We start from the raw sequence: 55,230 nt of genomic DNA, 5'->3' as shown, positions 1-55,230 counted from the left end.
AGCCTCGCCGACCCGTACAACATCCCCGGCATCGTGGTTTTCATCGCCGGAGTTGTGGGCCTGGCATCCACCCTCACCGCGGCCGGCTATGGATTCGCGGGCTGGACCGCCCTCGGGGCCATTGTCACCGCGCTGTGCTTCGTCACCAGCGTCACATCGTCCTCGAGCACGAACGCCTGCGCCGACTCGCTCGCCGCGGCTGATCTCCGCTCAGTGCGCGCGGACCACGATCATCGGGACCTCTACCGCGCCCGAGTTATCCGGCGATCATCATCCCCGCGATTCCGGCCAGATATCCCACCAGAACTGGTTTGGCCCGGCTCGGCCAGTGCGCCGAGCCGGGCCACCGCACCGATCAGGCACAGCGCGGCGAGCATCGCGTAGCGGTCCGGATCGCCGAGCGCGAGCGGGCCCCGCGCGACCGTCAGCAATGCGGTTATCGACTCGCATTGTGCGCCATGGACCCCGACGCGACGGCCGAAGGTCATCGGGAACTCCCTCGGATGTCCGAAGGTCCCCAGGTAAGCGTCGGTTCGGCCCTGTTCGGCGGCGCCGTCCGCCCGTAGCGTTGATCCCACCTTCACCCGGCTTCCGCACTGCGAGGAGACCGACATGCTGGCGCGGGTCATCTACGAATCGATGTTCGGCAACACTGCCGCCATCGCCGCCGCCATCGCTCAGGGGCTCAGTGAGTACGCCACCGTGGAGCTGCTCAACGTGGCGGCCGCCGCGGAGCTGCCCCAGCCGACTGCGGATCTGTTGGTGGTGGGCGGGCCGACACACATGCTCGGGCTCAGCCGACGCCGGACCCGCCGTGAGGCTGCGCAACGGACCGACGCGTTGGTCCCGGTCGAGATCGGGATCCGAGAATGGCTCGCCCGGGCGCTGCCGGTAGTAGCGGGCACCCAGGCCGCGGCCTTCGGCACCAAGCCCGTGAAACCGTCGTGGATGCCGGGATCGGCCGCCCGCAGTGCCGGTAAGCGATTGCGGCACTTGGGTTATGAACTCGTCGACGAGCCGGTGGACTTCTTCGTCGACGGCGTGACCGGACCATTGGCCGCAGATGCGCTGGAATGCGCGCGCGCTTGGGGCGAACGCCTCGCACATACCGGGGCCGACCGGATCGCGCATCGATTCTGAGGCCGATCTCGGCCGGACCGCCGACAACCGGGTTCGAAAGCGCCGCCGTCGTTCGAGCGCGGACCCCATCGAACGCCCGGCGTGAACTCCTGCACCGCCTGGCGCAACTCGCGCGTGAACGCGGCATAGAACGATCTGTCGCCGAACTGATTCCGGCGAATACCCGGCTGATGCGGTTGGTCGCCGCCGCAAACCTTCCGGTGTCGGCCTGCCGCCGGAACGGTATCGCGCGAGTCGGCATCCAACTCTGACGGCCGCCACCGATCCGCAGATACGACCCGGATCGGCGCACGGCTATGCCGGACAGCCGACGACGGCGCGCGTGCGATGGGCCAGTGACCTCGGATGCAGGGTCACAGGACTCGACAACGCGGTGACCTTTGTCTCTGCTCCGCGACGGCGCTGAGCGAGATGCTCGAACCAGGCAGCCGGCCACGAAATTCACCACAGTGGCAGTGCCGTCGAGAAGAGGTGATCCGGGTGGCGCAGTACCCGTCGCTGTCGGTCCGAATCTGGCGGACGCGACCATGGAATACCAATCCGCTGATGCGGGCGTCGGATCGATTCGAGGCGCTGGTCCGGATGCTGGCCGTTGCGGCGATGCTGGTCGCCATTCCGATCGCGGGTGCCGTGGGGACCGCGGGCTATACCGCGGCGGCGGCGCGGATCATCGCTGACAACTCGGCGAAAGTCGCTGTGACGGGCACGATTTCGGGCGAAGTGAAGCACACCGCGATCGTGTCGGCGCGGTCGGAGATGACCGAGAGCCACGCCGAAGCGCCGGTGCGCTGGAATCAGGACGGCCGATCCGGCACGGCGACGATCGAGGCCCCGGATACGGCGACCCGCGGCGACAAGGTCACGGTGTGGCTCGCCCCGGACGGCACTCCGACCCGTCCGCCGCAGCGGTCCAGTGTCGCCGTCGGCAACGGGATCGAGGTCGGCCTGGCCGTTCTGGTCGAAATCTGGGGCGCCGTCCTGGCCCTGGTCGCGCTCATCATGTGGGCATTGGGCGCTCGACGTCGGGCCGGCTGGGAACGGGAATGGCGGCAGACCGGATGGCAGACCGGCAGCGACCGGCGGTAAGTGTGCGAGTGCGACGAAACTCGCGACCCCACCGGTCGGCCGCCGATGAAGGCACCGACGGCGCAGTGCGTCGAAACGTTCTCGGCTATGGCTGCAGCGATCTTGCCGAGGTCTTCGGGTGCGGCCCCGATGAAGCGGGGGTAGGTGTCCTGCTCGTCCAGCCCGGCGTGTAGTTTCCGCAGCCTGTCACGAGCGGTCGGTCACGCGCACGGTCTGGAATTCGGTGCGTTGGCGCTCGGCAACGATCGTTGCGGTGATGGCATCGGTCCATGCGGCGATCGCAGGCCAGTCGCGCACATCCCCGGACCCGCAGCCGAGCAGCCACATGATCACCCGTGTTGCGAGGTTATCGGGGTGCGGGATTTCTCCCGCGAACCGCCCAAATCCCCACGGGCACAGCTGGTTTCGAACTCTAACAATCGCACCCGGAGTGTAGTGCCGCAGCACGAAACCAAGGGGACCGGGCATCGCCGGGCCCGCGCCCACACTGAACAGCCACGCCGGGCGCACTCGCAGTGCCAGACAGTGCCGATCGATGTAGTCGGAGAATCCGGGCAGAAATGCGCGATAGTGAATCGCGCTGCCGAGCACCGCCGCGTCGAAATGCGTCGGGTCGGGATCCTCGTCCACCGACACGACGCACGCGGACAAGCCCTTGTCCCGCACGCGGGTCGCGATGAACTCGGCGATCTCGGCGGTACAGCCATGGACGGTCGCGTAGACGATGAGCACCGTCTCGACAGTGCGGTCGGAGTCATCAGTGGTCATAGCATCACGGTCCGCAGAATCGGCTCGGTCTGACAGGGTCTTCCGGCGCCTACCAGATCGACCTTCGTCATACGATCGGCAAAGGATCGTGCAGGCGTGACTTTTTCGGCCACAGCGAGCGCGCCCTCGGACGAGTGGCGTCCCTGGGGTTCGCAGGTCGTGGTGCTGGATGTTCGACTCCCGTCGGCAATGGCATCGACCTGTGCCGTGAACTGCTGAATCAGCATCCTGAGCCGCGGTGTCCGATACTTACACCGTTCACCGACGAGCAGGCCATGCTCGACGCCATCCTGGCCGGAGCCAGCGGCTACGTGGTCAAGGACATCGACACGATCGAACTGATCGAGGCCATTCGCGAGGTCGGCGCGGGCAAATCACTGTTGCGTGCGGCCGCGGCACCGATGGCGAAGCTGCGCGAGGAGGCCGAGGCCGAAACCGGGGTCGAGCGTCGAACCCAGGCCGCGGTGCTGGCCGCCGAACTCAACGCGCCCACCAAGAAGAAGTGGGAATGAGGTTTACACGGCACGACATGGGGGTAGATGATCATGCCAAAATGGGGGTATGGATGGCAAGTCCACCGGACCCGGCCAACCCCCGGTGACCGAAACCCTGGCCCAGCTGCGACTGCGTGAATTGCTCGGGGAAGCCCAGGACCGGATCGCCCAGATCGTCGGCGTCCGCGACCAAATGGACCGCCTGATCGAGGCCTTACTGGTCGTCACCACCGGACTGGACCTGGACAACACCCTGCGCTCGATCGTGCACACCGCCATCGAGCTGGTCGACGCCGAATACGGGGCGCTGGGCGTGCGCGAAACCGATAAGAACAGCCATCAGCTCGCCGAATTCGTCTACGAGGGCATCGACGACCGGACCCGGGTCATGATCGGCGATCTGCCGCGCGGTCACGGTGTCCTCGGCCTGCTGATCGAGGAGCCCAAACCCCTTCGGTTGACCAACCTTTCGAAGCATCCGTCCTCGGTCGGCTTCCCGGCCCACCACCCGCCGATGCGCACCTTCCTCGGCGTTCCGGTGAAGGTTCGCAACGAGGTGTTCGGCAACCTGTATTTGACCGAGAAGGCCGGTGGTCAGGAATTCACCGAGGACGATGAGGTCGTGGTGCAGGCGCTGGCCGCCGCCGCGGGTATCGCCATCGCCAACGCGCGCCTCTACGAGCAGTCCCGGATCCGTCAGCAATGGCTGGAGGCCAATCGCGATGTGGCCACCGAACTGCTCGCGGGCGGCGAACCCGACACCGCACTCGAACTGGTCGCCAACCGGGCCCTGACGCTCAGCCAGTCGGCGTGCACCTTCCTCGCCCTGCCCGAGGACCCCGACATCCCCACCGAGGACATCACCGAACTGGTGGTCGCCGCGGCCGCAGGCGTCGGCGCCGACGAACTGCTCGGCGAGCGCATACCGATGGACGAATCGAATTCCGGCGAAGCGTTCCGATCCGGCGAGTTCGTCGCCGTCGACGAACTGCGCTTCCGGCCGGTCTTCTACGAGCCGTCGAAATTCGGGCCAGCGCTGATCCTTCCGCTGCGGGCCAAAGATTCGGTCATCGGCGTGCTCGCCACCGTACAACCGCCCGGTGCACAGCCATTGGACGAGGCCGGGCAGTCGATGATGGCCGCCTTCTCCGATCAGGCCGCACTGGCCCTGCAGCAGGCGACCACCCAGCGACGGATGCGCGAACTCGACGTGCTCGCCGACCGCGACCGCATCGCCCGCGACCTGCACGACCACGTCATCCAACGGCTGTTCGCAGTCGGCCTCTCACTGCAGAGCACGGCGCAGCGAGCCCGGGCACCCGAGGTCAAATCCCGACTCACCGACACCATCGCCGACATCCAGTCGATCGTCCAAGACATCCGGCACTCGATCTTCGACCTGCACAGCGGCACCACCGCGGACGCCCCGACGCTGCGCAAACGCCTGCACACCGTCATCACCGACATGATCGGAGAAAGCGGTCTGCGCACCACAATTCGACTCGCCGGCCCGGTCTCCGTGCTGGCGCCGCCACTATCCGAAGACGTCGAGGCGGTACTGCGCGAAGCAGTCAGCAACGCGGTGCGGCATGCGCACGCGACAACGGTGACGGTCCATCTGCGCGTAGGCGATGACGTCACCATCGAAGTGACCGACGACGGCATCGGCATCCCCGACGACATCACCCGCATGAGCGGATTGGCGAATCTGGCCACGCGCGCCGAACAGGCGGATGGCAGCTTCAGCGTGACCAAAGGCGTGGACGGGGGCACGGTGTTGCGCTGGTCGGCGCCGCTGCCCTGACTGCTGCCGCGACGGCACGGACAGTCACCCCGGAGGGGGCGCCTTGACACCCGGGGGGCACCCGTGTGTGTTCGACCTCAGTCATAGAGGGCGTCGATGCGGTCCGCGAGATTGTCGACGACTATTCTGCGGCGCAGCTTCATACTCGGTGTGAGATCACCTGCCTCGACGGACAGTTCACGGTCGATGATGCCGAATCTCTTGATCTGTTCCCAGCGATTGAGTTGGGCGTTCAGGTCATTGATGTAGCTGGCGATCACGTCGTGGGTCTGCTCGGCGCGCGCGATTTCGGCGAGCGGCAAGTCGGCTAGGCCGTGCTTGTCGGCCCACTCGGTGATGGCTTGGGCGTCGAGACCGACCAAGGCGACGCAATAGGGTCGTGTCTCGCCGCAGACGATGAGTTCTCCGGCATATGGACAGAGTCCCTTGAACGTCGCGGCGATCGCGGAGGGTGCGACGTACTTGCCTTGCGAAGTCTTGAACAAGTCTTTCTTGCGATCGGTGATGTGCAGAAAGCCGTCGGCGTCGATCTCGCCGATGTCGCCGGTGCGGAACCAGCCTTCCGCGTCGAAAGCCTCGGCGGTGGCGTCTGGGCGGTTGTGATAGCCGGTCATCACACCCGGGCTTTTCAGCAGGATCTCACCGTCCTCGGCGATCTTGACCTCGGTGCCGGGGAACGGTTTACCGACAGTGCCGAACCGGTATGCACCTGGGCGGTTGATGAACGAGGCGGCGGCGGTCTCGGTCAGGCCGTAGCCCTCGAGCACGATGATGCCTATCGCGTCGAACCACAGCGCGACATCGCGGTCCAAGGGTGCCGCTGCCGAAACGAAGTACCGCAGCCGCCCACCGAAGCGTTCACGGATGGTGGACAGCACCAGCCTGTCCGCAATTTTGTGCTCCAATGAAACCAGCAGCGACGGCTTCTCGCCGGCCTGTGTGGCACGCGAGACTTTGCTGCCCACCCCGATCGCCCAGTCGAAGATCTTCTTCTTGATCCCGCCTTCTTCGGCCATTATGCCTTCGATGCGCGCGTGCGCCTTCTCGAAAATGCGGGGGGCGGCCCCCACGATGGTGGGGTGGAGTATCGCAAGGTTCTCCACGATCCTGTCCACCCGGCCGTCGATTGCCGTGGGAAAGCCGATCAGCGGTGACAGCGCCAACATCACCTTGCCGAACGCGTGGGACAGCGGCAACCACAAGAAGTTGAGGTCGTCCGGGCCGAGAACGTTCAGGGCATCGATCGCGGCGGCGCTGTAGGTCCATGCGGAATGCGGTAGTAGAACCCCTTTCGGGGTGCCGGTCGTGCCGGAGGTGTACATGATGCTGCCCAAGTGCTCGGGACGGATCCCGCGGATGCGGTCGACGACCGCCTCGGGCGATCCGGCAAGCAATTTCCGTCCGCGCTCTTCGAGGTCATCGAGAGTGATCACCCAGTTTCCGTCGCCCTCGCCGTCGACGATCACTACCTGTTGTACGTCGGGTAGTTCGCCGCGGTGCTCGATCAGTTTGTCGACCTGGGTCTGATTCTCGGCAACAACGACACGGCTGCCCGAGTTGGCAACGATGAACGTGACGCCGGTGGCGTTGGTGGTGGGGTACACCGTGGTGGTGGCCGCGCCAGCGCACATCACGGCGAAGTCGACGAGCACCCATTCATACCGTGTGGACGACACGAGCGCGATCCGGTCCTGAGCCTCGACTCCCAGCGCAATCAACCCGGCGGCGAGGATGTTGACCCGGTCGCCGACCTGCTGCCAGGACACGCTGGTCCAGCCCTCGCCGTCAGGAAATCGGAACGCCTCCGCGTCTGGAGTCGCGGCTACCCGGTCGACCAGCATCTGGGCGACCGACGATGCCCGTCTCTCGATCTTGCTGAGGTCGGGAGGTTCCTCAGATTCTCGGAGGAACTTCATCATTTGATCCTACGAGTCCCCGGCCGATCACTCGGGCGTTCGGACGAGAAACCTGCACTCACGGAGGCTGCGTTGCACCACGGCCGCCGCGAACTCATCGACCGCGAGAATGCGCAGTTACCAAGGCTGCTCCAGCCGATCACACATGTTGTGGGTGCACCAGCTCACCGCAGCCTCGATCACACCGCCGGGCACCAGCTGATCGAAGAAGCCGCGCGGATCGGGCTGAATATACGCGCCGTCGTAGGTGTCGCCCACTATCCCAGACCGCGTCGTAGCGCTTGCCGGTCATCAAATACTCAGTGCCGCAACAGGAATCGTCGTCTGCTTCGCAGCGCTACGCGACTCCCGTCTCTGATCGAGGCGCGGTTGCACTCCCTCGATGGCCCTGTATGGACTCATTCAACCGTCGCCGGATGGGTTGAAAGGTTCCCTCGGCCGTGATCGAATTGGAGCACGACGGGATGGTTGGTCGTGGCAGACGCTGGACTGCTTCGCGGTGTCGATCTGCAGGCTGCCATGGGGTATACGGCGCTCACGGCTCTCGAGAAACACCCGTCCTGTTCGTATGCGTTTCGGTCTCGACACGAGCACTCCACTAGTGCTCGCCGCCTGCACACGACCAGGTTGTCCGCGGTGTCGTGTATGACACCGACCGACGACTTGGCTGACCAACCGCCTTCGGCGAGGTGAAGCCGGGTTCGGCCACCGATCATGCGGCCCACGACCGCCGACGACGCACACGCTCCGATGGGGCCGCGGCTCTATGTCTGTGGAAGAGGAGAAAAATGTCCGAGCCGAACTACACAACCGATGCCGCCGGAATTCCGGCACCGAGCGATGACCATTCCCTGACAGTTGGCCCGGATGGCCCGATTCTGCTGAACGACGCGTATCTGATCGAAAAGATGGCGGCGTTCAATCGTGAGCGCCTGCCGGAACGGCAACCGCATGCCAAAGGCGGCGGCGCGTTCGGCACGTTCGAAGTGACCCACGACGTCAGTGCCTACACCAAGGCCGCGGTATTCCAGCCCGGCAAGCAGACGGAAGTGCTGGCACGGTTTTCCGCTGTCGCCGGCGAACAGGGATATCCCGATACCGTGCGGGATCTGCGTGGGTTCGCTGTGAGGTTCTACACCGAGCAGGGCAATTTCGACCTGGTCGGCAATAACACACCCGTCTTTTTCGTGCGGGATCCGATGAAGTTCCAGGACTTCATCCGGTCCCAGAAGCGCCGGGCCGACAACAATCTGCGCGATAACGACATGCAATGGGATTTCTGGACTCTATCGCCGGAATCGGCGCACCAGGTGATGTGGCTGATGGGAGATCGCGGCATCCCGGCCACCTTCCGGCACATGAACGGGTACTCCAGCCACACTTACCTGTGGATCAACGCTGCCGGCGAACGGTTCTGGGTCAAGTACCACTTCAAGACCGATCAGGGCATCAAGTTCCTCACCCAGGACGAAGCCGCTCATATGACCTCGATCGACATGGACTACCACCAGCGTGATCTGTGGAAGACGATCGAAGGCGGTGAGTATCCGAGCTGGACCCTGAAGATGCAGATCATGCCGTTCGACGACGCGAAGACCTACCGCTACAACCCCTTCGATCTCACCAAGGTATGGCCGCACGGCGACTATCCGCTGATCGAGGTCGGCAAGATGACCTTGAACCGTAACCCGGCCAACTACTTCACCGACATCGAAGAAGCGGCGTTCGAGCCCAGCAACGCGGTACCCGGCACGGGCCCCAGCCCCGACAAGATGCTGCTCGGGCGCTGGTTCTCCTATGCCGATGCGCACCGACACCGGATAGGAATCAACTACAAAGAACTACCGGTCAATTCGGCACACGGCACGGAGGTCCGATCGTGGGCGAAAGACGGCGCCATGCGCCACCACAACCCAGGCGATCCGGTGTATGTGCCCAACTCGAAGGGCGGACCGCACGCCGATCCCGCGGTGACGGGAACGCCCGCCGGTTGGTATGCCGACGGCGAAATGGTGCGAACCGCCTACACGCTGCGCGCGGACGACGACGACTGGGGACAGGCTCGCACCATGGTCCGCACGGTTCTCGACGACGCCGCCAGGACACGACTGGTCGACAACATCATCGCGCACCTGCTCGACGGAGTGAGCCCACCCGTGCTCACCAGGGCGTTCGCATACCTGCACAACATCGACAAGGATCTCGGTGACCGAGTCGAACACGGGGTACGGGCCAAGCAGGCGCAACACGAACCGACCGCCGCAGCGCGACCGAAAGTCGGCCACACGGGGTAGATGAAAAACCTCCGCCGGTAACCGGATGTGAGATCGGCGCAGCGCGGGCCTGGATGGAATCGACGGTCGACGAGGAGTGTGGCTGGCACCTGGCAACGGACCGATCCAGGATCAACGGCGTGCCGATGCCCGTTCACTGGAAACCGCTGTCTCCGTTGGGGTTTCTGCTGGGTTCTGCTGCGGTCGGCTCGATGCGCCTTCCGGGTCCGGCCGCCGTAAACCGTTGAGATTGCCCGTGATTCGAGATCGTTGCACGACCGGACGCCATTGTCGATCGAGAGCCTTCGAACTCTGGCATAGACCGGTGCCGTGCGGGTGCGCTCAGTAGGGCCCGGTCTGGCTACGCACGAAGGCCGGAAACGAGCTGCGGTCGCTGCTGCGCGAGCACGACCCGGCATTCCTGGGCACCTTCGCGGTCAAGTCCGCCACTGTGCGGCCTGCTGCACGATCTCGGGAAAGATTGCGGCGATGAGCTGGGGTGCGCTCGCGGGGTTCATGCGAACCGCCGGACCGCAATACCGTGGAAGTATGCGAACTTTTGTCCATCTTTTGCTGCTCGTCTGCGCTGTCGCCGTGGCCGTCGGCGCGTTCGGTCCGCTCATCGGCACGATCGGGGCCGGTGACGTTCGGTTCGAAGATCTGCGTGCAGGTTTCGGCTCCGGGCTTACCCTCGACCAGATCGGTGCTCAGTCGGTTTCGTTTCAAACCTCACTGGCCGTCGTCATTGTCGGCGTCGCGGTCGCGATCTTGATTGCCGCGCTGTTCGGCTCCCGCATAATCGGCTGGCTGGGCGTGGTCGTCGGTCTGGTCGCACTCGGGGTGCTGACCTGGCGGTTGGACCAGCAGTTCGACCACCAGTTACGCAGTGACTACCGCGATCTGCTCAGCGGCAGTTGGGGCCTGTATCTCGTCGGCGGCGGACTGGTCATCGCCCTGCTGTCGCTGCTCGTCCCCAGCGAGCGCCGAAGCTGAGCAACACTGTGAACTGAGATGGTTTCAGATCCTGTGTGAACTCGAAGCATCGACGCGGCTGCCCACCGTCAGCCGAGCTCAGCGAGCTTGCGCCGCAGCACCGCCCGCTCGCGCGCATTGCCGCACAGCTGTGCCGCGCGCTCCAGTTCGGCGCGCGCCTCATCGGTGCGTCCCAGGCGGGTGAGCAGCTCACCGCGAACGCTCGGCAGCAGATGCGAATTCGACAGCGCCTCGGCCGCCACCAAGCTGTCCACGATCGGCAGCGCCGCCGACGGTCCCCGGGCCATGGCAACCGCCACTGCCCGGTTGAGGTCTACCACCGGCGACGGGGCCAGTCTGCCGAGCGCCTCGTAGATGAGCACGATGCGCTCCCAGTCCGTCGCCTGGACGCTGGCTGCGACGGCGTGACATTCGGCGATCGCCGCCTGCAAACCGTAGGCCGCGAGGCCACGGCCGACCTGCTCCGCGCGGGCCAGGGCGGCCCGGCCCCGTCGGATCGCGGCCCGGTCCCAGCGGCGGCGGTCCTGCTGCTCCAACAGCACCGGCTCGCCATCCGGTCCGGTACGGGCCGGGAAGCGGGCCGCGGTCAGTTCGAGCAGCGCGAGCAGACCGTAGACCTCGGGCTCGTTCGGCACCAGCCGGGTCAGCACCCGCGCCAGGCGCTGTGCCTCGCCAGCGAGCTCGAATCGGATCAGCTCGTCACCGGAGCTGGCCGAAGAACCTTCGGTGAAGATCAGATAGATCACATTGAGCACCGAGCCGAGGCGCTCGGTCCGCTCTTGCGCCGACGGCACCTCGAAGGGCACCCGGGCCGCCGCCAGGGTCTTCTTCGCGCGGGTGATCCTGGCCTGCACGGTGGCGGTCGGCACCAGGAACGCCTTGGCGATCTCATCGCTGGTCAGACCGCCGACCACCCGCAGGGTCAGCGCCAGCCTCGCCTCCCGGGAGAGCACCGGGTGGCAGGAGATGAACATCAACGCGAGCACGTCGTCATCGATCCGGTCCGGATCCCAGAGCATGTCCTCGGCCGCGCGGGTGGGTTGGCTTCCGGAGATCACACCGCCCTCGTTCAAATCACGGGCCAGGGCGGCGTATCTCTCGTCGAGGGCGCAGCGCCGACGGAATGCGTCGACGGCGCGACGCCGACCGACGGTGAGCAGCCACCCCGCCGGGTTGCGGGGCGCGCCGTCACGCGGCCAGGTCACCAGGGCCTCGGCCAGCGCCTCCTGGGCGAGGTCCTCGGCCAGCGCGAAATCGCCGGTGTACCGCGCGAGTGCACCGACGATCCGCGCCGACTCGATCCGCCAGATGGCGGCGACGGCCGCACGGCCGGTGTGATCAGCCATCGCCGTTCGATCCGCTCAGAGCTGACCGGTCGCTTCCCGCCACGCCCGCTCCTTTTGGACCCACTCGTTGTCCTGCGGGAACTCATCGATCGTGGTGACCCGGCGGATCTCGGTCTTGAAGCCGGCACCGGTGATCGGCGACCGTTTGGCCCACTCCACGGCTTCTTCCTTCGATGCCACATTGAGAATGTAGAACCCGCCGAACAGCTCCTTGGTCTCGCCGTAGGGGCCGTCGGTGACCACGGGCGTCTCGGCGGAATAGTCGACGACCACCCCGTCGGCAGCATCGTCGAGGCCTTCGGCGGCGACCAGCACGCCCGCCCGGATCATCTCCTCGTTGTACCGACCGACGGTCTCGAGCATCTTGTCGAAGTCGATACTCGCCATCCCCGCGTAGGCCTCGTCGGTGGCGCGCCAGATCAGCATGTACTTCATGGTTCTGTCTCCTCGAGTTTCCGGGTCCCTCTCGGACCCTCTCACCCCTGAGTCGAACGGGGAACTCCTAGATCGACATGCCGCCGACAAATTCTTTACCAGCGCCCGACCTTGTCATCCCAGGACCGGAATTCGCCGGTAGGTCCATACTCGGACAACAGCGGCAAATCGGACAGCGGCGCGCCGCTCGCTCATGGCGGCACGCGAGTGCAGGTCCAGGGCCAGCGTGATCCGGGTTCGATCTCGGATGCGCGACGATACCGGAACCTTCGCGCTGGTCGTATCATGTTTGCGCGCACCGTTTCACGTCAAAGACCACCCCTAGGCCGACACCGGGCTACTCCGTCCTCGCGCTGATCGGCGCTCCGGGGCCGGCATCGATGAATTGCCGCTGCCGCGCTCGGCGATGGCCCCCATTGCCGCGGTCGAACCATCCTCGGCCAGCCGAGATCGAAGTTCGGCAGAGCTGGGACTGGACGGCTGTCGATATCGAGCGATATCTACTGCACGAGAGCACTTCTGGTCCCGGCTGTCATGTGGCAGTCATGTCACGATAACATTGATAGGGTTGCTCTACGTTGATGCGGCGCATCCGCCCGAACAAAGGTTGGTGAGTCCACCGATGTCGGTTTCGATATTCGATGAGGCGCTTCCGCGCGGCGAACGTGACGGCTTCGGGCTACGAGTCGGTGCGATCATCGACCGGGGTGGGGAAGTACTGCTATTGGAAGCCCTCAGCACGGGGCCGATCCCGCTCACCCGCAAGCTGCCGGGCGCCACCGTGGAACCGGGAGAGTCGGTCACCGCGGCCTTGATTCGCGGGGTCCGCGAGGAGACCGGTTTGACCGTTACCGACATCACCCACCACGTCGGCGACTTCGACTACCTGTCTCCGGCCGGAAAACCGGTCCGGCGCCTGCATTTCGCCGTGGACGTGGCATTCACCGAACCTATTCTGCTCAGCGCACACGGTGGGTACGAGTGGACGCCATTGGATGGAGAATTGCTCGTGACGCCGTCGATCCGCGGAATTCTGCAAACCTATAAGGACCTCGTCTACCGCTGAGCGGTCCGGACATGAGAATGCCCACCAAGCCGATAGTGCGGGGTCGACTCGGTGGGCATACCGCCGCGCGCCGTCACGGACCGGGCGGAGACGGGGTAGGAGTCCGCTGCACCGGTACGGGTCGCATGGCGGTCGGCGCACCCGCCGAACAGGCTCGGGGAGTCGGGCTTCGTCCTGTTCGGCGCGGTGCACGGTCAGCGGGTTATCACAGTGAGCCACCACCGCCGAGCAGCCACGGATTGAAGGCGCACTCCAGATTCGGATGCCCGACCGGGTCCAGCGCGTGCAGGGCGATCGACAGCGCGCGTGGTGAGTACATGATGGTCAGGTGGTCGGAGAGATCCTGTTCGCAACCGTCCTGCAGGGTGATGTTGTGGACGGTCACACCGGGTCCGGCCTTCAGGAAGGTCAGATCGTACGGATTGGTGACCTCGTCATAGCGGGTGCCGACGACCGTGTAGTCGACCCCGGGGACGGTATCGCCGTTCGCATCGAGCCGGTTCACGAAATCCGAGCCGATGGTCTGCTGGATGCCGGCGTGACCGACGAAGATCTCGATGAAGCCGAGGATGTCGATGCCGAAGTTATTGATGGCCCGGCCCAGTGCGCCGATGCCGTCGAGGCTGGTGCCGTGGTGCGTGGCGCCGAAGGTGACCAGGTTCTTCACCTTGGCCGCGCCGCCCTCGAACTTGGTGTACCAGTTGGCCATCGAGCCGCCCTGCGAGTGCGCGACGATATCCACCTCGGACACGCCGGTCGCGGCGAGCACCCGATCGACGAAGGCGGCCAGCTCCTTGGCCGAATCCTGGATATAGCCGGTGCCCATCACACCGGGCAGCACCGACCCGAGGCCGCCGCCCTCCAACAGATTCGAGCGACCGTAGTTGAAGGTGAAGACGCAGAAGCCCGCATCCTTCAACGGCTGGCCCATATAGGCGAACCCGTTGTAGGCGTTCATCCAGGTGCCGTGCAGCGCGACCACCGGCCGCGGATGTTCGGCGGTCGGCTTGCAGTTCCAGTCGTTGGTGCCCGGCGGCGCGACATCCGGATTCAGCAGACCGTAGCCGAACGCGGCCAGCCACGATGTCATCGACGGACCGTAACCCTTTGTGTCACTGGCGTATCCGCCCGAGGATCCGGAACTGCTACCGGAGCCGCCGTAACAGTTGCCGGAGCCGTTACCCGATCCGGCGCCGGATCCGGAGGTGCACGCCGATCCGGAACTGCCCGCGCTGCCCGAACCGGCGACCGGCGCGGCCTTGCGGCCCGCGGCGATGTAGTCGGCCAGCGCCTGCTCGGTCGGCGCCGGATCCGGATTCGCATTGGCCGCGATGCCGGTCATGCTCATGACGAGCACCGAGACGCCCATCAATACCGCGGCGCTGACCGACCGGCCGCATCTACTTCGTTTCATGATCTGCCTTCCTGCAGAACGTCAGCGTTCGAGTGACAGCACCGAGGACGGTGCGCCCAGAAGTGGCGGGCCGACAGGGGCTGAAACTGGGCCGAACGCTAAAACGGTGCAGCGGCGAAACCGATGGGTCTGCGAGGTAACTGGACACCTCACCAAACGGCTTTGTCCCCGTTAGGGATACGACACAGCCGCAGATTTTCGACCGCGCGCCAACGGCACAATTCGAACGATCAAATTCAGTGAATTTTCCAGATCACCAACTGCTCACGAGGGATTCGGGGCGAACAGGACGACCATGGCTTCACGTTCCCGCCGTCGGCGGCCACCCGATGACCGACAATTGGAGCTGCCATGTTCGACCGGATCGAATCGACCGTCCGCCTCGGGCGCGGCATCGCACGGATCACGGCAGGTGCGCTGGTCGGCGCGGCCGCGCAGAACGCCGAATGCTCGGCCCGGATCATGCACGATATCGGCATGCGCGACGCCGTCGTGGTGACCTCGGCCGACCACATCGACCGGGCCGCCGCGCTTTTCGGCGATGCGGGCAGCGCCGTGGTCGCCAGGGTTACTCCCGAACAAGTGCCGCCGCTTGCCTGGAACTTCGGCCCGACACCGTAGCCCGCACCAGCGCAAAACAGGAGCGAAGATGAACGACAACGTCGTCGATGCCGTTGCCGACCCGGCGGCCCAGGCTCGCGCACTACTGGACCACCGATATCGGTCCGCCATCTGTTATGAGGTCGGGCGGGAAAAGATTCGCGAATTCGCCCGTGCGATACAGGATTTTCACCCCGCCCATTGGAATGAGGATGCGGCCGCACAGCTCGGATTCGGTGGACTCATCGCACCGGCGACATTCGCCTCGATAATCCTGCTGCGGGTCCATCGCGAAATACTGGACACACTCATCACCGGCTATGACGCGACCCGGATTCTGCACGCCGACCAAGTGCTCGACATCGGCAGGCCGCTGGTCGCGGGCGATCGATTGACCTGCGATGTCTATTTCGAATCATTCCGGCAATTCGCCGATTACGACGTGCTCGCGGTCAAGAGCGTATTGCTCGATCAGCACGGCGAGGTGGTGCAGACCGGGTCGACGGCCCTGCTCGCGCGCACCGGCCCCGCTGGCTCCGGATTCGCGGAACGGGTCGGCAAGATCGCCATGCACTCCCTCAGCGGGCCGCCGCGCTCACCGGGCGTCGTCGTCGCGGGCGAGGGCGACGGCATATCGGCACCGATACTGCCCCGAATACCGCGCACCACAGTAGATTTCGAATCCTTGTCGGTCGGTACCGAGCTGCCGGCTCGCGTGGTCCACCTGTCCCGAGGCGATCTGGTCAACTACGCCGGGGTGACCGGCGACAGTAATCCGGTACTGTTCAGCGAGCAAGTCGCCGCCGCGACCGGACTGCCGACAGTAGTCGCGCCCGGCATGCTCGAACTCGGCTTGGCCGCTGGCTTCCTCAGCGGCTGGCTCGGCGATCCCGCCGCCGTCACCCGGTTCCGGGTCCAGTTCGCTCATTACACGCACTACTTGCACATCCCGCCGCTGCAGGCCAGCGCCATCGAATTCCGTGGCCGGGTGAGCTCACTCGACCCGTTCCGGCGCAAGGCGACCATCGCATTGGACGCAAGATCGCACGGCCGTAAGCTTTTCGGCTATGCCGCCGCGGAAGTCCGCTTCCCCGTGGCGTATTGAGCGGTGTCGAGCAGGCCGGTGAGCCGCGCGAGTCGGCGATGGGAGTCCAGCCGCGCGGCCCGGTCGTAGGTGCTGGTGTGCACCAGGATCTCGTCCGCGCCCGTGCGTGATACCAACGCCTCCAACGCGTCGGCGACCTCGTCCTCGGTGCCGTGGATGTGATCGCGCAGCACATCGTCGAAGATCCGGCGCTCCCGCTCGGTCATCGCCGTGGACTCGATCTCCGCGGGCGGGATGAGAACCGGGAATTCGCCACGCGTGCGCGCATACGCGGCCGACCACGCCTCGGGCAGCAATAGCCGATGGGCTTGCTCGGTCGTATCGGCGATCACCACCGCCCCGGAGACGACGACATACGGTTGCGCGCCCCAAAGCGTCGGGCGGAATTCCGCTCGATACCGCTCGATCGCCGCCACCATGCGGTCCACCCCGGCGATCGAGGCGATCACCAGCGGCAGCCCGAACCGTGCCGCACGCTCCGCACCCGATCCGGTGGCCAGCAGAAATGCGGGCACACGCAGCCCCTCCGCGGGCCACGCATGCACACCCGACCGACCGCGCGCGAAGTATTCGAGCACATCGGTGAGCAGCCGGTCGAAATCATCGGCATCGGTCTTGTCGTGCCCGAGCGCACGCCGTACCCCATCGGTGAAGCCGACCGAGCGTCCGAGTCCCATATCGATCCGCCCCGGATACAGCGATTCCAAGACCCCGAATTGTTCGGCGACCACCAGCGGCTGATGGTTCGGCAGCATCACCCCGCCGGTCCCGATCCTGATCCGGGATGTCGCCGCCGCGGCCGCCGCCGCGAGTACCGTCGGGGCCGAACCCGCGACCCCGGGCACACTGTGATGTTCGGACACCCAGAATCGGTGATAGCCCCACTCCTCGGCCAGCCGCGCGAATTCGACGGTCTCCCGCAGCGCCTCCGGATGGCTTTGTCCGCGTCGAACGCGCGAGCGATCCAGAATCGAAAACCGCACCGCACCGAATCCCGAAGTCATATCTGTGTCAACACGCCCCGCCCCGGCGCATTCCGCCGTGCGGTGAGCCGGACAACACACCCTGGATGCGAGAATGGGTCCCGCAACTGCGTAATCCGGTGGTCGGTCCCGCGGTAGTCGGCGCGTATCGCGGCTCGACACGAATGGCGGCGCACGCCGTGGAGGCGCGAATGTCGGGGATCGTCCAGTTTGTCCAACGAGCAGGCCGTCGCACCACGGCGTCGGCGGGCATTGCGCTCGTCGCCATTCTCGCCGTGGCGGCAACGGCGGTGATCGTCGCGGTATGCCATTCCGAACAGGCGTCCAGCGATGTGTGCCCAGGTGATCCCGTCGCATCGTCCCCGCCATGGGCGCTGTCGAATACGCAGGTGGACGCACCGATCGACGCACACCCCTTCGTCGGAAACGGCTATCTCGGCTTGCGCGTTCCGCCGCGCGGTATGGGCTATGCCGCGACCGATGAAACGACCGGCTGGCCGCTGTACACGCCCGCATACGACGGCGCTTTCGTCGCCGGCCTCTACGCACACACACCCGGTGTTGCCGACAACCGCGAGGTCGCCGCGGCCATCCCGAACTGGTCCGGACTGCTGGTCGGTGTCGGCGATCAGACCTATTCACCAGCCACTCCCGCGACCGAGATCACCAACTTCGAACAGACACTGCTGCTGCGCTGTGGACTGGTCCGCACCCGCCTGACCTGGACCGCGCCGGACGGTAAGGCCACCGATCTGGTCTACGACGTGCTCACCGATCGGACCGATCAGCACGTCGGAGCGGTCCATCTCACGATGGTTCCGCGCTGGTCGGGTGAGTTGGTGGTCTCCGATCTGATCGACGGCGCGGGAGCTCGGCGGATCGGTCGGACCGATGTCGGTGCCCGCGATGACGACGCCATCCGGGTCGGCTTCCGGACCGACGGGACCGATATCAACGGCGATATTTTCTCGGTGCTGCGGCCCGGACAGGGCATCCAGTCCTCGGCGATCGAGCAGACACCCTCACCGCGCGACCTGAGTGCGCGCCAAGACGTTCGATTTCCGGTGCGCGACGGCGACATGTACCAGGTGACGAAGTTCATCGGCGTCGACACCAGCCGCACCGCGGACGACCCGGCCGCTTCGGCCTACGAGGCGGCACAGCGAGCCGTTCGGTCCGGGTGGGCGGAACTGCTCTCGAATACGTCCGCGGCGTGGCGGGAGCGGTGGCGCGGTGATGTCGAGGTGCCCGGTCAGCCGGAGGTGCAGACCTGGGCGCGCGGCGCGCTCTACTCGCTGTACTCGAGCACGAATTCCCGCCAGGACAACAGCATTTCACCCGTCGGGCTCAGCAGCGACAACTATGCGGGCGCGGTGTTCTGGGACGCCGACATCTGGATGTTCCCCGCACTACTGCAATTTTCGCCGGACTTGGCGAAATCCATTGTGGAGTACCGCTATCGGACCCTGCCCGCCGCGCGGACGAACGCTCAGCGGCTCGGCTATCGCGGCGCGTTCTACCCGTGGACCAGCGCGAGTCGCGGGGATCTCGATGAATGCCACAGCTGGGATCCGCCACACTGCCTGACCCAGATCCATTTGCAGGGCGATATATCCCTCGCGGCGTGGCAGTACTACACCGCCACCGGCGATACCAACTATCTGCGCACCCGCGGCTGGCCGATCATGCGCGAGGTCGCCGAATTCTGGGCTTCGCGGGTCACCCGCAATGACGACGGCAGCTACTCCATCCGCAATGTCGCGGGCCCCGATGAATACAGCAACGGCGTCAACGACGCGGTCTACACCAATGCGGTCGCCGCACTCGCCCTGCGCAATGCCGCACGGGCCGCCGAGATGCTGGGCGAGCGGCGTCCGCCCGAATGGACCACGATCGCCGACCGCCTACGCATGCCGTTCGACAGCACGCAACGGATCTTCGTCCAATTCGACGGGTACACCGGTACTCCCATCAAACAGGCCGACACCGCCCTGTTGATCTATCCCCTGGACTGGCCGATGCCGCCGGATGTCGCGGCCCATGTGCTCAACTACTATTCGCAGCGAACAGATCCCGACGGCCCGGCCATGACCGATTCCGTGCACGCGATCGACGCCGCGAAGATCGGCCTACCCGGTTGCGCGGCCGACACCTACCTCGAACGCGCCGCACGCCCCTTCGTGCGCACACCCTTCGGACAGTTCGCCGAGGCGCGCGGCGAGAAGGTCGGGGCCAGGGACCCGCTCGCGGGCGCACCGGCCTTCACCTTCGTCACCGCCGCGGGCGGTTTCCTGCAGACCTTCACCAATGGACTGCTCGGGCTGCGCTTGGATTCCGATGACATCCGTATCGCCCCCACGCTCCCGCCCGAGTTGAGCGAGGGCCTCACGATTCGTGGAATCCACTGGCAGGGGCGGACTTTCGATGCCACGATCGGACCCGACGAGACCACATTGACGCTGACCCACGGTCAACCGATGCAGGTCCGGACGGAGTCCGAAACCCGCCTGCTCACCGATGACGCCACCTTCACAACCCGACGCCCCGATCTGACCCCGACCGACAATCTCGCCCGCTGCAAGCCGGTCATGACCACCTCCGACGAGCCGGGCAAATACCCGGCCGCCGCAGTCGACGGCAGCACCGCCACCGGCTGGGCGCCCGACGGACCACAGGGTGCGCTCATCGTCGACCTCGGGAAAGATACCCGCATCGATCGAATCGTTCCACACTGGACCGAACCAACCACCACCACAACCACTTTCACGGTCTCCCCGGACGAGCACGCTTGGACTCCGGTCACCGTGGATCCGGCAACGGGAACCCTGCCCAACCCGATCTCGGCCCGTTATGTGCGTCTCGAACTCACTGCCACTAACCCGGCCACTCACCCCGGTATCCGCGAACTCGAAATCTCGGGCCCCCGAACATAATCCGAACTACTGCCCAGCACGTTGCTTCCATCTCACGTAGACACTGAAATCGAGTACCAGGGCCGGAATTCCGAAATGCGCTGGTGCAGGTCCGCTCTCGACGTTTACCCGCACCAGCACATGGTGATCACCGGTCCACCACTGGGGCACGGGGGCGGGGCGGAGGCTTGGGTGGTGCGGTTGGCTTTGGCTGGTCGCGCGTTCGGGCCGTCGGAGCTGCACGATGGCGGCACCATCCACACTCGAGACCAGCAAGTCCCGCAGGCCATCGGACCATGCGGCGACACGCCGTTGGGTGACGCCACTTTTCGCTGTCACAATCACCGGGACCGGGCGAGCATTAGTCTGAGACGGTGCGCTGGTTCCTCCCGCTTTTGCTTCTTCTCGCGGCCTGCGCCTCGGACCCGGCACCGGCCTCGACCCCGCCGCCGGTCACCCCCACCGAATACGTCCGCACGCCAACGGATTGCGCCAAGCTGACCGTCGAAGCGCTTATCGTCGACCCCGGTCACGGCTACCTCTTCGGCACTCACGCCGAATGGCTGCCGAAGGGGCAATTCGTCCGCATCCGAGTGGCGATCACCAACACCGACAACACATTTCACACCACCCGAACAACCGACTACCAGCTATCCGACGCGGCCGACGCCGCTCACCCGGTCAGCAATGACGCCATGGCGATCAAACGCCAACCGACCGATGTCACCATCGGCGCGGGAAACCGCCTGGAACTCGATCTCTGGTACGACATTCCGCTCGATACCGCGCCGAAGCTCCTGCGCGACACCGTGTGCACGATAACGACTCCGCTCCCGAGTTAGCGGCAGTCCCTCGGCCGTCCCGAATCGACGAAGTTGCACGCTGGGCTGCGAAATCACCGTTGGATGCAAATCTTCCTGGAGTTATGCGCCGATTGCATGGGAAATCCGCCGCGTTGGTCCATATCGGATTCGCACCATGATGTGCTGTGCGCAATCAAACCTGAAGGGAGGCAGGCATGTCGGAGAACAGGTCGACGCTGGCGCGACGACAGCTGGGAAAGTACCTGCGCAACGGTCGCGAGGAGTGCGGACTGACGCTCCAACGTGCGGCCGACCTGATTCAGCGCAGCGCGAGCACCCTGCAACGCATCGAGACAGGTACGGTGGTGCACCTGCGGGAGGTGGATCTCGAGGCACTGTGCAAGATATACGGGTTCAGTGCCGACCATACCGCAGCGATGAAAGGTCTTGCGGCACAAGGCAGCGAACAAAGTTGGTGGTTCGAATACAGTGATCTGATTCCGCCGAACTTCGACTTCTTCGTGGGGCTGGAAGCATCGGCGCAGTGTCTTACGACCTATCAGCCGGAACTCGTGCCAGGGTTGTTGCAGACACCAGCGTATACAAGTGTGCTGATGCGGTCCGGCTTCTCTGACGACGGCTCGGAAGAGCACGCGCGGAGAGTTCAGCTGCGAATGCGCAGGCAAACCAGAATCACGCGCAAGCACCAGCCAGCGACCCTCAATGTCATCCTGAGAGAGTCGGTCCTGCGGTGCGTGGTCGGCGGGCCGAAAGTGATGGCCACCCAGATGAAACACCTAGCAGATATCGAGGCGCGGCCCAACGTGAACGTACAGATCCTCCCGTTCAGCGCGGGACATCCGCTGGGCGTCGCAGTTGGTCCGTTCGTCATCCTCGAGTTCAGCGAGAACAGACAGGGGCAAGAGATCGAACCGCCGGTGGTCTACACCGAATCTTTCACCGGGGACTTGTATCTTGCAAAATCAAGCACTGTTCAGCGATACCATCAGGCATACGAGAGTCTGCGGCGAAGTGCGATGGATGTCTTCGCCAGCCGGGCACTGTTCAGACAGATGGCGAAGGAGTACGCGTCCTGATGGTCGATCTTTCGAACGCACAGTGGTTCAAGAGCACTCGCAGTGGCGCCGACAAGGAGTGCGTCGAGGTCGCATTCCTCCCGAACAACCTTGTCGGCGTCCGCGATTCCAAGAACCCAACGGGCCCCGCGCTGATTTTCACCACCGCCGAGTGGTCGACCTTCACCCGCGCGGCAACTCGCGGCGACTTCCATCGCTGACAGCTCGCGAACCCCAACAGTCGGATAAGATTCTGTCGAGCCAGGGATGACCCGGGTGGACCCGCGACAACCACTCGCACAGTCGCGACCTCTGCGATTGATCCAAAGCCGGTAGTACATGCCGGAAGTCGGCTTCGTCCTTGTCGCGTGGCGCTTTCGCCTTGAACAGGAGCACGACTTCCGGAATCGCATAGGGAATCCCCTCGCGGGTGTGGCGAATCAGTTCTGCACAGGGCAGCGTGATCGACCGGTCACGGCGGCACACCCATCGGTCACCGTCCTGCGGTTCCCGAAACACGTCGAGGTGATATCGCCCGGTCGCAGGGTCGCGTAGCCAGGTCTGATGCTGGTTCTCCGCCTCCGCCGGAAACGGCAGGATTCGGCCGTCCGCGATCACATCCCACTCGAAGCCCGGGAATGCGGCGACGATTTCACCGAATCTGCCCTCTGGGACCCCGATTTCGAGATCATGGTGGGCACGGGCGGCATTCTCGGTGAACAGCTCGAGCGCCCACCCACCCGCCACGTACCACGGAACCGTGACACCCGACATTCGCTCCGCGACCTCACCGGGCATCCACGCAGCCCACAACCGGTCGCATTCCTCGGGCGAAACCGCACGCCCGGCCATCTCGGACATCCCCACCCCCAAGTCAGTTCGTGGCACCCATGATGACATGGATGCCATTCCGATTCCCGACAGCAAGCAGCCGGTGTGCATTCGCCGCGATCATGATGATGCCTCGGCCCAGCATCATCCGATGCTCGAAGCCGCGACTTCCGACTCACAGGCCGCCGCGATCAACCGCGATCCGGTTCATCGAGGTGTCCACGATCCCGCGTTCCCCGAACAGCGCGCCCCGGCATCCAAGCCCTGTTCCCTGGTCACCTTCGCGCGTTCCTGCCTCGAACGACGCCTGACCGGAGGATTTCGGCGGCATAGGACTCCTGCCCAGAGTCGCGAGAAGATCCGCGGGCCATCAGCCTAGCGCTTTATCAGGCAGCGCTCCCGTATCCCATTGCGGCGCTGCGCACTTGGTTGACGTAGGCAGTGGAGTGGTTGTAAGCCAGGATGGCTTGCCGCCACCCGCGGGCGGTGGCCAGATCACCGCCCGCCGCGCACAGGTAGCGGCCCGCGGCCAGCGCCGCATCGTCGATATTGTCGGCGCTGCCCGAAAGATTGCTGGTGGCAGCTGGTTTGCCGCTCTCCAGGGTCTTGGCGAGGGTGTTGTAGTCGGTGCTTGCGCGCACACCCCAGCGTTTCCAGGTGTCGGGGATGAACTGGAACGGCCCCATCGCGCGGGCGTACACCGTGTGCCCGGCTCGAGCCGTGGCGACGGGGTCGACGATCAGGGCGTTGCCGCCGGTGCCGTTCAGAGCGATTCCGCGGATCGGTGGCCGCACCAGACCGTCGGCCGCGATGGTGGCTCCGCCGAATCGGGCGTGATCGCTTTCCACACGGGCGATCCCGGCCAGGGTGACCCACCCGAGATGGCACCCCGGTTGTGCCTTCGCCATGGCCACCGTCGCGTATCCGTAGGCCTGTAGCGCGCGCACCGGGATTCCGTATTTTTCGGCCCGGGGTCGAGCCCAGTCGCGCAGCTGGTCCAGCGGGTGATCGACCGCGTCGAGCCGAATCGCGGGCACCGACCCACCGGTACTGGCCGGCACAGGATCGGGAGTTCGATCCGATGCGCCGCCGCAGCCCGCGAGGACTACCGCTACCACCGGCACCAGCAGCGCCGAGCGCGCTGTCATCACACTCCGACCGTGCGAGTACCAACTTGTCATATCGTCACTACTTGCCCGGGACGGGTAGAGGCGTAGTGGCGGACGGTTTGGGCGGGTTCGTCGGTTTCGGCGCGCTGGGCGGCTTGGGCGGGGTCGGCGCCGTTGAGTGCTGCGAAGTCGTGGTCGGTGGGTGCGCGATGGTCGGCTTGGACGGTGACGGCGCAGGCTTCCGCTCGGTCGTCGTGGTGGTTGCGGTCGGCACCGGAGTGCGTCGGGCCGAGGTGGTTGTCGTCTTGCTGGCCGACGTCGTTGGCGTGGCGCTGGGCGGCGCTGTCGTCGTACTGATGGTCGTCGTGGTCGTCGTGCCGGTCGACGATGTCGTCGTCGTGCCAGCCGTTGTTGTCGTACCGACCGGCGTCGTTGTCTCGGTCGGCGAGAGGCTCGTCGGGAGGGTTGTAGTGCTGGACGGGGCAACGACGGTCGTGGTGGTGACCGGATCCTGGCTCGGGCTCACGCCGGGCTGAGCAGTCGCACTCACGAGCGGTTGCGGGGCGGCCTCGATCGAGAAACTCGCACTCGCGCTGACGGACAGACTGGGCGCTGTGGTCGGGGTATCGGTGGTCACCGTGGTCGGCTCGCTGGTGGTCGTGTCGGTTGCGGCTGTCGACTCGCTGGTCGTCGCGTCCGTCGTTGTATCCGCCCCGCTGCCGACGGTGTCCGCTGCTGTGGCGTCACTCGGAACAGGCACATCATCGGGGGTCTCCAAGGTGCTGACAACGTCGCTGGCCTGAATCGCTCCGCCGGTCACATCTTCCGCGCTCGACGTCTCTGGAACCTCCGACGCCGCAAAGACATTGCCCACCCGGTCGGCTCGCCGCGCATCCGCTGTGATCACGCCCCCGATAGCGAGTGTGATCAGCGCGGCAATAGCCGCGGCGGCGAGCATGTGCTGGCGATCGTCGCGGGGCACGAGATTCGACAGGCGCGAGCGGAGATGCCCGGCGTACCGATGCCATCGCCCCGAGTCCGCCGATGCGAGCCGTTCACCGTCGCCGAAATTGTCCGCTCTGCATGAGTCGCCAGGAGCGGCGACGGCATGATCAGGCGTCCGGATGAGTATTGTTTTGTCGTCATCAATTATCGCGCCGCCGGGAATGCGGACCAACTGGGTCGCATCGGGGTCGGCGATATCGGTATCAGGCGTACCGATGAGTTCGGTCGCATCGGGATTGCCGCGGTCGGGTTCGTTACTGTCGAATGATTGCATCACGAATTTTTTTCTTCTCTGCAGCGAGTCGAACCTGTCAGGGTTTCCGAAAAAGAATTTCCGCAAGATAATTTGGAGTCGAGTGGCACGCCATTACTCCCGTCCACCCACTACTCCGGTCAACGCAGTGCCGCCGGGGATTCGGCGTGCGGGATGAGCAGCCGCGGACTGCCCGAGCCGTCCGCCGGGACCGCCCAGATGTCCGAATCGTCGGCGCCCCGCGCAATGGCGTAACCGATGGTGTTCGGGTCCAGCCAGGCCGACTGGTCGTCCACGCTGCGGGTTTCGGCCAGCGAGGTCCGCGCGCCCGACGCCAGATCCAGTACCGACAGCCGCCAGCCCTTCGCGGGGTCCGCGTCGATCGCCGACTTGAAGGCGATACGTCTGCCGTCCGGGGACAGCGATGGGCATTCCACGTTCTGCGCGATGGTGCGGATGCTTTTCGCCGCGATATCACCTGCCACGAGGTACCGGCGTCCGTCGGTGGACATCGTGGCGTAGAAGGTGTTGTCGTCGGCGGCGAAGGTGATACCCCAGAAGTTGAGGTCGGCCGCGGTGTAGGGATGACCGTCCAGGGTCACCGGGAGGAATTCCAGTGAGTCGATCATGTCCTCGGTCTCGAGGTCGATCAGCCCGGCGCGGGTGGAGAACCGCCCGTTGTTGTACGAGTCGCCCGCCACGAACACCGTCCAGGCCACCAGCCGCCCGTCCCCGGATACCCGGGTGCGGTTCGGCACGCCGACCAGCGGGATCTCCTTCTTCACATCGAGTTTGCTGTCCAGGATGGTGGCCTGGAAGGTGGGGAGCGCGCCGTCCTGCCGTAGGCAGATGCCGGTGCCGCCCGCCGCGTCGACCCGTAGGCAGTTGAGTGCGGATACCGAGCGTGGCCCGCCCGGATCTTCGGTGGCCACCATCGCCAGGTGGCCCTTGCTCTCCGGTGCGGTGCTGCGGAACAGGATCCCTGGCCCGGCCGTGAGACTCAGCCGGTCGGTCACGGACACCGCGGGTTGCACGCGGGTCGTCGTGAACACGCCGTAGCCGACCGCGACCGCGGTCAGCAGCACCGCCCCGAGCAGTGCGAGCACCACCCGCCGAGTCATGCCTGCTCCTCGATGGTCTCGGCGTGATCGCTCGGATCGGAGCCGCCGGTGTCGGCGGCCGGGATGCCGCGCAGCAGCAGGCCGAGCACGAGCACCGCCACCGCGACCAGAATCGCGGCGATCCGGCTCGCGCTCGCCGGTCCCCACACCGTCCAGGCCAGCCCGAACAACACCGAGGACACCAGGTAGGACAATGCCTGTCCGGTCTGGATCAGCGCGATTCCCGTGGTACGCAGGGATTCCGGCAGGACCGGCCCGGCCAGGGCCATCAGCACGCCGTCGGTGGCCGCGTAGAACAGGCCGTAGAGAGCGAGCACCGCCAGCACCAACGCAGTGCCACCGAACGGCCCGAACAGCAGTAGATACACCAGCACCAGCGCGGTGTAGCCGCCGAGCACGACCTTCAGCCGACCGATCTTGTCGGCGAGCAGGCCCAGCGGCGTGGCCAGCAGCAGATAGGACAGGTTCGTGCCGACGGCCAGCAGCGGGAACCAGCTGACGCTGAGATGCTCCCGGTGTTGCAACAGGAGATAGACGAAGCCGTCGCCGATTGTCACCATCCCGGCCAGACACGCGGCCAGCACCAGCCGCCGAACCGGCGCCGTCCGGATCAGGCCGCCCAGCGCCGATGGTGACACCGTGCCCTTCGGTGACTGCGCGTCGCGGTGGTCCCGAACGAACAACACCAGCACCAGTACGCCGAACGCGGCGATGCAGAAGCTGACCACAAAGACCGCGTCGTAGGCCTGCGCGGTGGCGGCGAGGATGCCGAGCGCGACCAGCGGCCCGGCGAACGCTCCGATGGTGTCCATCGTCCGGTGCACGCCGAACGCGCGACCATACAGCTGCGGTGGGGTGGACAGGGTGATCAAAGCGTCACGTGGCGCCGTGCGCAGGCCCTTGCCGGTGCGGTCGATCGCGATCACCGCGCCGATCGCGCCGACGGCGCTGCCCACGGCGAGCATCCCGAGTTTCGCCACCGCCGACAACCCGTAGCCGAGCCCGGCGATGAACTTGCGGCGGCGCGTCAAGTCGGCGATGTATCCGCCCACCAGCCGCAGCAGCGCTGTCGCCCCGGTGTACGTGCCGTCGACGACGCCGTAGACGGCGGGGCTCAGGTGCAGCCCGACAACCAGGTACACCGGAAGAACCGCGGTCATCATTTCCGACGAGATGTCGGTGACCAGGCTGACCGCGCCGAGCGCGAAGACATTGCCGCTGAGCAGGAACAACGCGTTTCGGCGGGACGGTTTCGCGGCGTCGTCCCCGGTGTGCGGATGGTCGATTGTGGACAGATACACAGGTGTGCCACCTTCGTGAGTTGCGCGAGCCGCTCGCGGACAGACCATCGGCCTGTCCGCGAGCGGGGTGATTACCAGCTACCGATCACTCGCGGATATCTGCGAATGGTCAGTTCCACACGTTGGTGATCTCGGCGGCCGAGTTCAGGTGGGACAACCCGTAGGCGCTCTCGATGGTGCTCAGAACGTTGTAGTGGTTGATCTGGTTGGAGAAGCTGCCGACCTGGGTGTGCGCGCCGACGAACGTGGTGAAAATGTGGTTGGACGAACCGCCGTTGTCCTCGTCGAAGGTGACGATGAGCAGGCTGTTGTGGGTCTTGGCCCACTGCGCGTAGCCGTCCATCTTGTTCTTCAGCCAGGTGTCACCCGTGCTGATCGAACAGTCGTGCATGTCGTTGCACATGTCGGGCGCCACGTACGAGACCGTCGGCAGGGTCGAGTAGTCCGTAGGGAACGTGCTGAACCGCACGTTGCTGGTCGCCGGAACGTTGCTGAAGAACGGTGCGGCGTTGTGCTTGCGTCGGTACGTGCCGCTCGAGCAGCCGGTGTAGCCGTCGGAGGGCATGGCCTCGGAGTAGCTCTTGTACGACTTGCCCGCGGTGAGAAGCTGGTTGGCGATGTTGTTTCCGCTGAAGGTGTGCGGGCAGCTGTCGTCGGTGATGCCCTGGGTCGACCCGGAGAACATCGCCAGGTAGTTGGGCTCACTCGGGTGAGTGACCGCGAAGGACTGGGTGAACTTCGCGCCCTGGCCCGCCAGGCTGTTGAAGTAGGGGGCGCTGGAACTGCCGTTGATCTGCGAGTAGGAATGGTTCTCGAACATCACGAGCACGATGTGGTCGAACACCGGTACGGTCGTCGCCGCCTGCGCCGGGGACGAGCTGACGACGGCGGACGTCGCCATACCGATCAAAGCTGCCGCTGCAACGAATGCAGCCGCAATGCGCTTCCGAAACACGAATCCTCCTGAAGGATTTGAACCGACCCTGGCAGCACCGCCAGGGTCGGGCAATACTAAGGACCGCCGGTAGCCGCAATTCCAAATGTTCCGGGGACGCTGGATGTGCGTGAAGTGAACAAACAAAGCGGAAAACCCATTCTTCTGGGAAAACAAACAAAACTGGTCAAGCGCCTTATCAGAACTGGTCGAGCGCATTAAACGAACTGGTCAAATGAATAGAATTGCGGACCGTAGATAAGACGATGTTCCGGCCCGATTCGCTGAAAGAAGTTCAGCGGGAAGATGCCGTGATGACGACATTTGATAACCGAGTGCGGTTGCGCCGATAGCGGAGGCCGGGCGCGCGGCGGTGTCGGCGGCACCGGCACGAGGCCGCTGTAGCGAACCCGCTACCGCCGCAGCGCATTCGGGTAGTTCCCAGCCGCGTCCCAGCTAGCTCTGAGGTTCAGCGGAGACGCTCGCTACGGCTCAGTCCTGGGCCGCGCCGAGTCCTGCCCGGGAACGCAGCCATCGCCGTCCGCGCGCCCGGATACGGCCACCGAAAGCATGGAGAACGATGTACCGGAAGTGTGTTCTGATCGCCGCCCTGACGATGGTGGGCTGCGCGGTCACCACCGCCCCGTTCGCGCACGCCGCGGCAGCCCATGAGAAGACCTACTCCGTTTCCGGCACAATGCAATTCACCGTCGGCCAGCGCGATATCGACGCCCACCCACTCGCCGCGCTGAACGGCATGCCGACCAACCGGGAAGTGTTGCTGGACACCGACTTCTACGGCCGGATCTCGGGTTCCGATTCCGGCACGCTGACCTCCGGATACTACGTCGCGTGCGCGGTGGACCTCGACCCCAAGGCCGAACTCCAAACCAAGCTCCAGGCAGATGCCGATCTGGACCTCGGACTCGACATCTCCCCCGGTTCGCTGACGCCGAGCATCGATATCAATGTCATCCCCGACCTCAGCGGCGGGCTCGGCGCCGACCTGACCATGTCCCCGGGCAAAATCGCCGATATCGCGGTCGGCACCAAGAAGCTCCAACCGGACACCCTCGGCACCATGGTCAGCCGAGACTTCCACATCCAGGTATCCGGCTGCGGTGGCGCGCTGACCATTCGCGCGTACGCCAGGGTCACTGCCGAGTCGGCGGCGGTGGACGCCAGCGGTGCGAGCTACGGCGACCCCATCGTGCTGTGAATCCTCAGTCCTGCACCCGCAGCGCCTGCCGAATCGTCAGGCGCCCTTGGGTTTGCATCAGCGAACGGCGGTAGATCTTCTCCGCGATAACGACGATGCCGTAGGTGGCGGCCGCCATCCGCGCCAAGGCGATCAGCGGCTCCCACCACGAGGCCGTGCCCTCGGCAGTCGGCCGGGCACGGCGACTATGGAGACCACAGGCACGTAACAGTTCGGCCGCATGCCGTTTGGCGGCCGCGGTCGAAAGCCCGCGCAGCCGGGCGAGGTACACGCGGATCAGTGCGGTTCGGGCAGCCCGAGGGCCGGGGCGAGCACACGCCAGGCACGCGGCAGTTGCGCCTCGAAATCGGGCCAGGTGTGCATGCCCGCCGGGGCGTAGTCGACGGTGGCCGGAATCCTCAGCTCGGCGAGTCGGGCGGCGAAGCGTTCGGTGCACAGGCGCGCACCGGCCTCGAGCGCCAGTCCCCCGCCCGCCATCTGCAGGGCTTCGACGAGGTTCGGCGCATGCGATACGGCGACGAGATCGGCGTCGGTCGGCAGGCCCGTCGCCGCGGACAGGTAGATCGACGTACCCCGCAGGTCGGCCGCCCCGAGCACACTGTCGTGCGCACCCCACTCCGGCGAACCGGGTGGGCCCCAGAGGTTTTCGACATTGCCGCCGCGCGAGGCGACCGTGATGGTGGTGACGGCGCGGCCGAGTTCGTCCGCGGTGGAATAACATCCACTCATCCCCGCGACCGCACGGTATCGGCCCGGATACCGCTGGGCCAGCATCATGGCCGCCTGCGCGCCCATCGATACGCCCGCGATCGCCCGCCGCCCATCGGTTCTCAGATACGACTCGACGATCGGCGGCAGCTCCGAGGTCAGAAACGTCTCCCACCGATTGAGTCCGAGGGTGGCGTCGCGACGCATCCAGTCGCTGTACATGCTCCCGGTACCGCCGCTGGTCAAGACCACATCGACGGGCTTATCGGCGAAGTACTCCGCTGCCCGCCCCTTGCTCAGCCACCCCGAGATCTGCTCGCCGTCGACACCGTCCAGCAGATACAACAGCGGATGCGGCCCGGAACCGCTGCCGCGCAATACATCCACGGTAATGACCCGGCGCATGGCGGCCGAGGCGATCGAAAAGCGTTCGTGGCGCGGTCCGACGGTTTCGATATTGATGGTGCCGGTCCGTGTCATGGCCGGATCCACGGGCGGCGGTCCGGCGGGTGGATCCGCGAGCGCGGGCACAGCCCCCACCACGGCGATGAGGGCCATCGCCGCCGCGGTGATCGGTGCTCGAAGACTCATGGCGCGACGGCGGCCCGCTCAGCCCGTCTGGCCGCGGCGCGATCACGCTGCTCCTCGAAACGCGTTGCCCTGAGTGCCAACTCGTCGAGGTAGGCGGCGATCTCGTCGCGGGCGCGTTCGCCGTCGCCGGATAGGTCGTTGCGCTCGAAGACATTCCAGGCCCGCAGCACCGGGCGCAGCACGCCGTCGAGATGCTGGCGCAGATCGTAGATGCCATGTTTGGCCAGTACCACGGCATTACGCCGGAAGTTCGGCTGGGTGAGTCCGGGCATCTGGAACCGGGTGACGATATCGGTGATCGCGCGCAAGGTCTGGTCCGGTGTGAGGTCGAGGGCGGCGGCACTGAGGTTTCGGTAGAAGATCATGTGCAGGTTCTCGTCGGCGGCAATCCGTTGCAGCATACGCTCGGCGATGGGCTCATTACAGGCCGCACCGGTATTTCTGTGACTGATCCTCGTCGCCAGTTCCTGGAGCGTCACATATGCGACAGATCGCAGGAACTGCGGTCCCCGACCAGGTTTCGCGACACCCGTCGTCATATGCGCCATTCTGGCCTGCTCCAGGGTCACCGGGTCGACCGCGCGAGTGACCACCAGATAATCGCGCATGACAATCGCATGACGATTCTCCTCCGCGGTCCAGCGCCCCACCCAGGTGCCCCAGACCCCGTCCAGTGAGAACGACTCCGAGATCTCCCGGTGATAGGAGGGCAGATTGTCCTCGGTGAGCAAGTTGGTGACCATCGCGGTGCGGGCGACCTCGGACAGCTCGGATTGTCCTGGCTCCCAGTCGATACCGCCCATGGCCGCGAAATTCCGGCCATCGTCCCAAGGCACATAATCGTGCGGGTGCCATGGCTTGGCCTTGCGCAGGTGCTCTTCGAGATGGCGTTCGGCGACAGGCTCGAGTTCGCGCAGAATGTCGAGATCGGTCAGCGTGGTCGGCACACGTACTCCTTCGTTCACACCCCGGAACCGCAGATTAAGGGCGTCCGGTCAGGCCGAACGGGTGATTCGGTGATCATTGGGCGAGGTGACGACCGGGCGGCGAGCCTGCTGGAGCCCGTCACAATCGGGCAGATCGGCCAGCCGGTAGAGCCCCGGCGGTCGGCCATCGGCCTGCAGGCGGGCCAGCAACTCCTGGGCCAGCCCGGCCAGTTCGGGAATCCGGCCGGTATCGCCGAACGTCACCACCGCGGTCAGCGGAACCTCGGCGGCCTCGCCGATCAGCTCGAGCACCTCGGGGGTGAGTGCGAGCGAGGTCACGGCCGAGATCTCATCGATCGGAACCAGGACCGTACCGCCCTCATCGGACAGCAGCGACAGCGCCCGGGAACCGAGCGGAGTCGCCAGCGCCGCCTGGACGCGGCGCAGCTTCCGGCGCGCCGCGGACGGCGCGCCCATGCCGGGTCTTCGCTCATCCGGATGCGCGGGAATCGCGAGGGCCACGACCTGGTACGACGCGGCCACACTGATTCCGGCCCGGCGCGCCAAGTGCGCGACGCCGTGCCCGCTGAGCAGCGCCGATACCAGCGTCTGCGCCGCGGTCTGCTGCTCCCGCGCCACCTGGCGATGTTCATCGAGATAGGCCGTCAGCGTCGCCGTCGTCACCGTTTCCAACACCCGGACGATCAGCCCGGCCGCGGCCGCCACCGCATCGGCGTCTTCGCCCGCGGCCTGCTCGGTGAGGAATTCCAAACCGATGCGGACACCATCGTGATACGCGTCGAGCACGGTTTCCAGCGCTATCCCCTCGCGTGCCCAGCGCGCGGCCGAACCGGTAATCGCCGCAGGCTGTGTCGTCACCGGAACCAACCGCGCCTCCAGCATCCGCGCGGCCTCCACCAAACAGGTGCGCGTGATAGTACCGAGATCTTCGCGTCGTGCGCGCCGAGCCTGAAAAGTCAAATGCTCGACCAGTTTTGCTTCCAAGGTCTTGGTACCCGAACCGGCCCGTTTGCCCACCATGACTATGAAAGGCTAGCCAGGTTCGAGCCGAAATCGAATATCCGGCCCGATAATTAGGAAAGTCATCACTTCGCACCGACAGCCTTGGGCGAAATCACAAGCAGCGGACGGATTCTCGGTTGCAAATATTCCGGTCATTCGGATGATCAGATTACGACAGCGGGATCGGTCCACCGCCGGTCCGCTGGCGCACGGGTGGCGCCCGCGCGAGCGCCGCTGTAACGCCCGGCGGCCCTGCAGCGACGGCATCGGCATGGCAGCCCGCTGTACCCAGACACTGGTGCTTCAAACCAGAGCACGCCGACCGAACCTGTGAGCTGTCCCATGACTAAAGTGGATCCCTGTGCTCCGGGTCATGTGCCCGATAGCATCGACCGCCTTGCCTCAGTTCGGTGAACCCGGGCGGTGCAACTGGCGACGAGTTCGAAGGATGGCTGACCCCATATGACCGGTACGCGAGAAAAGCTGGAGGAACTCCGCGACGTCCTCGAGCTCGCCGAGGAGCCCGCAGGCGAGACCGGCATCGCGAAGCGCAAGAAGAAGGGCATACCCAGCGCGCGTGAGCGCGTGCGGATGCTGCTCGACAAAGGCTCCTTCGTGGAGATGGGCGCGCTGATGCGCCAGCCCGGCAGCGCCGACGGCATGTACGGCGACGGCGTGGTCACCGGCCGCGGCTATATCGACGGCAGGCCGGTCGTCGTCATCGCCCACGATCAGACCGTGCACGGCGGTTCGGTCGGCGAGATGTTCGGCCGAAAGGTCGCCGCCGCAATGGAGTTCGCGCAGGAGAACGCCTGCCCGGTGGTCTCGATCAACGACTCCGGCGGCGCCCGCATCCAAGAGGCGGTGACCTCGCTGGCCTGGTACGCGCTGATGTGCCGCCGCCAGGAGGACCTGTCCGGTTTCGTGCCGATGGTCGCGGTCATGCTCGGCAAATGCGCGGCCGGTTCGGTGTACGGCCCGGTCAATATGGATGTGCTGGTCGCGACCGAGAAGTCCTATATGTTCGTCACCGGTCCGGAGGTGATCAAGGGTGTCACCGGCGAGGTGGTCAGCGCCGATGATCTCGGCGGCGCCGCCGCCCTGCAGGCCAATGGCACGGTGCATCACGTCGCCGCCGATGAGCAGGCCGCCTTCGACTGGGTCCGCACCTATCTGAGCTACCTGCCGTCGAGCTGCCTCGAGCAGGCTCCGGTGGTGAATCCGGGCCTGGAGCCGGAGCTGACCAGCCACGATCTGGAACTGAACTCGATCATTCCGGATTCGGCCCGCTCCGGCTACGACATGCACGAGGTGCTGCTGCGCATCTTCGACGACGGGGATTTCCACGAGATCAGCGCGGGTACCGCACCGAATCTGATCACCGGGTTCGCCAGGGTCGACGGCCGCAGCGTCGGTGTGGTCGCCAATCAGCCGCAGGTGCTCGGGGGCGCGCTGGACGGGCTGTGCTCGGACAAGGCGGCGTATTTCATCCGCCTGTGCGATGCCTTCGGCCTGCCGATCATCTTCGTCGTCGACACCCCCGGCGTGCTGCCCGGCCTCGAGGAGGAACGCAACGGCGTGATCAAGCGCGGCGGCCGGTTCTTCCGCTCGGTGATCGAGGCCACCGTGCCGATCGTGTCGATCGTGACGCGCAAGGCCTACGGCGGCGGCTACGCGGTGATGGGCTGCAAGCCGCTCGGCGCCGACCTCGCCCTGGCCTGGCCGACCGCACAGATCGCGGTAATGGGTGCGGAGAGCATGGTGGGCATCATCGGCCGCCGACAACTGGAGGCGACCCCGGCCGACCAGCGCGCCACCGTGCGTCAGCAGATGATCGACTTCTACAACGCCACCGTGGCCACCCCGTGGACCGCGGCCGAGCGCGGCTATATCGACGCCGTCATCGAGCCGTCCCAGACCCGCTTGGAGATCCGCAAGGCGCTGCGCCTGCTGCGCGAGAAGGGTTCGGTCAAGAAGCACAACCCGCGCAAGCACAGCCTCTTCCCGGTCTAGGTTGTCGCCCGTTTGTGTTGCGTCACAACACAAACGGGCACCGTTCGTGCGATCTCCGATGTTGGTCCGCTCGCCGAGCGGCCCGATGTCGTTGTGCCCTAACGTCATCCATGCCCGGCCCGTGTTCGCCGCACGGCGGCCCGGCACGCGGCGTGCCCACCGAGTGTGTCCCTACCCACTCTGGGTGGGCACGCCGCACTCGCGCGAGGCGACTAGAGCGTGTCTGCCGAAACGAGGTCTCCTACCCCACCCTCATTGGGCCGATCGGCCCTCAGCCCTTCTTCAGCTCCTCGGCGAGCATCACGATGATGCCGCTGGGACCGCGGACGTAGGTGAGCTTGTAGACGTCCGCATAGGTCGCCACGCCGCGAAGCGGATGGCAGCCGTGCCTCGCGGCTATCTCGAGGGCTTTGTCGATGTTGTCGACTGAGAAGGCGACGCGGTGCATGCCGATCTCGTTGGGACGAGTGGGCTTCGACTCGATCGCTTCGGGATTGATGTACTCGAAGAGCTCGAGGCGACCGTGACCGTCTGGCGTCTGGAGCATTGCAATCTTGGCGTGGTTGCCATCGAGGCCGACGGCAGTGTCGGTCCACTCACCACTGACGGTGTCACGGCCGACGACCGTGAGACCGAGGTCGGTGAAAAAGGCGATCGTTGCTTCGAGGTCGCGAACGGCGATGCCGACGTTCTCGAGTTTGATGGACATGCGTTGCATGTTACCGAGCCGGGCCGAGCAGCCCTGGTGACGAGCGGGGGCTCGATCAACGACCACTGAGCATCCGAAAGCACCTGGAACCGCGACACGAGAAGGAGCGTCTCAGCCAGCACGCCCCCTTTGTCAGACCCGCCCTACGCCTGATCTGGACGCGTGCCGTGATTGCCCCAGGTCCGTTCCACCGTGGCCCATTCGGCCTCCCAGAGCCGGGCCCGGCGACGATCGAGGCCACGGCGCAGCAGAGCGTAGCCGCCGCCGAAGCAGGTTCCGATCGCGAAGACCAGCCCCGTGGTGATCAGCAGCGCCTTGCTCAATGCCCGGGTACTCGACGGCGGCTCGGTGACCTTACCCGAGCTATCGAGCCAGATCTTCACCGTGGCACCGGCTTTCACCAGTCCGGTGGCCTGGTAGTCGCTGGTGTGCGCGACCCCGAGTGCGTCCTTCCACTGCACCCGGGCCGGAGTGATCGGCGCGTACAGCGGGGCCTTGCCGACCTCGACCACGGTTGCCTCGACCGGGTGCAACTGCGCCGCCTGCGCTTTCGCGAGACGGTCTTCGTTCTGGTAGATCCGGCCGCCGACCGCCATCGACAGCAGCGGAGCGATGATCAGGAACAACACCGTCAGAACCGCCGCGACCGCCAACTGCACGCGGTCCTCGCGGCGGCGCATCGGATTTCGATCCAACCCGACGCGGCGGCAGGTGCGGCGGACAACACTCGGTGATCCGGCTGCTGCGGTCATGACGATGACACCTCGCTCTGGAAGTCGGCTGTCAGCCCGTTAAGGGTGTCGAAGAATATGTCGATGAGGTCGGGCAGTCCGTTGGTATCCGAGCCCGCGCCCCAGACCTGCAGGGCGGCGACGAGCAGTCCGGACCCGGCCGCGACGGCCACCTCGGGGCGCCGGTCCACCATGGGGTCCACGCCGAGCCGGGCCGCGATGATCCGCACCGATTCGCGCTGTCCGTCGAGTCGGATGCGCTGATAGCCGGCGGCCAGCGTCGGCTCGTCCTCGAAGCGCTGGAACAGCGCCCAGCGTCGGGCCAACCCGGCCGCTTTCGGCCCGGCGTATTCGGCGGCCAACCAGTCGTGCAGCGCGTTGCGGTAGGCGACCAGCGGCGGCTCGCCGAGCGGGCGGCGGCACAGGGCCTCGTTGAACAGGTGCACGTCCTGATCGATTTCACCGAGTACCGCCTCCTCGATGGAGGAGAAATGACGGCTGAAGGTCCGCCGGGTGACCCCGGCCCGCTCCGCGATGTCCTCGACCGCCACCGAATCCAGTCCCCGCTCGTTGAGCAGGTCGAATGCGGCGCGTGACATCGCCGCGCGACTGCGCAGCGTACGCAGCCTACGGCCGTCGAGGTCGACCCCGTCGTCGATACTCATATCGGCAGTCTACGCGCTATTGTCCCAACGGGACATTAGTTCGGTGTGATCCGAATCAGGGTTTGCAGGCCAACCCGGTGACGATGAGCTGCTCCCAGACCGTCAGTTTGCGGTCGACGGCGCCGACCGATGCGCCAGGACCGGCGGGCGCGTCCGGGCGCCAATGGGCCGAGGGGACGATACCGGGCTCGAGGATCTCGAGCCCGCCGAAGAGTCCGCGGATCTCATCGGTATCGCGCCAGCGGCCGCGACCGAAGGTGCTCTGCAACTTCTGCTCGGCAGCGGTGGTCTCCGGGTTGTGGCCGGATCGGAAGTGCGTGATGAAAACGTAACTGCCGGAAGGAATCTGGTCGTTCCAGAACCGCACGACAGCCGCCGGTTCCTCATCATCGTTGAAGTGATGCAGGATCGAGCTGAAGATGACGGCGACGGGCTCCTCGAAATCAATCAGCCGCGCGACCTCGGGGTGATCACGGATCGACTTCGGGTCGCGAGCGTCGGCCTGGATCACCGTGGTGTTCGCATCGGTGGCCAGCAGCGCACGGCCGTGCGCGAGCACGATCGGATCACTGTCGACATAGACCACGCGCGCGCCGGGTGCATGCCGCCGGGCGACCTGATGCACATTGTCCGCGGTCGGCAGGCCGCTGCCGAAGTCGATGAACTGCCGCATACCGGCCACGGCCATATCCCGGACGCCACGAATCAGCGCCTGCCTGCTGGTGAAGGCAATCGCCACCGAACCGGGCAGGTTCAGCTTGAAGTGGTCACCGACCTCCTGGTCTACGAGGTAGTTGTCCTTCCCGCCGAGCAGATAGTCGTAGACGCGCGCGATGCTCGGCTTACTCTGGTCGATCTCCCGGTCGAGTCGATTCGGTGGCACAACATCGTCGGCCATTCTCGACACAATACCGAGTTCAGTTGGCGCGCTTGCCGGTTTCGCGCCTCAGCGCGGATCGGTCGGGTGGTCGAGCGTAGCCGGATGTCGTTCGCACAGCGCGTGCAGGAGTCCCGGGGTGTATTCCGGCGGCGCGGCATGGACCGATAGCTGATTCACCACCGCGCGATAGGCGTCGAGGTCGGCGGCCTTGTCCAGATACAGTGCGCTGGTCAATTGCTGCAGGTAGACGATGTCGGGCAGGTCGGCCTCGGTGAAGCGCAGCATGGTGAACGCACCGTCGGCCAGCGCCGGTCCGCCGACGTGGTCGGGCAGCACCTGCACGGTGATATGCGGTTCCTCCGCGATACGCAGCACCTGTTCCAGTTGGGCCCGCCACACCGTCGACCCGCCGATGGGTCGCCGCAATGCCGCCTCCTCGACGATCAGCCACAACTGCGGCGGGTTCGGGCGGCGCAGGATCTCCTGACGGCGCAACCGCAGCACGACCCGCCGCTCGATGCCCTCCGCCGATTCGGCCGGATGGGCGAGTGCGAGCAAAGCCCGCGCATATTCGGCGGTCTGGAACAACTCCGGCACCGCTCTCGGCTCGTAGCAGCGAATCAGCTTGGCCGCCTGTTCGAGTCCGAGATAGGTGTCGAACCACTTGGGTAGCCAATCGCTGTCGCGATGCCACCAGCCGGAGGCATTCGCCTGGCGTGCGAGTTCCTTGAACTCCTCGCGCTCCACGGGATCGGTGACTCCGTAGAGCGTGAGCAGATCGACCAGGTCGCGTTCCCGGAAACCGGTGCGGCCCAACTCGAGTCGGCTGATCTTGGAATGTGAACCGCGGATCGCCTCCCCCGCGTCTTCGCGGGAGATATCGCAGCTCTCGCGCAGCCGTCGCATCCGACTGCCGAGCATCATCCGCAGGACGGTGGGCCCACCGTCGGTGGCCGGGTTGTTACCGGAGAATGAATGCCGCACTTCCGAAGCACGCATGATGCGAGTCTGCCATGGATTCGCCACGACTCTCTAGAACCAAAATGCCCCACTTCCAAAAACATTCGCACATCGGTAAGTACATTTGGGACGCTCAGCGCAGCAGCACCTCGGCCATGGCCCGCCCGAACAGCTTGCGCCCATTGCAGGTCGCGGTCAGCATGATGGTCGCCGCGCGACGCACCGGATCCAGCGCCTTGATCCGGCCGCGGAACTCGATCTCGCTGTTGTGCGTGGCCGATACCGGTGCGAAGCCGGAGAATCGCACCCCGTAGTCGACGATCGCGGCCGGATCGCCGAGCCAGTCCGTCAGATAGCTCGCGCCCAGGCCCATGGTGAGCAAACCGTGGGATACCACATTGGGCAGCCCCGCCACGTCCGCAACATGGTCGCTATAGTGAATCGGATTCGAATCACCGGATACCCCAGCGTAGTTCACCAGATCACCGCGCGAGAGCGGGATGACTCGGGTCGGCAGTTCGGCACCGATGGTGAGTTCGTCGAATTCCGGCTTTGTGCACGGCACCCGAACCTGCGTCTCGTCCACCGCGAACCCGGGCAACTCCTTGTCGAAGCATTCGATCATGCCGCTCTCCACGGCCTGCGACTGCGCGTGCTGGGGCGCATTCCGCTCGGTCAGCGCCTGACCGGTCATGATGACACCGTCGACCGCCGTGACCAGCTCGCTCGCCATCTGCGCGCCGGTCTGCGCGACCACCGTGGCATGCGCGGTCTGCAGCAGTTCCCGGTGCTGATTGGTGAGGACGGTCTTGATGACCATGAAGTCCATATCGCCGAACTGCCGGAACGAATCCATACACGAGTCGCAGCGCAGGCGGTCACCGGCGACCAGCGGCCGGTGCACCTTGATGCTCTGCTCGGTATGCAGCATCTGGCTGATGTCGTAACCGGTCAGCACCGAATCGAACATCTTGCGTTGGACCAGCAGCCAGACGATCGCGGAGAAGGTCGGCGGCGCGATCAGCGCGTCGTAGCCGAGGTCCCCCGCCGCAGCCTCGTTCCAATGCGCGGGGTGAAAATCCCGCACCGCACGGGCGAATTCCCGAATTTTCTCGCGGCCGACCTCATAGTGATCGGCCATTCGGTAGTGGCGCCCCACCAACGCACTTGCCTGTTCGGATCCGGTCAAAACCATCATGTGTGATAAATCGCCGGCGCGCCGGCCAACGTAACGCAGGCAACCCTTCGTCAGCGGATCCTCAATTTTGACCGTCGGCTCCACATTCATCGGGCGCGGGCACACCCCGCAAGCGCCCGTCGAGCCAGATCATCGCCTCCGGATACCCCACACCACCAGCGATGATGTGTTCACCGAGCACACTGCGGTACACCGCAGCCACCCCCAGGCCGCATTGCTCGAGGTACAGGTTGTGGGCGCCTTCGGCGGGGATCCAGAATTCCTGTTCACCGTTGTAGATATAGAGCGGTGTGGCCGACTTGATGCCCGCCATCCGCGTCACCGCGTAGATATCCTTGGCAACCTCGGAGTGCAATGGATCGGGAATGTTCGCGGCGATATCCATGGGCAACATGAGCACACCGACCGCACCGAAGACGTTCCCGCACGTGTCTTTGAGCGGTGAGGTGGCCGCCCACTGCGCCAGATTGTTCATCCTGGCCAGGATCTCCGGGCGTTCCCGGCCCACGCCGAAGGTCGCGGCCAGGAACACCCCGGAGGCGAGGTTGCCGTTCATGCTGCGGGCGAGAATCTCGTAGTCGGCGGGTACACCACCCAGCGCCGCGCCGACGATCGATGCGGCCAATTCCGGCGCGTAGCTGTCGATCAGTTTCACCGCCCCGTGCGTGGCGATGGCGCCGCCGGAGTATCCGGTCATGCCGAAGCGGCTGTCGCCGAATTCGTCCGGGCGCAGTTCGCGCACCGCCCGGATGGCGTCCAGCACGGCGTGTCCGGCGACATAGGGCTCGGCGTAGGCCATCCAGGGCCCCTCATGATCCGGGATCAGCACGGCGTATCCGCGCAGTGCCGCCAATTGCGTCGTCGGCGGGATGAAGTCGGTCATGTTGGTATTGCGCGACCAGCCGTGGGCCAAGGTGTAGCCGGGCGTGCAGTCCCGGCCGAGGCCGTCGATCGGCAGATTGTTCACCACGACCGGTCTGGTACCGGGACCGGACCAGGTGGTGGCCGGAATGATCAAAGTCGCTGTCGCATAGGAGGCCGCACCACGCGAATCGGACGTGCGGTACTTCAGCAGCAGCGCCTGCCGGATCGGCACCAGCACCAGCGGTGCGGCCGTCGCGCTGATATCGCGGACCTCCACCACCTGCCCCTCGGCGAAGCTGTCCAGATCCGCTGGCCACGCGTCGAAGATCGGATCGCCGATGGGGCTCGGCAGCGCGGCCCGACGCAATGCGGCCAGCGCCGGGGAGACCGTCGTGGCCTCCAGCATGGGGCCGGAAGGCAGCGGTGCCGCGGCGATCGGCGGTGGTGGGATGAGGCCATCGATCCACTGCTGCAGATCGGGCAGGATCTGACCGGCATCCGCGGGGATCGGCAACGTGGGCAGATCCGGAAGGGTGGGTAGTCCGGGTACGGACTGTGGTTCGGCGGCCGCATCACCGGTCGCGGCCGAACACACCAGCAATAGCGCGAAAAGGATGACACGCAAGCAACTCATGGCACACGCCCCAGGGTGCAACGTCGGGTTTCCCTGGCGCCCGGTTGAGGTGGTGCCTCCGACGCCCAAAGGCCCCTGGAACCGAGGCCAGAGCGTCAGGCTAACCGACCATGCTCACCTGGAGACCCCACTGTGCCCGAGTTGTGTGTGACACGTCTCCGAATTGCAACAATCCGAGCCGAATCCGCTTGTCAGCAAGGCAGATCCGGCGCGGTGGCGACCCGGCGGTCCGCCGGGTCTCACCAATTCATCTGTGCTCGTTCAACAGTTGCTCGGTGCGGCCTCCCCTCGGTATCGCGCATCCAGCCATGCCAGCGCCGCGGGGATACCGAGCACCGCGGCGGTCAGGTGATCGGGGACCGGAATCTGTTCGGACTGCACCCGGGCACCGGCCGCACACCAGCGCTTATCGGTATGCACCACCGCATCAATCGGAATGAGTCCATCGATCGGCGAATGCCATTCGAAGACGGGCGTTTTCGGGACACCGTCGTAGAGCTCGAGGCTGTTCTCCTCCACCACCGCGCGTGCGGTGGCATCGTTGATCATCGAGGTGGACTTCGCGAAGTCCAGGGCGCCGCGGCCCGCGCCCGCGGCCAGAATGTCATTGGTGCAGCTATTGGCGATCTGGGAACGTGCGGCCAGGCCGCGGTCGTTGAGTTGATCGCTGATCGGGAAACGGTCCGGATACTCCCGTTCCAGGCCGAGTCCAGCCGCCAAGGCGAGCCCGAAGACCGGATGCGAGTTCAGACCGAGCGTCTCCAGCATCGTCACCAGATTCATGGGCACACCGCCCATCGCGGCTCCGGCGATATCCAGTTCCGGCGCGTACTTCGGCGCCAGCGCGGCCGCCCACGCGGTGGCCATGCCGCCGCCGGAGTAACCGACCATGGCAACCGGACTCTTGGCCACCTGCAATTCGGCGACCTGTTTCACCGCCCGGATACCGTCGAGGGTGATCATGCCGCCCAATTTGGCTGCGCCATAGGCGAAATTCGGGCCTAGATGGTCCGGCAGCGCGACGCTCCAGCCGCGCGAGAGCAGCACATTCCACCCCGGCGCCTCTCGGACGATGAGATTCGGATCACCGGTGTAGAGCACCCGCGAAACCGAACACTCCGAACCCAGGCCGTTGATGATGTGCTGGTAGGAGAGCAAGGGACCGTCGGCGGCATGCGCCTTCGGGGTGAGCACCGTGGTGGTCGCCGCGATCGGCTGTCCCTCGGAGCTGGTGGACCGGAACCGCACAACGGTGACGGTGGTATCCGGGAAGATCGCCAGCGGCGGCATCACCCGCGTCGCGAGCACGTCACCGGGTTTCTTATCCGCCAGATCCGGCGGCGTCGCGTAGAAGGGATCGGGATCCGGGGCGGGATACAGAGGTGTGGTGTGGGCGGCCCCCGCCACCGCGATCACCATCACCAGACCGGTCGCCAGCGCGGTGAATGCGCGCAACGGTCTTCGCAGGGCCTGTCTCATCGACGGGTGCCTCCAGAGTGGGTCCAACGTTGCGAATATCTTTGACGGCCACCGCCGGGAAGGGCAGGGGCCGCGCCAATCCTATTGGTAAGTCACAAGTCCCGGGAGTGTGCGTTGTGATCGGTGTGCAGTCGCATTCGTGACTGTCTCCCATAACTACGTGTCGTGTCTGTGACATGTCCAGGTGATCGTCGGGAACATAGTCCGCGCCATGGTCGGCGACTTACCGTCAATGCTATCGACACGACGGGTCGGTCCGAAGGAGACGGTGGCATGGACGGCACTGCGCAGAACTCGACGGGACAACGCGCGACCGAGCAGGACTCCGGCGCGCGAAATCCGGTGTATCCGATCGCTGTCAAGGAGTCGCCGACGCGGCGGATCACCGTCTACTTCGATGGCCCGACACCCGAGGACGCCCTCATCCTGGAGTACGCGGCCACCCGGGCCGAGGCGTGGGAATTCACCTCGGCGGCACTGCACGACGGCCTGACCGTCACGGTGGACAGCAAGGTACGACCGGGACTGCGTCGCCTGCCGTGCCGATCACTGTGGCACTGAAGCAATTACGCCAGCACACGGTGCAGGAAGGCGAGTGCGTCCGGTAGCGCCTCGGCGGCCGCGCTCAGATGATCACCCGGATAGACGCCGACCTGGAGATCGGCGCCGGAGGATCGCAGATCGGCGATCAGCTCGACGCTCAAGGGAGCCGGGACCTCCAGATCGGTCAACCCCTGTCCGAGGAACAGCGGCACGGTCTGCCCCTCGGTCGGAATCCGCAGCATCGAGCGCACCGCCGATTCCAGTGCCGGCCCCGCCAACTGCCTGCTCAGCATCTGCCCGATCGCGATATCGCGCACCAGCGCATCGGCATCGTCGACACATTCGGACTCCACGATCCGCAGCACCTGCTCACCGATCGGCGTCAGATAGCTGTCGATATCGAGTTCCGGTGCGGTAGCGCGCAATCCGGCCAGGAACAGGCCGAAATAGGTAGTGGTCTTGCGCAATGGCAACCGCGGGACCCACGGCCCGGCCACGGTCAACCCGTACTCCAGATTCGACGGTGCGCCGGTGGCCACGGCGCCGCGCAATGCCAGCTCCGGTGCGTCGGTGGGTGCGAGCGCCGCGGTGAACAGCGCGGTCTGGCCGCCCTGCGACTGGCCGAAGACCGCCCAGCGGGCGCCGAGGGCCGGTGCCACCGCGCGGGCCGCCCGCACGCCGTCGATCACGCTGCGCGCCTGCGAGGGACCGTCCAGGTACGGATGCGTGCCGGGCGTACCGAGTCCGACATAGTCGGAGATCACCACGGCGAATCCGGCGGCCAGCAGCGCCGGATAGACCGTCGCCAAATAGAACTCGCGTGGTCGCAGCGTGAACGCGCACTGGTCGGCAATGCCGACGCTGCCGTGCGCATAGGCCACGATCGGCCAGCCGCCCGGGGGCGGTGGACCGGGCGGCAGGTAGATCGCGGCGGTGCTCTGCATCGGTCCGCGCGGCCCGCGTGACCAATACGTGATCCGCTGTGCCAGCGCCGCACCGCGCACCCACAGCGCGCCCGACAGCTGCGCGGTCTCGGTGACCACACCGGGAGCGTCGCGCCCCTGCGCCATCGCGGCCCCGGCCGAAGCCACCGTCATCGCGACCAATGCCGCACCGACCACCCTGCGAACCCGCACCATCGACCGACTATCGCCAGCCCAGCCACCGCCGACAAGACACCACAATCGGTGGCCTCGATCCCGGTACGGCTGTTGCGTCGCCGCGCTATGACTACGCTCGGTTGGCATACAACCATGCGGAAGGATCGACAGTGACCCAGCGCAAGGCCGATCGGACGCGAGCGGTGCGATTGGGCGTCGCGCTGCTGTGCTGCGGCACGCTCGCCAGCACCGTGGGCGCATGTGGTTCCGATGAATCCTCGGTGGTCAGCGCATCGACCACGCCGACAACGGTCACGACCGCGGCGGCGACGAGCACTCCCCTGGCCGCGGTGCCGAGCGTGGATCCCTACGCCGATATGCCGCTCATCGACCACACCACCTGGACCGAGGGCGTGGACGGACCACGCCTGCTGGTCTTCCCGACCCAGGCCGGGCGGCGCGAGACCTTCCCCAACACCGAAGAACGGGCGTGGCAGGAGGTGCTCACGCTCGCCCCCGACGCCGACACTCCCGGCATGCGCGATCAGTTCGTCTGCCATTGGGTCTGGGCCCGCGTGGTGCAGCCGAACAAGGAGAGCTGGAATCTGGAACCCTGGCGTCCGGCGGTGGGCTATCAGGCCACCGTCCAGGCCTCGTGCAATCCCGGCGGACCCGAACGATGAGAAAGGAACCAGCCATGCGCGTCGTCATCGCGGGCGGACACGGCAAGATCGCACTGCTGCTCGGCGAACTGCTCACCGAGCGCGGCGATGAGGTCGACAGCCTGATCCGCAATCCCGAGCACGCGGCCGAGGTCGCCGCCACCGGCGCCCGACCGGTGGTCTTCGATCTCGAGCACAGTACCGTCTCCGAGCTCGCCGCCGTCGTAAAGGATTCCGACGCCGTGGTTTTCGCGGCCGGCGCGGGCGCCGGCAGCGGTGCCGCCCGCAAATACACGGTGGACAAGGGCGGTTCTGTCCTCTTGGCCGATGCCGCCGAAGCGGCCGGTATCCGCCGGTTCGTGCAGATCTCCACGATGGGCGCCGGACAACCGCCCGCACCCGGCACCGACGAGGTCTGGGCCGCCTACATCGATGCCAAGACGCAGGCGGAGGACGATCTCCGCGCCCGCGATCTGGATTGGACGATTCTGCGGCCCGGCCGCCTGCTCGATACGGCGGCGACCGATCGGGTCACACTGGGCGCGCCGCCGCTGCCCTACGGCAGCGTCGCGCGCGCCGATGTCGCCGCCGCGCTTGCCGAGATTCTGCACGCGCCGCGGACCGTGCACACCACGCTGGAGCTCATCGCGGGCGACACACCGGTGTCGTCAGCGATCTCCGCGACCGGTAGCCAGTCGGTCGCCGAAGGCGGTGCCGCAGTTATCGATTGACATTTTTCGCCGCTGGAATGGAGAACATTACCGTGTTCAGCCGCATCACTTCCCTGAAGCTTCGACCCGGATCTCGTGGTGAATTCCTCGCCGCGGTGAACCGCAGTGCGACCGCATCGGTGCGCGAGGAACCCGGTTGCCTGCGATTCGATGTATGCGCTGACCGCGTCGATCCGCACCGGTTTTTCCTCTACCAGGTCTATATCGACGAGGAGGCGGCCGAAGCGCACCGTTTCACCGAACATTTCCTGGCCTGGCGCTGCGCGGTGGAGCGATATGTGGAGCCGGGCACTCAGGTGCACTACAGCACCGATGTGGTGATCAACGCGAAATGATCGCGCGAAATTCGCCACCGTTCGAGCCGGTTCGCGGGTGGATAGCAGATGCGAAAACCCAACTGCGAATGCACAATCGATCGTGCAGATGTGCTTGCATCTGAAAGGCACACCGACCTAAACTCAGTCCCGCAAGGCATTACAGGGGACAACCAGGGGAGGCCGCGTGGGTGAACCGAGGGCCGATGTCGCCAGAGGTTTGCTGTCGCCAGACGTCAGGGGCGTTCTAATGGACCAACCACTTCCCGGCGGCCGGCTCGGGATCGCCGAAGCCGCACTGGCCGACCAGCCAGCGAACGGTATAACAACTATGAGCACACCGTCGACCCGAAGCGGACAGCGCAGTACCGCGTACTCGCGAGAAACCGCAGTCGCTTTCGTCATCGATGCTGTCGAGTCCACCGGTGCGGCCACTCGACATGATTTCGATATCGATCGGATCGTCACCACCGCGCACGCGATGGCCGACGACTGGGATCTAGAGGCCCTGCAACCCGCCACCTTCTGGCGCATCGCCTCCAGCTTCATCAAGCAGTGACCCCACGGCATCCGAAGTCCTAGCGGCCCAATCGAATTACCTCACGGTTCGGGCGGCGACGCCCACTGCGACGCATACGCCCGCAGCGCGATCTTCGCCTCCTGCAACAGATTCGGGTCACCATCGGGATCGCATCGGAATGCCTCTTGCATGACCGCATCGCCCATCAGATGTGCGGCGCGGCACGCGATATCGAGTCCCTCGGTATCGGCGACGACGCCCTGGGCGAGCATAACCTCGCGCAGCGTCACCGCCATTCGGCGTTTGTGCTCACGATCAGCGGCCCGTGCCGCCTCGTTGAAGTCCTTGCCGAACCACAGCGCACGGAAGCCGGGCTCGTCCCGGTACACCTGTGCGAACGCGTCCACCAGGACGCCGATCGGATCGTCCCACCGTTCGCGGCGCGCGATCTCGAGCAGCAGCGCCGCCTTGGCCTCCAACTGCTCGAGATACAGCGCGGCGAGGGTTTCGATCACGGCCTCGCGATCCGGCAGGTACTGATACAGCGATCCGACCGAAATCCGTGCCTCCGCAGCCACTCTGATCATGGTCAACGCCCCGACGCCCTCGGTGGCGATCAGTCGATCGGCCACCTCCAGTACGCGTGCCAGCCGCTCCCGGCTGCGCGCCTGAATCGGCACGCGACGCAAGCCCGCTTCAGGTAGAGCCCGGACCGGCACGACCACCTCCGAGATAATGTGAATTAAATTCAGGTTTCGGTAGGGTATCCGGATGACCACCATTGCGCCAACCGAACGTGCACAGGTCGTCGCGGCCTGTCTGCGCCTGGCCGAGCACGGACTGCTGGTCGGCACCGCGGGCAATGCGAGCCTGCGCTTCGGTGATCTGGTCGCCATCACCGCCACCGGCGTCGTACTCGCCGAGGCCACCGTCGACGATGTCACCGTGGTCGACCTGACGGGCACCGTGGTCGCGGGTCGCTATGCGCCGACCTCCGAATTGGGTTTGCACCTCGACATTTATCGCACCTACAACACGCAGGCGATCGTGCACACACATGCACCGAAGGCCACTGCCATCGCCTGCGTGCTGGACGAACTGCCGGTCATTCACTACCAGCAGCTGCTGCTCGGCGGTTCGACGCGCGTCGCGCAATTTCATCCCTTCGGCACCGTGGAACTCGCCGATGCGGTGCGAGAGGCGTTGCGGGGCAAACAATCCGCGTTGATGGCCAATCATGGCGCCGTCACGCTCGGCGGTTCGCTGGACCAGGCGGTCGAATCCGCGCTGCTGCTGGAGTGGGCCTGTGCGCTGTATCTGGACGCCATGGCGATCGGCACGCCGCGTGTGCTCTCCGAGCAGCAGCAGGCCGCGGTCGTCGAGGTGGCACTACGCACCGGATACGGCACCCGCAAACCACTGAAGAAGGATATCAAATGAGGGTAATCGCCTTGGGCGCACAGGTTTTGGATATTCTCGTGCGCCCCGTCGCGGCCATACCGCAGGAGCAGCAGACCGCACTGGTGGAGGATATTCGCATCACCGCGGCGGGCACGGCCGCGGGTACCGCACTGACGTTGGCCAAACTCGGCGCGCACGTACGGACCGCGGGTGCGATCGGCACCGACACCTCCGGCGATATCCTGCTCGCACTGCTCGCCAAGGCAGGCATCGATACGAAACTGGTTGTGCGCAAGGATAATCGGCCCACGTCGTCGTCGGTACTGCCGATCCGGCCCGACGGCGCCCGCCCCAGTCTGCATCTGCTCGGTGCCAATCCGTTCTACACCCTCGACGACGTCGACTGGGACGCCCTCGCCGACGCCGACCATCTGCATCTTGGCGGTCCGGAGCTGATCGGCGCGACCAATGCCGCGCGAATCCTGCGGTATGCCAAGGAGAACGGCGTCGCCACCTCGGTCGATCTCATCGCGCCCGGCGCACTCGGCAGCCTCGATGCCATTGCCGCCGCACTCCCCTACACCGACTACCTGCTACCGAATGACGAACAGGTACTCGGCTTCACCGGCAGCACCGATCTGCGCGCGGGCGCGGCCGTGCTACAGGAGGCTGGCGCAACGGTTCTCGCGATCACCCGCGGTGCTGCGGGAACCTTGCTCGTCGGTCCCGACGGATATCAGGACATTCCCGCCTTCGCCATTGATGTCGTCGACACCACCGGTTGCGGCGACGCCTTCTCCGCCGGATTCATCCGCGCCGTCGCATTGGGCCGCTCACTGCGGGATGCCGCGATCCTCGGCAATGCGGTAGCCGCACTCGTGGCTCAGGGACTCGGCAGCGATCACGGCGATTTCGATCTCGCGACCGCGGACGCGTTCGCAGCAGCGAACCCTACCCGCGCTACCGACCCGAGCGAGTCGGGTGGGTAGCGCGGGGTTCGTTCCGGATCACCACTGCCGCAAAGGCAGTCAAGCCTTCTTGGCGTATTCGGCGAGGATTTTCAGCGACTCGCCGGGCGACTCGGCCTGGACACTCAGGCGGTCCATGACCGAGAGATACAGGGCGAGATCCTGCCGCCGATCCAGGTATAGCGCGCTGGTCAGGTGTTCGAGGTAAACGATGTCGGGCAGCTCGGATTCGGCGAAACGCAAGATGCTGAACGAACTGCCCGCGGCGGCATGCTCCCCCGCCGAATATGGCAGCACCTGAACGGTGACATTCGGCAGTTGCGCGAGCTCGATGAGATGTTCCATCTGCTCGCGGTGCACCCGGGAGCCACCGACCGGCCGATGCAGCGCGGCCTCATCGATGATCGCCCAGACCGTCGGCGGATCGGCGCGTCGCAGCACCTCTTGCCGCTTGATGCGGACCTGCACCCGCCGATCCATATCGGCGTCTTCGTACCCGAGTGACATTACCGCCCTGGCATATTCGGGCGTCTGCAAGAGCCCGGGCACCAGATGCGCCTCATAGGTACGAATCTTGGTGGCCGCCTGCTCGAGGCCCAGGTAGGTGCCGAACCAGGACGGCAGCAGATCGCTGTAGCGATGCCACCAGCCTGGCTCGTTCGCCTGCCTGGCCAGATCGAGAAAGCGTTCGCGTTCCTCGGCGTCGGACACGCCGTACAGAGTCAGCAGGTCGCGGATATCGCGTTCCTTGAAACCGGTGCGGCCCAACTCGAGACGACTGATCTTGGCGTGTGATCCGCGGATGGCGTCACCTGCGGCCTCTCGGGTGATGCCCTTCTTCACCCGGAGGTCACGCAACTGCCCGCCCAGCGCGATCCGCAATACGGTCGGACCACGTTCCACTACAACCGATTGCACACGACCGTCGTCATCGGGTTCTGCGATCATGAAGTCATCTCCGATACTCGGGTTTGACCACAGTGTGTCACAAACACCACGTTTAGAAACACACCGTACCGATCGCCAATGTTACCGCTCAGCTAGTCAGGTCGTCGAACTCCCCGGCCTTCGCGCCGCGTACGAACGCGTCGATCTCAGGCCGAGTGTAGAACAGCATGCCACCTTCGGGGTCGCGTGAATTGCGAACGGCGATCGAACCATCCGATGCCTCCGCGACCTCGACGCAGTTACCGCCGGACGGACCGCTGAAGGAGCTCTTGCGCCAAGTGCTCGTGATCTTGCGTGAACCGGTGTCCAACATCTTCCCCACTCCTCGGGCTGCTTCCAGTGTGAGATGTGCGCTCGAGCGGCCTTACAGATGTGCGCTCAAACGTTCTTGCATTTGCACCTACGTCTGCAAGATAGCACGGAGCATTCCCCAGTGGGATGGCAGAATTCAGACCTGCCGGTCTGCTACGTGATCATTGTTCGACGGGTTACGCGAGTGCCCGTATGCGCCATTCGGCGCAGGGCCCATCCGTCTACCCCCCGTGCCACACCACGCGGGCGACAGAGCTTCCTTGGTGCGTAGCGGATTCCGCGCGCTACCGTACGCGGAACGCGCGGGCGAACCACTCGAACCGACCGGTCGAGCAGGCGCGAATCTTGTACTGTCACAGTGCACATCGGATGTGCCAGCCATGCGCGACACCCGCCCGCCGGAGCACTCCGGTCAACGCTTATTCGCTCGCCGAGGAGTCCAGCCCCATGTCCGAAGACCACAACCCGCTCATCCGTACCGACATCCCACACTCCGCGCGCATCTGGAACTACTGGATGGGCGGCAAGGAGTATTACGAAATCGATCGGATCGCCGGTGACGCGGGCATCGAGGTGGATCCCGATATCACCACCATGGCGGTGCAGTCGCGTCAATTCCTCATTCGCGCCGTCCGCTATCTGGCACGCGAGCAGGGCATCCGCCAGTTCCTCGATATCGGTACCGGGCTGCCGACCATGCAGAACACCCACGAGGTTGCGCAGAGCGTCGCACCGGAATCGAAAGTCGTTTACGTCGATAACGATCCGCTGGTGCTGGCCACCGCGCGGGCGCTGCTCACCAGCACCACCCCAGAGGGCGTGACCACCTACGTCGACGCCGACTTCCACGATCCGGAGCTGATCATCTCCGATGCCAGGAACGTGCTCAATTTCAATGAGCCGATCGGGGTGATGTTCATGGGCGTGCTCGGTCACGCCAAGACCTACGAGGACCTGCTTCGCATCGTGCACACCGTGCTCGCCGCGACGCCGTCGGGCAGTTTCCTGGTCATGTGGGACGGTACCGACGACAGCAAGGACTACGTCACGCTGTGTGAGAACTACACCGGCACCGGCGGCGTTCCTTATATCCCCCGCCCCCAGGCCGAAATCCGTGCCGTATTCGACGGTTTGGAGCTGGTGGAGCCCGGATTCGTCTCCATCACCCAGTGGCGCGCCGACGCCACCGAGGTCGGCGAGACCCGGCCGATCTCCGCCTATGGCGCGGTCGCCCGCACACCCTGAAGCGCAAGCGGGACAACAGCGGTCGTCGGCCATCCGGTCGTCGCCCGCCGTTCATATTTCTGTCGGTCGTTCGTGCAAATGTACTTGCATCTGTAAATGCTGGCGGCCTAAACTCGGAGCCAGCACCGGGGAGGTACGCAGGGATTTCGCACCGGCGTCACCACATTCAACCTCCCCACCGGCAGACGCGAGGGGCGGTCGAGATGAGTACGCCATTCCGAACTCCCCGCGGGGCTATGATCTCCGGCGGCGGGATCGACACCTTGCGGCAGGGCTCGGCGCCGGAGTACGCGCCACTCGATTGCGCAGTCGAACCGCGCGGCCTCACCTATCGACAGGCCCGCGAGATCCTACATTTGCACGAGGTCCACGGCCCGCAATGCCGCCAGTGGCTGGCCGCTGCCGCCTACCTATCGGCCGGGCTCGACGACGAATAGCCTTCGGCACCAATAGCCCCGCACAGGGCCGGTCCCCAAATCACTTCGCCCGCAGCGATGTTCGTGCAGATGTACTTGCATCTGCACAGCACATCGCTCTAAACTCGTGCGCGACAAGGGAGTTTCGTACCCGGGAGCCCGTGCCGCAGTCGCCACCGGGACCTCCCGGCGTCAGAGGCACAGGGGTGTTCGCATGAATCCACCACACGCTGCCGGTCGACTCGGGATCGCCGATGTCGCCGCCGCCTACGGCACCGAGGCGCTGCAACGGCGCATCGCCGAGCTACGCGCCAGCGGCCAGCACTACGCCGCCAGGGCGATCGAACACGAAATCCGAAGCGGCGCAGCGATAGACGAGCTGGCTCTGCACAACCACCAAGGTGCGGCCTAGATTTCGCGGGCCAACGCTAGAGCCCGCCACCCCCACCGATGAACCAGGGGTTGAACGCGCACACCAGATTCGGATGCGCGTCCGGATCGAGCGCTCGCAGGGCAATGGATACCGCGCGCGGCGAGTACATCATCGTCAAATGATCCGACATGTCCTGCGCACAGCCGTCCTGCAGCGTGATGTTGTGCACCGTGGCGTCGGGCCCAGCGGTCAGGAAAGTCAGCTCATAGGGATTGGTGACCTCGTCGTGCTGGGAGCCGACGACCGTGTACTCGACACCGGGCACGGTATCCCCCGCCTGATTCAGCTTGGCGTAGAACGGTGACCCGATCGCCTGCTCGATATTCGCGTGGCCGACGAACAGCTCGTTGAACCCCAGGATATCGACACCCAGATTATTGATCGCCCGTCCCAGGGTAGCCATCCCGAACAGGGTGGTGCCGTGATGGGTGGCGCCGAAGGTGACCACCCGCGCCACCTTGCCAACTCCCCCTTCGAATTTCAGGTACTGATCGGCCACCGCGCCCCCCTGGGAGTGCGCGACGATATCGACCTGGTCGACCCCTGTCGCGGCCCGCACCCGATCGATGAAACCGCCGAGCTGCTCGGCCGAATCCTCCATGTAGCCAACGCCATTGCGGCCCGGCAGGATCGCACCGAACCCGCCGCCCTCGAGCAGATTCGCCTGTCCATAGTTCAGTGCGAAGACACAGAAACCCGCACGCACCAACTGCGGCGCCAGGTAGGCGAAGCTGTCATAGGCGTTGAGCCAGGTGCCATGTGCCAGCACCACCGGACGCGGATGTTCTTGTGTGAGACGGCAGTTCCAGTCGTTCGCACCCGGCGGCGAAGCGTCCGGATGCAGGACCCCGTAGCCGAACGCGGCAAAATAGGCCGCGACCTCCGGCCCCGCGCTCACCGGAACCGACGCCCGGCTCCCCGCAGAACCCGAGCTGCTACCGGTGCCAGCGAAGGCCACGAGGGTACGCCCACCCGCCGGCGCGCCGGGCGCCGCGCCGATGAAATCGGCGAGAGCCTGTTCGGTCGGCGCGATATCCGGATCGGCTCCAGCGGGGCCGGGGCCGAACCCGACCGCGAGGAGCGCGGCACTCCCGATCACCGCGCACGACAGCGCGTTACGTCGCAATCTCCGATGGTTACGTCGTGTCATTGTTCGCACCTTCCATGGGCTACCCGGCAGTGGGCACAGCGGCGCAGGCGAACCGTTCGCAAACACCGAGCCATTGGCAACGTTAAGACGGCTGGTCACGGGATTTCGGCGACTCGGAGCGGTGCTGGAGCTTCCCACCACGGCACATGCCGCGCGTATGAGCAATGCACAACGATGCGGGCCCACAACAGATCTCGCATACCCTTTCCCAGTTCATAACCTTTTCGTATAGTGATGCAACGATTCGGGCGCAGATCTATCACGTCCGATTGGCACTGGAGCGACGCGTATGACCTTCTCCGCGCTGGATCTGTCCGTTGAACCGACGGACCCTGTCCTAGAGATCGGCGGGCAGCCCGCGTCGATTCCCCTGATGAACACCGACCGTGTCGCCTCGCGCATGGTCGGCTACTTCGCGACCTGCATGGCGCCGTGTCGCACGCTGCCCGGCGAGCAGCTGCGCGGCGATGTCACCAAGCTGACCCGCAGCTGTCTGGCGCTGGCCGCCGAAATGTTCGACAAGCGTATGGTTCCCGGCGATGAGCAGCTCGGCGAGGTGCGCGAGGCGGCGGCGCAGTGGGCCCGCGAGGCGGTGCCGCTCGGCACCATCCTGCGCGCCTATCACGAGGGACTGCGGATCGCGTTCGGGTTGGTGACCGCGCGCGCCAAGGCCGACGATATCGCTGAACTGCTGGTCGCCACCGACCTCATGCTCGAACTGCTCGAGGCGATCACCGTGGCGGTCTCGGACGCCTATGTCGAGGAACAGCATCTGGTCGCCCGGGAGCACCAGACCGCGACCCAGACCCTGGCCTCGGCACTACTGAGTGGTCGCGGCAGTTCCGCGCTGGCCCGCCAGGCGGGCATCCCGATCGCCGACGCGTATCAAGTGGTCGCGCTGTCGATTCCCGAACATCCCGACGAACGCGATCCGCGGGTCGACAGCCAGGTCGCCGCCCGCAGGAAGCTGCGCAGGCTGCAATCGGAACTGGCCGTCGCCTTCGATTCCCGCGTACTCGCCCTGCTGAGCACCAAGGGCGGCACACTACTCGTTCCGGTCGATGACGACGCGACGAGCCTGACCGCCGAAACACTGGATCGACTGGCCAAATCCGCCGA

At 65.6% G+C, this 55,230-nt stretch carries 58 protein-coding genes and 1 pseudogene (1 of these 59 running past the window's edge); 28 read left to right on the top strand and 31 right to left on the bottom strand.

Annotated features, from left to right (window positions below; genetic code table 11):
- Positions 1–242: 242 nt before the first annotated feature.
- Positions 243–584, bottom strand: coding sequence for a hypothetical protein (locus tag ACQP0C_RS17280; protein WP_433733899.1), 342 nt, complete (start codon positions 582–584; stop codon positions 243–245).
- Between the two features lie 28 nt (positions 585–612).
- On the opposite strand from ACQP0C_RS17280, the gene ACQP0C_RS17275 reads away from it, so the two are divergent.
- Both ACQP0C_RS17275 and ACQP0C_RS17270 read left to right on the top strand, forming a co-directional pair.
- Positions 613–1,140, top strand: a complete 528-nt coding sequence (locus tag ACQP0C_RS17275) for a flavodoxin domain-containing protein (RefSeq protein ID WP_433733898.1) — start codon at positions 613–615, stop codon at positions 1,138–1,140.
- Between the two features lie 480 nt (positions 1,141–1,620).
- On the top strand, positions 1,621–2,226 hold the full coding sequence (locus tag ACQP0C_RS17270) for an Rv1733c family protein (protein ID WP_433733897.1): 606 nt from the start codon (positions 1,621–1,623) through the stop codon (positions 2,224–2,226).
- A 186-nt stretch (positions 2,227–2,412) separates the two neighbouring features.
- Here the strand turns inward: ACQP0C_RS17270 and ACQP0C_RS17265 are convergent, their stop codons facing one another.
- Positions 2,413–2,994, bottom strand: coding sequence for a flavodoxin domain-containing protein (locus ACQP0C_RS17265; RefSeq protein WP_433733896.1), 582 nt, complete (start codon positions 2,992–2,994; stop codon positions 2,413–2,415).
- Positions 2,995–3,063: 69 nt separating this feature from the next.
- Between ACQP0C_RS17265 and ACQP0C_RS17260 the strand changes: the two are divergent.
- Positions 3,064–3,506 (top strand): annotated as a pseudogene (locus ACQP0C_RS17260) (response regulator).
- Between the two features lie 49 nt (positions 3,507–3,555).
- A complete protein-coding gene (locus tag ACQP0C_RS17255; protein WP_433733895.1) occupies positions 3,556–5,292 on the top strand; it encodes a sensor histidine kinase in 1,737 nt (578 codons plus the stop codon).
- Positions 5,293–5,369: 77 nt separating this feature from the next.
- Here ACQP0C_RS17255 and ACQP0C_RS17250 read toward each other — a convergent pair whose 3' ends face one another.
- Positions 5,370–7,208, bottom strand: coding sequence for an AMP-dependent synthetase/ligase (locus tag ACQP0C_RS17250; RefSeq protein WP_433733894.1), 1,839 nt, complete (start codon positions 7,206–7,208; stop codon positions 5,370–5,372).
- 117 nt (positions 7,209–7,325) lie between these two features.
- Entirely contained in the window at positions 7,326–7,466 is a 141-nt protein-coding gene (locus ACQP0C_RS17245; protein ID WP_433733893.1) for a hypothetical protein, read from the bottom strand.
- Positions 7,467–7,996: 530 nt separating this feature from the next.
- On the opposite strand from ACQP0C_RS17245, the gene ACQP0C_RS17240 reads away from it, so the two are divergent.
- The gene (locus ACQP0C_RS17240; protein ID WP_433733892.1) at positions 7,997–9,502 is read left to right on the top strand and encodes a catalase; all 1,506 of its coding nucleotides are present in this window, start codon (positions 7,997–7,999) and stop codon (positions 9,500–9,502) included.
- Between the two features lie 528 nt (positions 9,503–10,030).
- Positions 10,031–10,474: a hypothetical protein gene (locus ACQP0C_RS17235; protein ID WP_433733891.1), complete on the top strand. Its 444-nt coding sequence runs from the start codon at positions 10,031–10,033 to the stop codon at positions 10,472–10,474.
- A gap of 68 nt (positions 10,475–10,542) precedes the next feature.
- Here the strand turns inward: ACQP0C_RS17235 and ACQP0C_RS17230 are convergent, their stop codons facing one another.
- On the bottom strand, positions 10,543–11,820 hold the full coding sequence (locus ACQP0C_RS17230; protein ID WP_433733890.1) for an RNA polymerase sigma factor: 1,278 nt from the start codon (positions 11,818–11,820) through the stop codon (positions 10,543–10,545).
- A 15-nt stretch (positions 11,821–11,835) separates the two neighbouring features.
- Entirely contained in the window at positions 11,836–12,255 is a 420-nt protein-coding gene (locus ACQP0C_RS17225; RefSeq protein ID WP_433684570.1) for a YciI family protein, read from the bottom strand.
- 622 nt (positions 12,256–12,877) lie between these two features.
- On the opposite strand from ACQP0C_RS17225, the gene ACQP0C_RS17220 reads away from it, so the two are divergent.
- Positions 12,878–13,321, top strand: a complete 444-nt coding sequence (locus ACQP0C_RS17220) for an NUDIX hydrolase (RefSeq protein ID WP_433733889.1) — start codon at positions 12,878–12,880, stop codon at positions 13,319–13,321.
- Between the two features lie 205 nt (positions 13,322–13,526).
- Here the strand turns inward: ACQP0C_RS17220 and ACQP0C_RS17215 are convergent, their stop codons facing one another.
- Positions 13,527–14,735, bottom strand: a complete 1,209-nt coding sequence (locus tag ACQP0C_RS17215; protein WP_433733888.1) for an esterase/lipase family protein — start codon at positions 14,733–14,735, stop codon at positions 13,527–13,529.
- A gap of 351 nt (positions 14,736–15,086) precedes the next feature.
- Here ACQP0C_RS17215 and ACQP0C_RS17210 point away from each other — a divergent pair, with 351 nt between their 5' ends.
- A complete protein-coding gene (locus ACQP0C_RS17210) occupies positions 15,087–15,356 on the top strand; it encodes a hypothetical protein (RefSeq protein ID WP_433733887.1) in 270 nt (89 codons plus the stop codon).
- Positions 15,357–15,384: 28 nt separating this feature from the next.
- Positions 15,385–16,440 (top strand): fused (3R)-hydroxyacyl-ACP dehydratase subunits HadA/HadB, encoded by a 1,056-nt coding sequence (locus ACQP0C_RS17205; RefSeq protein ID WP_433733886.1) that lies wholly within the window; start codon positions 15,385–15,387, stop codon positions 16,438–16,440.
- Here the strand turns inward: ACQP0C_RS17205 and ACQP0C_RS17200 are convergent.
- The gene (locus ACQP0C_RS17200) at positions 16,401–17,444 is read right to left on the bottom strand and encodes an LLM class flavin-dependent oxidoreductase (protein WP_433733885.1); all 1,044 of its coding nucleotides are present in this window, start codon (positions 17,442–17,444) and stop codon (positions 16,401–16,403) included. The two genes, ACQP0C_RS17205 and ACQP0C_RS17200, sit on opposite strands and share 40 nt — an antisense overlap.
- 65 nt (positions 17,445–17,509) lie before the next feature.
- Here ACQP0C_RS17200 and ACQP0C_RS17195 point away from each other — a divergent pair, with 65 nt between their 5' ends.
- The 4 genes from ACQP0C_RS17195 (at position 17,510) to ACQP0C_RS17180 (ending at position 22,435) form a co-directional block, all read left to right on the top strand.
- Positions 17,510–20,356 carry a discoidin domain-containing protein gene (locus tag ACQP0C_RS17195; RefSeq protein ID WP_433733884.1) on the top strand — a complete coding sequence of 949 codons (2,847 nt, stop codon included), beginning with the start codon at positions 17,510–17,512 and terminating at the stop codon, positions 20,354–20,356.
- A 353-nt stretch (positions 20,357–20,709) separates the two neighbouring features.
- On the top strand, positions 20,710–21,177 hold the full coding sequence (locus ACQP0C_RS17190; protein WP_433733883.1) for a hypothetical protein: 468 nt from the start codon (positions 20,710–20,712) through the stop codon (positions 21,175–21,177).
- Between the two features lie 176 nt (positions 21,178–21,353).
- A complete protein-coding gene (locus ACQP0C_RS17185; protein ID WP_433733882.1) occupies positions 21,354–22,235 on the top strand; it encodes a helix-turn-helix domain-containing protein in 882 nt (293 codons plus the stop codon).
- Entirely contained in the window at positions 22,235–22,435 is a 201-nt protein-coding gene (locus ACQP0C_RS17180) for a DUF397 domain-containing protein (RefSeq protein WP_433733881.1), read from the top strand. The genes ACQP0C_RS17185 and ACQP0C_RS17180 overlap by 1 nt, the downstream gene beginning before the upstream one ends.
- Here the strand turns inward: ACQP0C_RS17180 and ACQP0C_RS17175 are convergent.
- From ACQP0C_RS17175 to ACQP0C_RS17165, 3 genes are all read right to left on the bottom strand, one after another.
- Positions 22,398–23,075, bottom strand: a complete 678-nt coding sequence (locus ACQP0C_RS17175) for a nucleotidyltransferase domain-containing protein (RefSeq protein WP_433733880.1) — start codon at positions 23,073–23,075, stop codon at positions 22,398–22,400. The two genes, ACQP0C_RS17180 and ACQP0C_RS17175, sit on opposite strands and share 38 nt — an antisense overlap.
- A 145-nt stretch (positions 23,076–23,220) precedes the next feature.
- Positions 23,221–23,376 carry a hypothetical protein gene (locus ACQP0C_RS17170; RefSeq protein ID WP_433733879.1) on the bottom strand — a complete coding sequence of 52 codons (156 nt, stop codon included), beginning with the start codon at positions 23,374–23,376 and terminating at the stop codon, positions 23,221–23,223.
- A gap of 55 nt (positions 23,377–23,431) precedes the next feature.
- Positions 23,432–24,193 carry a murein transglycosylase gene (locus ACQP0C_RS17165; RefSeq protein ID WP_433733878.1) on the bottom strand — a complete coding sequence of 254 codons (762 nt, stop codon included), beginning with the start codon at positions 24,191–24,193 and terminating at the stop codon, positions 23,432–23,434.
- 68 nt (positions 24,194–24,261) lie between these two features.
- Here ACQP0C_RS17165 and ACQP0C_RS17160 point away from each other — a divergent pair, with 68 nt between their 5' ends.
- Both ACQP0C_RS17160 and ACQP0C_RS17155 read left to right on the top strand, forming a co-directional pair.
- Positions 24,262–24,690 (top strand): hypothetical protein, encoded by a 429-nt coding sequence (locus ACQP0C_RS17160; protein WP_433733877.1) that lies wholly within the window; start codon positions 24,262–24,264, stop codon positions 24,688–24,690.
- Positions 24,691–24,768: 78 nt separating this feature from the next.
- Positions 24,769–24,957: a hypothetical protein gene (locus ACQP0C_RS17155; protein ID WP_433733876.1), complete on the top strand. Its 189-nt coding sequence runs from the start codon at positions 24,769–24,771 to the stop codon at positions 24,955–24,957.
- A gap of 595 nt (positions 24,958–25,552) precedes the next feature.
- Here ACQP0C_RS17155 and ACQP0C_RS17150 read toward each other — a convergent pair.
- The 3 genes from ACQP0C_RS17150 to ACQP0C_RS17140 all read right to left on the bottom strand — a co-directional run bounded on the left by ACQP0C_RS17150 (position 25,553) and on the right by ACQP0C_RS17140 (position 28,987).
- Positions 25,553–26,533, bottom strand: a complete 981-nt coding sequence (locus ACQP0C_RS17150; protein WP_433733875.1) for a TolB family protein — start codon at positions 26,531–26,533, stop codon at positions 25,553–25,555.
- A complete protein-coding gene (locus tag ACQP0C_RS17145; protein WP_433733874.1) occupies positions 26,530–27,834 on the bottom strand; it encodes an MFS transporter in 1,305 nt (434 codons plus the stop codon). The genes ACQP0C_RS17150 and ACQP0C_RS17145 overlap by 4 nt, the downstream gene beginning before the upstream one ends.
- A gap of 109 nt (positions 27,835–27,943) precedes the next feature.
- Complete coding sequence (locus ACQP0C_RS17140) at positions 27,944–28,987, bottom strand: alkaline phosphatase family protein (protein WP_433733873.1); 1,044 nt, start codon at positions 28,985–28,987, stop codon at positions 27,944–27,946.
- Between the two features lie 361 nt (positions 28,988–29,348).
- Here ACQP0C_RS17140 and ACQP0C_RS17135 point away from each other — a divergent pair, with 361 nt between their 5' ends.
- The gene (locus ACQP0C_RS17135; RefSeq protein ID WP_433733872.1) at positions 29,349–29,987 is read left to right on the top strand and encodes an MspA family porin; all 639 of its coding nucleotides are present in this window, start codon (positions 29,349–29,351) and stop codon (positions 29,985–29,987) included.
- 4 nt (positions 29,988–29,991) lie between these two features.
- Here ACQP0C_RS17135 and ACQP0C_RS17130 read toward each other — a convergent pair whose 3' ends face one another.
- The 4 genes from ACQP0C_RS17130 to ACQP0C_RS17115 are packed head-to-tail and all read right to left on the bottom strand — an operon-like array spanning position 29,992 to position 33,253.
- On the bottom strand, positions 29,992–30,258 hold the full coding sequence (locus tag ACQP0C_RS17130; RefSeq protein WP_433733871.1) for a hypothetical protein: 267 nt from the start codon (positions 30,256–30,258) through the stop codon (positions 29,992–29,994).
- Between the two features lie 5 nt (positions 30,259–30,263).
- Positions 30,264–31,286 carry an alpha/beta hydrolase gene (locus ACQP0C_RS17125; protein ID WP_433733870.1) on the bottom strand — a complete coding sequence of 341 codons (1,023 nt, stop codon included), beginning with the start codon at positions 31,284–31,286 and terminating at the stop codon, positions 30,264–30,266.
- Positions 31,283–32,233: an acyl-ACP desaturase gene (locus ACQP0C_RS17120; protein ID WP_433733869.1), complete on the bottom strand. Its 951-nt coding sequence runs from the start codon at positions 32,231–32,233 to the stop codon at positions 31,283–31,285. Before ACQP0C_RS17120 ends, ACQP0C_RS17125 begins: the two co-directional genes overlap by 4 nt.
- 48 nt (positions 32,234–32,281) lie before the next feature.
- The gene (locus tag ACQP0C_RS17115; protein WP_433733868.1) at positions 32,282–33,253 is read right to left on the bottom strand and encodes a transcriptional regulator; all 972 of its coding nucleotides are present in this window, start codon (positions 33,251–33,253) and stop codon (positions 32,282–32,284) included.
- A gap of 444 nt (positions 33,254–33,697) precedes the next feature.
- Between ACQP0C_RS17115 and ACQP0C_RS17110 the strand changes: the two genes are divergently transcribed.
- Entirely contained in the window at positions 33,698–35,248 is a 1,551-nt protein-coding gene (locus ACQP0C_RS17110) for an acyl-CoA carboxylase subunit beta (protein WP_433733867.1), read from the top strand.
- Between the two features lie 271 nt (positions 35,249–35,519).
- On the opposite strand, the gene ACQP0C_RS17105 is transcribed toward ACQP0C_RS17110, so the two are convergent.
- The 8 genes from ACQP0C_RS17105 to ACQP0C_RS17070 form a co-directional block, all read right to left on the bottom strand.
- Complete coding sequence (locus ACQP0C_RS17105) at positions 35,520–35,957, bottom strand: VOC family protein (protein WP_433733866.1); 438 nt, start codon at positions 35,955–35,957, stop codon at positions 35,520–35,522.
- 143 nt (positions 35,958–36,100) lie between these two features.
- A complete protein-coding gene (locus tag ACQP0C_RS17100) occupies positions 36,101–36,709 on the bottom strand; it encodes an Rv1733c family protein (protein ID WP_433733865.1) in 609 nt (202 codons plus the stop codon).
- Positions 36,706–37,353 (bottom strand): TetR/AcrR family transcriptional regulator, encoded by a 648-nt coding sequence (locus tag ACQP0C_RS17095; RefSeq protein ID WP_433733864.1) that lies wholly within the window; start codon positions 37,351–37,353, stop codon positions 36,706–36,708. Before ACQP0C_RS17095 ends, ACQP0C_RS17100 begins: the two co-directional genes overlap by 4 nt.
- 55 nt (positions 37,354–37,408) lie before the next feature.
- Complete coding sequence (locus ACQP0C_RS17090; protein WP_433733863.1) at positions 37,409–38,251, bottom strand: SAM-dependent methyltransferase; 843 nt, start codon at positions 38,249–38,251, stop codon at positions 37,409–37,411.
- A 48-nt stretch (positions 38,252–38,299) separates the two neighbouring features.
- Positions 38,300–39,232, bottom strand: a complete 933-nt coding sequence (locus ACQP0C_RS17085; protein WP_433733862.1) for a helix-turn-helix domain-containing protein — start codon at positions 39,230–39,232, stop codon at positions 38,300–38,302.
- A 94-nt stretch (positions 39,233–39,326) separates the two neighbouring features.
- A complete protein-coding gene (locus ACQP0C_RS17080; RefSeq protein WP_433733861.1) occupies positions 39,327–40,391 on the bottom strand; it encodes a fused (3R)-hydroxyacyl-ACP dehydratase subunits HadA/HadB in 1,065 nt (354 codons plus the stop codon).
- A gap of 61 nt (positions 40,392–40,452) precedes the next feature.
- A complete protein-coding gene (locus ACQP0C_RS17075) occupies positions 40,453–41,889 on the bottom strand; it encodes a lipase family protein (protein WP_433733860.1) in 1,437 nt (478 codons plus the stop codon).
- Between the two features lie 261 nt (positions 41,890–42,150).
- Positions 42,151–43,368 (bottom strand): lipase family protein, encoded by a 1,218-nt coding sequence (locus ACQP0C_RS17070; protein WP_433733859.1) that lies wholly within the window; start codon positions 43,366–43,368, stop codon positions 42,151–42,153.
- A 273-nt stretch (positions 43,369–43,641) separates the two neighbouring features.
- Between ACQP0C_RS17070 and ACQP0C_RS17065 the strand changes: the two genes are divergently transcribed.
- Positions 43,642–43,929 carry a hypothetical protein gene (locus ACQP0C_RS17065; RefSeq protein WP_433733858.1) on the top strand — a complete coding sequence of 96 codons (288 nt, stop codon included), beginning with the start codon at positions 43,642–43,644 and terminating at the stop codon, positions 43,927–43,929.
- Between the two features lie 5 nt (positions 43,930–43,934).
- On the opposite strand, the gene ACQP0C_RS17060 is transcribed toward ACQP0C_RS17065, so the two are convergent.
- Entirely contained in the window at positions 43,935–45,050 is a 1,116-nt protein-coding gene (locus tag ACQP0C_RS17060) for a lipase family protein (RefSeq protein ID WP_433733857.1), read from the bottom strand.
- A 131-nt stretch (positions 45,051–45,181) separates the two neighbouring features.
- Here ACQP0C_RS17060 and ACQP0C_RS17055 point away from each other — a divergent pair, with 131 nt between their 5' ends.
- From ACQP0C_RS17055 to ACQP0C_RS17040, 4 genes are all read left to right on the top strand, one after another.
- Positions 45,182–45,694 (top strand): DUF2599 domain-containing protein, encoded by a 513-nt coding sequence (locus ACQP0C_RS17055; RefSeq protein ID WP_433733856.1) that lies wholly within the window; start codon positions 45,182–45,184, stop codon positions 45,692–45,694.
- 14 nt (positions 45,695–45,708) lie between these two features.
- Positions 45,709–46,404: an NAD(P)-binding oxidoreductase gene (locus tag ACQP0C_RS17050; RefSeq protein ID WP_433733855.1), complete on the top strand. Its 696-nt coding sequence runs from the start codon at positions 45,709–45,711 to the stop codon at positions 46,402–46,404.
- Positions 46,405–46,436: 32 nt separating this feature from the next.
- The gene (locus ACQP0C_RS17045) at positions 46,437–46,739 is read left to right on the top strand and encodes a putative quinol monooxygenase (RefSeq protein ID WP_354956968.1); all 303 of its coding nucleotides are present in this window, start codon (positions 46,437–46,439) and stop codon (positions 46,737–46,739) included.
- A 310-nt stretch (positions 46,740–47,049) separates the two neighbouring features.
- Positions 47,050–47,277: a hypothetical protein gene (locus ACQP0C_RS17040; protein ID WP_354956967.1), complete on the top strand. Its 228-nt coding sequence runs from the start codon at positions 47,050–47,052 to the stop codon at positions 47,275–47,277.
- Positions 47,278–47,318: 41 nt separating this feature from the next.
- Here the strand turns inward: ACQP0C_RS17040 and ACQP0C_RS17035 are convergent, their stop codons facing one another.
- Positions 47,319–48,020, bottom strand: a complete 702-nt coding sequence (locus tag ACQP0C_RS17035) for a TetR/AcrR family transcriptional regulator (RefSeq protein ID WP_433733854.1) — start codon at positions 48,018–48,020, stop codon at positions 47,319–47,321.
- Between ACQP0C_RS17035 and ACQP0C_RS17030 the strand changes: the two genes are divergently transcribed.
- Entirely contained in the window at positions 48,010–48,678 is a 669-nt protein-coding gene (locus ACQP0C_RS17030; RefSeq protein WP_433733853.1) for a class II aldolase/adducin family protein, read from the top strand. The two genes, ACQP0C_RS17035 and ACQP0C_RS17030, sit on opposite strands and share 11 nt — an antisense overlap.
- Positions 48,675–49,628, top strand: coding sequence for a carbohydrate kinase family protein (locus tag ACQP0C_RS17025; RefSeq protein WP_433733852.1), 954 nt, complete (start codon positions 48,675–48,677; stop codon positions 49,626–49,628). The genes ACQP0C_RS17030 and ACQP0C_RS17025 overlap by 4 nt, the downstream gene beginning before the upstream one ends.
- 39 nt (positions 49,629–49,667) lie before the next feature.
- Here ACQP0C_RS17025 and ACQP0C_RS17020 read toward each other — a convergent pair whose 3' ends face one another.
- Both ACQP0C_RS17020 and ACQP0C_RS17015 read right to left on the bottom strand, forming a co-directional pair.
- Positions 49,668–50,555, bottom strand: a complete 888-nt coding sequence (locus ACQP0C_RS17020) for a helix-turn-helix domain-containing protein (RefSeq protein WP_433733851.1) — start codon at positions 50,553–50,555, stop codon at positions 49,668–49,670.
- A gap of 88 nt (positions 50,556–50,643) precedes the next feature.
- Complete coding sequence (locus ACQP0C_RS17015) at positions 50,644–50,868, bottom strand: DUF397 domain-containing protein (RefSeq protein WP_433733850.1); 225 nt, start codon at positions 50,866–50,868, stop codon at positions 50,644–50,646.
- Between the two features lie 446 nt (positions 50,869–51,314).
- Here ACQP0C_RS17015 and ACQP0C_RS17010 point away from each other — a divergent pair, with 446 nt between their 5' ends.
- From ACQP0C_RS17010 to ACQP0C_RS17000, 3 genes are all read left to right on the top strand, one after another.
- A complete protein-coding gene (locus ACQP0C_RS17010) occupies positions 51,315–52,112 on the top strand; it encodes an SAM-dependent methyltransferase (protein ID WP_433733849.1) in 798 nt (265 codons plus the stop codon).
- 203 nt (positions 52,113–52,315) lie between these two features.
- Positions 52,316–52,549 (top strand): hypothetical protein, encoded by a 234-nt coding sequence (locus ACQP0C_RS17005; RefSeq protein ID WP_433733848.1) that lies wholly within the window; start codon positions 52,316–52,318, stop codon positions 52,547–52,549.
- A gap of 193 nt (positions 52,550–52,742) precedes the next feature.
- Positions 52,743–52,940 carry a hypothetical protein gene (locus ACQP0C_RS17000; protein WP_433733847.1) on the top strand — a complete coding sequence of 66 codons (198 nt, stop codon included), beginning with the start codon at positions 52,743–52,745 and terminating at the stop codon, positions 52,938–52,940.
- Between the two features lie 16 nt (positions 52,941–52,956).
- Here ACQP0C_RS17000 and ACQP0C_RS16995 read toward each other — a convergent pair whose 3' ends face one another.
- A complete protein-coding gene (locus ACQP0C_RS16995) occupies positions 52,957–54,111 on the bottom strand; it encodes an esterase/lipase family protein (RefSeq protein WP_433733846.1) in 1,155 nt (384 codons plus the stop codon).
- Positions 54,112–54,484: 373 nt separating this feature from the next.
- Here ACQP0C_RS16995 and ACQP0C_RS16990 point away from each other — a divergent pair, with 373 nt between their 5' ends.
- Positions 54,485–55,230, top strand: partial view of a PucR family transcriptional regulator gene (locus ACQP0C_RS16990; protein WP_433733845.1) — the 5' portion only. It continues 430 nt past the right edge of the window; only the first 746 of its 1,176 coding nucleotides appear in the window; its start codon is at positions 54,485–54,487; its stop codon lies beyond the right edge, outside the window.

It is taken from the genome of Nocardia sp. CA-129566, from assembly GCF_050956075.1.
GTDB lineage: Bacteria > Actinomycetota > Actinomycetes > Mycobacteriales > Mycobacteriaceae > Nocardia.
The sequence above is the reverse complement of the archived record's forward strand: the minus strand, read 5'-3'. Positions and strand labels throughout refer to the sequence as shown.

Excerpts from the sequence above, each read along its gene's own strand:
- ACQP0C_RS17125 (WP_433733870.1), bottom strand. The coding sequence starts at position 31,286 with ATGAGTCTTCGAGCACCGATCACCGCGGCGGCGATGGCCCTCATCGCC.
- ACQP0C_RS17165 (WP_433733878.1), bottom strand. The coding sequence starts at position 24,193 with ATGACAGCGCGCTCGGCGCTGCTGGTGCCGGTGGTAGCGGTAGTCCTC.
- ACQP0C_RS17065 (WP_433733858.1), top strand. The coding sequence starts at position 43,642 with ATGGACGGCACTGCGCAGAACTCGACGGGACAACGCGCGACCGAGCAG.
- ACQP0C_RS17060 (WP_433733857.1), bottom strand. The coding sequence starts at position 45,050 with ATGGTGCGGGTTCGCAGGGTGGTCGGTGCGGCATTGGTCGCGATGACG.
- ACQP0C_RS17135 (WP_433733872.1), top strand. The coding sequence starts at position 29,349 with ATGTACCGGAAGTGTGTTCTGATCGCCGCCCTGACGATGGTGGGCTGC.
- ACQP0C_RS17050 (WP_433733855.1), top strand. The coding sequence starts at position 45,709 with ATGCGCGTCGTCATCGCGGGCGGACACGGCAAGATCGCACTGCTGCTC.
- ACQP0C_RS17250 (WP_433733894.1), bottom strand. The coding sequence starts at position 7,208 with ATGAAGTTCCTCCGAGAATCTGAGGAACCTCCCGACCTCAGCAAGATC.
- ACQP0C_RS17235 (WP_433733891.1), top strand. The coding sequence starts at position 10,031 with ATGCGAACTTTTGTCCATCTTTTGCTGCTCGTCTGCGCTGTCGCCGTG.
- ACQP0C_RS17035 (WP_433733854.1), bottom strand. The coding sequence starts at position 48,020 with ATGGTGGTCATCCGGATACCCTACCGAAACCTGAATTTAATTCACATT.
- ACQP0C_RS17240 (WP_433733892.1), top strand. The coding sequence starts at position 7,997 with ATGTCCGAGCCGAACTACACAACCGATGCCGCCGGAATTCCGGCACCG.
- ACQP0C_RS17170 (WP_433733879.1), bottom strand. The coding sequence starts at position 23,376 with ATGCCGCCGAAATCCTCCGGTCAGGCGTCGTTCGAGGCAGGAACGCGC.
- ACQP0C_RS17010 (WP_433733849.1), top strand. The coding sequence starts at position 51,315 with ATGTCCGAAGACCACAACCCGCTCATCCGTACCGACATCCCACACTCC.
- ACQP0C_RS17040 (WP_354956967.1), top strand. The coding sequence starts at position 47,050 with ATGAGCACACCGTCGACCCGAAGCGGACAGCGCAGTACCGCGTACTCG.
- ACQP0C_RS17015 (WP_433733850.1), bottom strand. The coding sequence starts at position 50,868 with ATGTTGGACACCGGTTCACGCAAGATCACGAGCACTTGGCGCAAGAGC.
- ACQP0C_RS17005 (WP_433733848.1), top strand. The coding sequence starts at position 52,316 with ATGAGTACGCCATTCCGAACTCCCCGCGGGGCTATGATCTCCGGCGGC.
- ACQP0C_RS17195 (WP_433733884.1), top strand. The coding sequence starts at position 17,510 with ATGCGAGAATGGGTCCCGCAACTGCGTAATCCGGTGGTCGGTCCCGCG.
- ACQP0C_RS17020 (WP_433733851.1), bottom strand. The coding sequence starts at position 50,555 with ATGATCGCAGAACCCGATGACGACGGTCGTGTGCAATCGGTTGTAGTG.
- ACQP0C_RS17085 (WP_433733862.1), bottom strand. The coding sequence starts at position 39,232 with ATGCGTGCTTCGGAAGTGCGGCATTCATTCTCCGGTAACAACCCGGCC.
- ACQP0C_RS17225 (WP_433684570.1), bottom strand. The coding sequence starts at position 12,255 with ATGAAGTACATGCTGATCTGGCGCGCCACCGACGAGGCCTACGCGGGG.
- ACQP0C_RS17275 (WP_433733898.1), top strand. The coding sequence starts at position 613 with ATGCTGGCGCGGGTCATCTACGAATCGATGTTCGGCAACACTGCCGCC.
- ACQP0C_RS17030 (WP_433733853.1), top strand. The coding sequence starts at position 48,010 with ATGACCACCATTGCGCCAACCGAACGTGCACAGGTCGTCGCGGCCTGT.
- ACQP0C_RS17095 (WP_433733864.1), bottom strand. The coding sequence starts at position 37,353 with ATGAGTATCGACGACGGGGTCGACCTCGACGGCCGTAGGCTGCGTACG.
- ACQP0C_RS17205 (WP_433733886.1), top strand. The coding sequence starts at position 15,385 with ATGAACGACAACGTCGTCGATGCCGTTGCCGACCCGGCGGCCCAGGCT.
- ACQP0C_RS16995 (WP_433733846.1), bottom strand. The coding sequence starts at position 54,111 with ATGACACGACGTAACCATCGGAGATTGCGACGTAACGCGCTGTCGTGC.
- ACQP0C_RS17080 (WP_433733861.1), bottom strand. The coding sequence starts at position 40,391 with ATGATGGTTTTGACCGGATCCGAACAGGCAAGTGCGTTGGTGGGGCGC.
- ACQP0C_RS17215 (WP_433733888.1), bottom strand. The coding sequence starts at position 14,735 with ATGAAACGAAGTAGATGCGGCCGGTCGGTCAGCGCCGCGGTATTGATG.
- ACQP0C_RS17180 (WP_433733881.1), top strand. The coding sequence starts at position 22,235 with ATGGTCGATCTTTCGAACGCACAGTGGTTCAAGAGCACTCGCAGTGGC.
- ACQP0C_RS17075 (WP_433733860.1), bottom strand. The coding sequence starts at position 41,889 with ATGAGTTGCTTGCGTGTCATCCTTTTCGCGCTATTGCTGGTGTGTTCG.
- ACQP0C_RS17105 (WP_433733866.1), bottom strand. The coding sequence starts at position 35,957 with ATGTCCATCAAACTCGAGAACGTCGGCATCGCCGTTCGCGACCTCGAA.
- ACQP0C_RS17220 (WP_433733889.1), top strand. The coding sequence starts at position 12,878 with ATGTCGGTTTCGATATTCGATGAGGCGCTTCCGCGCGGCGAACGTGAC.
- ACQP0C_RS17115 (WP_433733868.1), bottom strand. The coding sequence starts at position 33,253 with ATGGTGGGCAAACGGGCCGGTTCGGGTACCAAGACCTTGGAAGCAAAA.
- ACQP0C_RS17070 (WP_433733859.1), bottom strand. The coding sequence starts at position 43,368 with ATGAGACAGGCCCTGCGAAGACCGTTGCGCGCATTCACCGCGCTGGCG.
- ACQP0C_RS17140 (WP_433733873.1), bottom strand. The coding sequence starts at position 28,987 with ATGCGCTCGACCAGTTCTGATAAGGCGCTTGACCAGTTTTGTTTGTTT.
- ACQP0C_RS17100 (WP_433733865.1), bottom strand. The coding sequence starts at position 36,709 with ATGACCGCAGCAGCCGGATCACCGAGTGTTGTCCGCCGCACCTGCCGC.
- ACQP0C_RS17000 (WP_433733847.1), top strand. The coding sequence starts at position 52,743 with ATGAATCCACCACACGCTGCCGGTCGACTCGGGATCGCCGATGTCGCC.
- ACQP0C_RS17185 (WP_433733882.1), top strand. The coding sequence starts at position 21,354 with ATGTCGGAGAACAGGTCGACGCTGGCGCGACGACAGCTGGGAAAGTAC.
- ACQP0C_RS17025 (WP_433733852.1), top strand. The coding sequence starts at position 48,675 with ATGAGGGTAATCGCCTTGGGCGCACAGGTTTTGGATATTCTCGTGCGC.
- ACQP0C_RS17200 (WP_433733885.1), bottom strand. The coding sequence starts at position 17,444 with ATGACTTCGGGATTCGGTGCGGTGCGGTTTTCGATTCTGGATCGCTCG.
- ACQP0C_RS17265 (WP_433733896.1), bottom strand. The coding sequence starts at position 2,994 with ATGACCACTGATGACTCCGACCGCACTGTCGAGACGGTGCTCATCGTC.
- ACQP0C_RS17255 (WP_433733895.1), top strand. The coding sequence starts at position 3,556 with ATGGATGGCAAGTCCACCGGACCCGGCCAACCCCCGGTGACCGAAACC.
- ACQP0C_RS17230 (WP_433733890.1), bottom strand. The coding sequence starts at position 11,820 with ATGGCTGATCACACCGGCCGTGCGGCCGTCGCCGCCATCTGGCGGATC.
- ACQP0C_RS17110 (WP_433733867.1), top strand. The coding sequence starts at position 33,698 with ATGACCGGTACGCGAGAAAAGCTGGAGGAACTCCGCGACGTCCTCGAG.
- ACQP0C_RS17090 (WP_433733863.1), bottom strand. The coding sequence starts at position 38,251 with ATGGCCGACGATGTTGTGCCACCGAATCGACTCGACCGGGAGATCGAC.
- ACQP0C_RS17175 (WP_433733880.1), bottom strand. The coding sequence starts at position 23,075 with ATGTCCGAGATGGCCGGGCGTGCGGTTTCGCCCGAGGAATGCGACCGG.
- ACQP0C_RS17210 (WP_433733887.1), top strand. The coding sequence starts at position 15,087 with ATGTTCGACCGGATCGAATCGACCGTCCGCCTCGGGCGCGGCATCGCA.
- ACQP0C_RS17150 (WP_433733875.1), bottom strand. The coding sequence starts at position 26,533 with ATGACTCGGCGGGTGGTGCTCGCACTGCTCGGGGCGGTGCTGCTGACC.